A 48987-nucleotide genomic window follows, 5' to 3' on the forward strand; every position below is an offset into this window, starting at 1 on the left:
GCTTGACCTTCACGCTTTGGCATCGATCAAGTAGCGCTTGCAGCCGTCGTGGAGCAAGATTGCTTAATCCTTCCATCAGCATGTCTGTCTGATGAAAACTTTCGTGGCCAGGCAGTTCATCGAGAAGTTCGAGAACGGCGCGTTCAGGCGTCGAGGCTGTCAGTGGCCAGTTCCATTGACCCCATGGAAGCGAGCGCAATCCGGCATCTTGGAATAAGGCGGGATCTCGCGCGGGAAGCTCGTCATTCCGGACAAGAGGGGGAAATTCGACAACGCTCAGGTCGTTCCCGAAAAGTGGCGCGCTGTTGTGATAGACAAATCGTTCCTTAAGCGGGAGCGAATAAAGCCATCCCGGCGGTCTGGCGGGACCGTGAAGATGGATCTCGGGAGAACTTTGCGAAAGATAGTGCGCATAGCCTTGCAGCTCGAGGGCCGTGCGGCCGCCAACAATCAGGCGGCGCTCAAGCAGCGTTTGCAAAGAGATAATGACCTGTTGCCAGCCGAGTTGACCACGGGGACGCCGATAAACCCTGCGCGCGGGTTGTTCAAGCCAACCAGCGGCGACGTACTTGGAGCGAAGAGACGTGGAATAGTGGTTCGTGGACAGCCATTCGGCGTCCACAAGCAAACCTTCCGGAAGCAAGATCCCAAGTTGGTTTAGTTTTCGCTGGTTTGGCTCACTCATGGTTGGCGTACGTAGATTTTTTCGAACTCAGCATGGTTTGAAAATATACCAATTTACGTAGCCATGGTAATCGAAACGGACAAACTGTAACCGATGGGTGCAAATACCAACTGCACAAACTGATCGCTGATTTTCAAAACAGGCTTCTCCCGAATCGATTCAGGAGACCAAGGCCGGCCATAGCAGACTAATCGGCGCTATCGTACTTTATAAAATGAGGTGTCCCCGATCCGCTCGTGGGAGCAGAGACCGGGCGGGGCGCCACAGCAACGCTGGGATCAGGGGACGAACCCATCTCCCATCCCCCGCCCAGCGCAAGAAACAAATTCACCTGATCGATCGCCACTTGCCCCTCGGCCGCCGACAACTGCGCGTTCGTCGATGTCAGCACGCGAGTCGCATCCAGATCGGCGATAAACGATTCGCGCCCGGCGAGGAAAAACCGGTGCGTCTGATCAGCGGATTCAGCCGCCGATTTCTGCGCGGCCCGCAGCGCGTCGGCGCGGGTGGAATCGGCGGAATACGTCGCGAGACTCGACTGGGTTTCGCGCAACGCCTTGAGCACGACACCATCGAACTGGGCGAGCGCAGCGTCGGCGCCATATTGCGCTTCGTGAATCCGGCCGCGTGCGCCATTCACCGGGAACGTCCAGCTGATCAGCGGACCAACCGCTCACACCATCGATATACGTTTTCAACCGATGATTCGCCTCGCTGAGTTCAATGAGCGCGAGTCCCGCGACCACCACGAGAAGCATCATCAACATGCCATACGAAGCTGCTAGCCGACCGCGCACGGTCCAGGATTTCGATCTCATTGAACACCTCTATTTTTGTGGTTGAGCGGATCAGTGTTTTCCGGGTCCCGAAGAAATCAGCGAACGCGTACATGGAAGGTTAACGAGTGGAAGGCTGGATACTTTAGCGATTTTTCCAAATTTGCCAATTTTGGCATTTCTACTGAATAGGGATTGCGCGAACGGGTAAGATGTAGGAATGACCGCGCAATCGTTGTCCTAGCGTGTGTCCATGCCCAATCCACTTTTTCCCGCACCATGGACGATCCAATCATCACCTCCCGAGAAGCCGCATCCTTGCTGGGAGTGTCGACGCGCACCGCGCAAGTCTGGATCGAGCAATACGCACTGGAGTCGTGGAAGACACCCGGCGGGCACCGGCGCGTGCGTCGCAGCGAGGTGATCGCGCTGCGCGAACGGCTGGCGCCTTCCGAGCCGAAGCGCAGACCGGTGATGCTGGTTCAGGCGGGCAAGCTCAACAATGCGCGAATTTGCGAAGCACTATCGGCGCTGGGCGAGGTGATCGCGATCGACGACAGCGATCCGCTCTCATCCCTGACCATCATCGGCCGAACCATGCCGGCGGTCGTAGTGATTGAAGTGGGACATACGAACCTCGAACAGCTCGCAATGCTCACGCATCTTTTTATCGATCCGTTGCTCGGGCATACGCATGTGCTCGTTCTTGGCGACATGACCGCTGGGCAGGTCGTGGCGCAAATGCGTCCCGGTGAGCAGGTATCGGTGGCGTCGCCGCAGTCTGGCGGCGAAGAACTTCGCGCGATCGTCGAGACGATCCTGGCGCAAGGTGAGCCCGGTGCATCGAATCGAGTACCTGCGCTGTCGGAACGCATGCGCGGATATCCGGTTCCTCCCGACGAAAACGAGCGGCTCAAAGCGCTGAACCGAACGGGCCTGGTCGATACACCTTTCGAGCCGGCCTTCGACAAGATCGTCCAGGTGGCGGCAAATGTTTTGCAAACGCCGGTTTGCCTGATGAGTCTGCTGACGCACGACCGGCAGTGGTTCAAAGCGCAGGTCGGGTTGACCGAACGCCAGACGCCGCGCCTATGGGCCTTCTGCAACCATACGATCGTGCAGAATGGCGTTTTTGTCGTGGAAGATGCGGCTGCCGACGATCGTTTTCGCGGCAATCCGCTCGTGACCGGAACGCCGGAGATTCGTTTTTATGCCGGCGCTCCGATCAAGGACTACGAAGGTTACGCGCTGGGATCGCTTTGCGTCATCGACAACAAGCCACGACAGATCAATGACGAGCAGCGGGCAACGCTCAAGACGCTCGCCGAGCTCACCTCCGATCGCATCAATCTGAGAACCCACACGCGCCAGCTTGCCGGCGGGCCGACGAGGTAACGGGCGGCGGAGCGCACCAAGTCTGCGGCGTGACACAACGAAATTCGCGTCGGCGATAAGATAGGCACGATCAACCGTTCATTCATCGTGGGTCCGGGAGCTGACATGGAACATTTGCATCAAATGCCGCACACGGCGCAACGGCAGCTCATCGTCGATTTTTACAAGGCGGTCGCCGCGCACGATATGGAACAATTGCGCGCGGTCGTGGCGGGCGATTGGCAGTACATCCCCGCCATATCAGACGACCAGTCCGGCCCGGACCAGATGATCCCCGCATTCAGGAATCTGGCGATCGGCTTGCCCGATATGAAAATCGATCTGCTCGATGTTCTCGTCAGCGACGACCGCGTCGCCGTTCGTGCGAGTGTCTCGGGAACGCAAACCGGTCCGATCATGGGCGTGGCGGCGACGTCGAAGCCCGTCAGTTTCGCTATTCACGCGTTCCACGAAGTGAAGAATGGCAAGATCACCCGGACGTGGCATCTCGAGGACTGGCTCAGCATGTTTCGGCAGATCGGCGAACTGCCCACCGACCTGTCTCACTGAACCCAACAAGAAGAACCGGGAGGTTCAGTTGATGCGTCCGCAGTTTCATCGATAATGGAAGTGGACGCCGCAACCGACACCACAGGAGAAATCTTGAGCCCGACATCATCGCCACTCTCCGCTGCCCGGCGCGCGCTCGATACAGAGCCGCAATCCATCGATGCACCGTTGTCGGCGGCAGCCGCATTCCTTATCCTCGTCGTGAAAGACGACGATGCGTCGATTGCCACAGCGCGCTCAGTTGTAGGGAGCACCGATGACCTCGTCAAGGATGTCAGGATCCGGACCGAGGGCGGCGTCTTCACCTGCAACGTGGGGATTTCACATTGCGTATGGGGGCCGCTCACCGGCAAACCGGCGCCCAGCGAACTCGCGCCGTTCAAGGAAGTGCGCGGCGCGAAGCATACCGCGGTGGCCACAGAAGGCGATCTGCTGTATCACATTCGTGCCGAGTCGATGGGCGTGATCATCGAGTTCGAGAAGCTTCTGCTCGAGGCCTTCGGGGACTCTGTTACCGCAATCGACGACGTCGCAGGATTTCGCTACTTCGATGGCCGCGACCTGCTGGAGTTCGTCGACGGCACCGCTAATCCCGACGGTCTCGACCTGCCTGCCGCGACGATCGTCGGCGACGAAGATCCGGCCTATACCGGCGGCAGCTATGTTGTGATCCAGAAGTATCTGCACGACATGGGCGCCTGGCGCGCGCAGAGTGTGGAAACCCAGGAGGCGATCATCGGTCGTACCAAGTTCAGCAACAGCGAGTTGCCGGATGCGACGGAAGGCCAGAAATCCCACAAGACGCTCTGTACGATCGAGGACGCAGAGGGTGAGCACGACATCCTCAGGGACAACATGCCATTCGCCGTTCCCGGTCGCGGCGAGTATGGTACCTACTTCATTGGCTATTCGCGCCATCTGTGGGTGATCGACAAGATGCTGGAACGGATGTTCATAGGCAACCCTCCGCCGCTTCATGACCGGATCCTCGACTTCTCCCGGGCTGTCAGCGGGGTTACCTTCTTTGCGCCGGCCCGCAAGTTCCTGAGCGATTTGGGTGACTGAGTGATTTGATTGTTCAGTTGCTGACGCCAGTCATGAAACTTAAGTGGCATGAGGTGGTCGAGATGCAGGGATTCAGCTTTTACATTACCCTGAATAAGCAGAGTCCCGGGCTCTCCGTGCGTAAGGGCTCGAGCCTGCCCGACCTCGCCGATACAAGCGACGTACCGGGACTTCACGAGGCACTCGAGGCCAACGGCCATGCATTCCAGGAGCTGGGTGCATGGCTGCCGACGTTATACAAACCGGAGCGCTTAGCGTTTCAAGGTAAAGGAGGCAACCATGCCGGATCGACAGGGCGACTTGAGTGAGGCGTTTATCGCACAGCAGCGCACACGCCTCGAGGCAATGCGCCGTGAACTGCTGGGCGGCGAGGAAAATACGATCGCGGATGAGCGCACTTCCCAGGAGAAGCATGACGACGAGGCGGTCGAGTTCGAGGACGACGCGCAGAACATGGCACAGGACGAGATCAACCAGTCGCTGCGCAACGTGAATGAACATCGCATTGGCGATATCCTGCGCGCGCTGCAGAAAATCAGCGAAGGCACCTATGGCCTCTCGGACGAAAGTGGCGATCCCATCCCCAAGGCCCGGCTCGAGGCAATGCCGGAAGCCATCTACACCGTTGCGGAGCAGGGGCGCCGTGAGGCCGGGTAAGCGCCATCGCGTGATGGACGGCGCTTCGCCCGTTTACTGATCGACGACGAAACCGTCGAAATGCGGTCTCATTGAAATGGGCTTGGACAAGGGCGGACGAATGCGCTGCGCATCCGGCAGCAACGCCATGCCGAGCCCCGGACCATTGGGTATGTCCACGAAACCCTGGTTCGGCAACGGCACCTTGTCGACGATATTGCTGCCCAGATGTTCCGGCCGCGATTCGAAGATTCCGGCCTCGAAGCCCGTCGCGTATTCCTGGATCGCGAAGTTGGGAATCGCGGCATCGAGTTGCAGGCATGCAGCGAGACCGATAGGCGAGAGCGGGTTGTGCGGCACGACCTGGATATGGTGCGCCTCCGCCATTGCCGCGACTTTGCGTGCGCCGGTAATGCCGCCGCACAGGCACAGGTCGACGCGCGCATACTCCACGCCGCCCCGGGCCATCAAGGTCTGGAATTCATAGATGGTCGAAAAGCGTTCGCCCGTCGCGATCGGAATATGGATTTTTTCCGCCACACGGGCCATCCCGTCGGGGCCCTCCGGACGGATCGGGTCTTCAATGAACATGGGATGCGTGTCTTCAATGCCGCGCGCAAATACGATCGCCTCGGCCGGCGTCAGGCGTCGATGCAATTCGATCAGCAAGTCCACGCGGTCGCCCACCACTTCACGCATCTGATGCACGTTGCCGATGGCATCGCGCATTTTCTTGATGTGCGTCTTGAAGTAGACCTGGTCGTTGCCTTCATCGAGGAATGGATTCAGGTGACCGAATGCGTTAAAACCCGCTTCCATCTTGGCCTGACATTCCACCAGGATCTTCTCGATATTGCTTTCGTAGATATGCCCGTAAATACGCGCTTTCGTGCGCACCGGACCGCCGAGCAGCTCATAAATGGGCGCGTTGAATGCGCGTCCCTTGATATCCCAGAGCGCGATATCGATGGCGGAAATCGCGGCGTTGATGGCCAGTCCCTGGAAGTAGCTGAAGCGATGCATCACGTTCCAGTGATGTTCGATTGCAAACGCATCCTTGCCGACGAGATATTCGGCAAAACGGCGGATGGCAGCGCCTGACGCTTCGATATGCCCCCATGCGCCGGCTTCTCCGTATCCTGTGATTCCTTCGTCGGTATCGACGCGAACAAACATGAACTGACCGACATGCAGTGGTTCGACTTTCGTGATCTTCATGGCTACTCCTGTTTTGTCCTGTGCTTTGATTGTTACCGTGAGGCTTGCGCCGGTGCTGCGTCGCTCTTGAGTGCAGCAGCGTCCGTATCGGCCGTTGGTTCGTCGAGATTTCGGCCTCGCGTCTCCGGTCCGAGGGACACCGAGACGGCCGTGATGACGCCGAGCGCCACGACATACCATGCGACCAGATGAGGCGAGCCAGCGCCGGCTGAGAGCAGGCCGACCGCGATCATCGGCGCGATGCCGCCCGAGATGGGCGAGGTGACCTCGCGGGCGAGGGAAAAGCCGGTGTACCTTACGCGCGATGGAAACATTTCTGCGAGCCATGGACTTTGCGCGGAAGTCATCATCGTCTTGGCTATCGACGAGACCAGGATGAGTCCCGCGTAGATCCATATGATCTCGCCGCTTTGAAGCATGCGAAAGAACGGGAAGATCGCCAGTCCGGAGATCAACGCCCCGCCTATATAGACGGGTTTGCGTCCCACCAGGTCGGAGACCCAGCCGAAGAACGGGACGGTTACGAATTGCAGCGCAGTACTGAACATCAGTGCTGTCACGATCACGTCGCGCGACATATGCAACTGCTGGGTGACATAGACGATCACAAACGATTCGTATATATAGGCGAGCGAATTGTCGCCAAGACGCGCACCCCATGCGCACAGCATAGGGCGCAGCGAGGTGCTGAAGACTTCGCGAATCGGCGCCTTGACGACAGCATTGCGTTTTTTCAGGTCGAGGAACGCGGGCGTTTCCTTGAGCGAGCTGCGCAGTACCAGGCCGAGGATCACCACCACCGCACTCAGCAGGAAGGGTATGCGCCAGCCCCATTGCTCGAACGCACCTTTCGACAGGCTCGATGAAATATGAAAGGTGGCAAGCGACATCAGCAGGCCAAGTGCGACGCCTACATACGGCAACGAACCATAGAGGCCGCGCCGTTTCGGGGGCGCATATTCGATCACCATCAGGACGGCGCCTGCGTACTCCGCGCCGGACCCCAGTCCTTGCAGCGCCCGCAGGACGCACAGAAGGAGCGGCGCCCAGACGCCGATCATGGCGTAGGTTGGCAGGAATCCCATCAGCGTGGTCGAGCCGCCCATCAGCAGAAGGGTGATGATCAGCACCTTCTTGCGGCCAATCCGGTCCCCGAGCCGTCCAAAGATCACGCTGCCCACGGGCCGCACGAAGAATCCGATAGCAAAGCTTGCGTAAGCCAGCAGAGTGCCCGTCAGATGATCGTATGACGGGAAAAACAGCTTGTTGAACAGCGTGGCGGCGGCCGTCGCGTACAGGTAGTAGTCGTACCATTCAACCGCCGTCCCGACGATGGCGCTCAGAATGGCGTTGCGGACTGCACGCCGTACTTCAGGCGATTGACGGTGTGTGCTTTGCACAGGCAACCTCTTTTTTACGAACGCCGCGCGAGGCGCAGCGTGTCTCCATCGGCTCCGAGCGACGCCGCTCGCAGTATCTGGCACTACCAATGCCGCGCTGGCGCGGGCATTTCATTGACCGAGCTCCGCCGGACTTCACATTGCTGCTTTTTGATACGCTTGCCGGCGATATTGCTCGACGCGTCCGGTACAAGCACCCCATAGCGTCAATTATCGTCTGGAAACGTTTCCGGAAACGTTTCCAGACGATAATTGCTTCAAACATGTGTTGTCAAGAATTGATTGGGAAATTTCGAGATGAGCAACAAGACAACAGAACCTGCCATCGTGAAGTCCGGCATCAAGGCGGTCGCCGAACTGGCGGGCGTGGGAATCGCATCCGTGTCGCGGGTGCTCTCAGGTCAACCCGGCTCCAGTCCGCAGATGACGCAGCGTGTGATGGACGCGGCTCGCCAGCTTGGCTACGCGCCCAACGTGCTCGCACAAAGCTTGCGCCGGCGTGCGACGCATTCGATCGGATTCGTCGGCTCCGACATCAATAATCCGCTGATCGCGTCGATAGTGAGCGGTGCGGAAAGCGTGCTGAGCGTTGCCAAGTATTCGGTCTTGCTGACCAACTCAGGCGGCGACCCGGGAGTGGATGCGCAGCGCATCGACGTCCTGCTTCAGCGCCAGGTCGATGGTCTGATCGTGTTGCCCGCGCTCGAGGACGATCCTGCGACGCTGGCCGCGTTGCGCGGGGCTCAGGCGCCGGTCGTCCTGATCGACCGCACTTTGCCTCCTGACATCGGCGCGCACTATGTGCTGTCCGATCACTTCCAGGGCCTCGGCGATGCCGGCCGCCATTTGCTGCAAGCCGGTCACAGCCGGATTGGACTGGTTGTGGGGCTCGACGTTAGGCCGACCCGCGAACGGATTCGTGGAGTGGAGGCGGCCTTCGACAGTCTGGGCCTCGCGCGAAACCTGATCGTTCACCGGGGACGCTTGTCGCCGGAACATGGCGAGCAGGCCATCGAAGAACTGCTTTCTGGCGAGCACCCGCCAAGTGCGGTCATCCTGGGTGGCAATCAGTTGCTCGAAGGTGCGCTGCGTGCGGTGCATCGAAGAAAACTTACGCTGGGCGTGGATTTGTCTCTGGTGAGTTGCGACGATCTGCCGTTATGCCGCCTTCACCATCCGCCCATTGCAACGGTCATGCGCGATACGGCTCTGCTCGGCCGACGCGCCGCGGAACTGCTTCTTGCCCAGCTTCGTGAACCTGGTGCCACCGATCCTGAATTGATGCCGACATGGTTCGAGGCCCGGGCGAGTTGTGGTCCGTTCGTGGGCTCGGCCAGCACGTCTGCTGCTTCTCCAGGAGCGAAGAAACGCGCGAAGCAGGGACCCTCAATTTCCAGCAAATAAATCCGTCAGCTCAGACTGCCAGGACAACGGCCCGAACACGATTAAAGTTGGAAAATCGATCCACTAAATACGGATAATCAGGGACAACCCTGTGCTCGAGATTTGCCCGTTTATTTGCCTGACACTCAGACGTGTTAGTTTGGGGGGCATTAACTCGTTCTTACCCAGCTCGCCGAGAGTTGAAAACACCGGTGCCTCGACCATTTTGAAAATGCGGTGTTGGACATATACGGCGCGCGGTAGGCGGCCCTCAAGCAGGAGATCGTTCTTTGAAAATAATTGGGTTCGCCATCATTGTCGGGCTGTTACGGGTTTTATCGATTCTTCCATATTCGTGGGTCGCTCGCTTTGGCAGCGGAATCGGAGGTGCGCTTTATCTGATTCCGAGCAGGCGAAAACGCATCGTGCTGATAAACCTGGGCCTTTGTTTCCCGTTAAAAAGCGCGAACGAGCGGGATATTCTTGGTCGTGACCACTTTCGACAAGTCATTCGAAGCTATTTCGAGCGGGGCATCCAATGGTACGGAAGTGCGCAGTCCCTCACGAAGCGCATCACGATCGAAAGCAGCATTGACCTGTCGGATGCCAATGCACCGCCTACCATTTTCATGGATTTTCACTTCGTCGGAATCGAGGTAGGCTGCCTGCTTTACTCCACGCGCCAGCCGGTTGCAGCACTGTATTCACCGATGTCGAATGTCCGTTTGTGCGAACTCGCCCGGAAACAACGGGGCCGATTTGGCGCAGAGATGGTCGAGCGCGGTTCAAGCGCAAGAAAGGTCATTGCGTTGCTGCGGGCCGGAACCCCCGTGATGCTCGCGGCGGACCTCGATCATGGTGCGGCCAACTCCGTGTTCGTGCCGTTTTTCGGCGTACCTGCCTGTACGCTCACGTCGGTTTCACGACTGGCCAAGGTAGCCGGTGCACGAGTGGTGCCATTCGTTACGGAAGTATTGCCGGGCTTCAAGGGGTACAAGCTGACGATCTTTGAGCCGTTAATCGACTTTCCCTCAGGCAACGACACAACGGATGCGCGCAGGATGAACGCATTTCTCGAGGCGCAGATCCTTCGGTTTCCGGAACAATACTACTGGGTGCATCGTCGTTTCAAACATCGTCCGGCCGGGTTGCCGGGCGTTTATTGACGACGTCATCAACCGGACGCGAAGAGCGCCTTGCGGATGATCGCGTGCACGCCCCAGTTTCCATCGACGACCTGAGTGACGCCGAAGTCGACCGCGACCGACATGAGTGAGATCGCCTCGTCTTCGGACAGGCCTTTCGTCGACATGAGGAATCGCCGCGTCTTGATGAATGCGTCGCGCATGGCCTGATCGAGTGTCGACTTCTGATAGACCTCGCTTTGCGCGCTCGTGCCGAACTCCGCCAGGTAGTTAGGATGACTGAAGCCATGCAGAACCCATTCTTCAGCAGTTTCCACGAGCGGGTAAGTGAGGTCGGCGAAGGGCTGGTCGGTCAGCGTCTTTTTCTTGTGCAGGACGAGTTCGAAGTCGCCCGTCAGCGAGCATTCGATTGCCGTGCCGCAAAGCTCCGAATCACCCTGCGACGCATGTGGATCCCCAATCGAAAGCAACGCGCCTGCCACGCCCACAGGCAGATAGACGCTTGCGCCACGCCCGACGCGCCAGTTATCCAGGTTGCCGCCGAAGGCTGACGGCGGGATCGAATCGATCAACCCGTCCTGCTGCGGGGCGACCGCGATCACGCCAAAATGCGGCCGCACTGGAATGGTCACGTTCTTCAGGATGTTGTGATTTTCGACAACCGTTGAATGATCGACCGGCACGCCCGGGTAGTCGATTGTCGGATGGACCACGCCGAACGGATCGCGTTGCGGTGTCCATCGGTAGTTGTAGACGGCGCGTGCATAAGCGGTGACGCCGTCGTCGGCGGGTTCTGCGTCAATCTCGTAGATGGTGACGACTTCCCGCGGCTTGGGCTCCGTCAGCAGTTCACGATAATGAAAACCCCACCACGCGGCCGCGTTGCTGCCGAACGCACGGCCGTGGAATTTCGGGTTGGCGCAAGGGCGCGCGTGAATATCGACAATTCGTACTTCGAGGACGTCGCCTGGCTCGGCGTCGCGAACGGCGATCGGACCCGTGCAGATATGCACGCCGAAACCTTCGCCAGCGCCGCGGCCATAAATGGACGCATCCATCGGGCCGGCGCCGCGCCGGTTCACATTCTTGCGCTCTGAAGTCCAGTGGAACACGCTTTCGGCACCCGGGTCACCCGCGACCATGCGTTCCCAGTCATCGGCGGCATGCTGGGTGAGCGCCTCGATCGTGACCGTGTCGCCGCTTTGCACCTCCAGCACCGGCTTCAGGTCATGGCTGAAATAGCCCCAGTGCACGGTGTTGGCCGTCGCGCGCAGCAGATGATGACGCGGCTTGCCGCGTTGCACGGGGGCTTCAGTATGCACTGCATCGAGGCCATTCTCGAGCGCTACCAGCGTATCCGCATCCGCCTCGGCGCCGGCCTGTTTTGCTTGCAGGAGCAGGGCAGGCGCGTTCACGGGCAATCCACGCGAGATGCGCCGCACGAGATGCCGCGCGATCTCAAGACTCGCCTCATGACGAAATGTGCGTGGCGATGCACCGTACCGCTCGCGAAAGACACGGCTGAAATGCGCGGGATCGTTAAAACCCCACCTGAAACAGATATCGGAGACAGAAACCTTTTCGTACAACGGGTCGACCAGTTCCGCACGACAGCGCTCGAGTCTGCGCGAGCGCAGGTAGGTGGAGAAGCTTTGCCCTGCGGTCTCGAAGAGCTTCTGCACGTAGCGTGGCGAGACACGCTCTTCCTTGGCAAGCATCGCGACGCTGAGCGCGGGGTCGCCAAGGCTCGCTTCGATCAACCGGCACACACGAGAAAAAATCGCCGCCTGGGAAGGCGTCAGCCCACCGAACGAACCTTTGCGTTCGTGTCCCGCAAGACTCGCGACAAGGAACTCGGCCAGCGCCAGTTCCAGCGGGCGAAGTTCTCCCGCCGACAAGCTCTCCACGCTTTCCGCGACCGATCGAAGAAAACCCGAGAAAACGTGGCCGATGCCGGCTTCGCCCGAGAGTCGCGCCGCCCGCAGCGAAAACGGCGACAGCACGCGCGCATTGACGGCATCTCGCGGCACCCGTACGACGAACACGCGAAAGCTCGAAGCAAACGCGATCGATGCGGCCTGTTGAGAGGACGCATAGACGATGTCATGCACGCCGACCGGCTCGCGCAAATCGTCTGCGATCAACGTGGCGTCTCCGTCTAGCAGCAGCACGATCATGAGGCTGTCTGCATGATCGGCTTTGAGTTCCAGCGTCTGCGCGACTGACGCGAGCGACGTGAGCTCGAACCCGCCCGTGGATGTCTGCGACGTCAGCGTGCCGTGCAGCGTGCGGTTGGAGGCGTTGAGCCTGCTGTACCAGCCGAGCCTGTCGAGCACCGTACTCCATTCGCGCACGCGTTCGACTTCAGGGTATGACTCGGTGGTGAAGCGCAACAGGTCCAAGCAGAACTCCAGAAGAAAGCGGCAAGACGCACTGCTTAATTAGCAACCTTCGCGCCATCGGCAATCGCGGCCGTGCTGGACCATTCAGCGCAAATTCGTGCGTGGTGTGTCGTATGCAGTGCATGCATGCGCCATTGCAGCGCACTCATGCACGAAGAAGCACGCTTCGCAGCAAGCACCCGTGAGCGGCTCACACCGGCGTTCACGTCTGTACCAGCAGTTGTGCGCGTGCAGACAAGTCTTGTTGATTTCGTTCACATACGCTCGTGTCGTGCAATGCAACAGGGCGTGCGTCGTGCAAGCCATTGTCATCAGCCGCATAGGAGCGTTTCAATGAACAAGAATATTTTTGGCCGGGGTTGGCAGCGCATGAGCGCGTGGTTGGGCAAAAGCCGCGCACGCCTGGCGTTGCTCGGCAGCGTGTGCTCCGTGTTGTTTCTCGTGTCGGGACAAGCCAGCGCGGCGGGTCCGGCTACGCCGGCGGCATGCACGGCGTTGCAAGCCAAGTATCCGCAACTCAAGGGCAAGACGCTCGTCAACGCAATCAATCCGCATACGCCCGGTTATGAGGCGCTGGACCCGAACGACCCGAGCAAATACATCGGCTTCGATATCGATCTTGGCGAACTGATCGGCAGTTGCCTCGGCTTCACGATGACCTACAAGCCCGTCACCTTCGCCGCGCTGCTGACGACCTTGCAGAGCGGTCAGGCAGATATTGTCATCTCCGATATCTACGCGACCGAAGAACGCGCGAAAGCTGCCGACTTCATCACTTACTCCAAGGTGTTCGACGGCGTGCTGGTCGTGAAGGGCAATCCGAAGAAAATCACCGGCATCAACACGACGATGTGCGGCACGACAGCCGCTGAAAACACGGGCTACGTGGAGGTTCCGCTGATCCAGAACCTCGGACCGGCATGCAAGGCCGCCGGCAAACCGGAGGCAACGGTACAGCTTTACGATAACAACGCGAACTGCATCCAGGCGATCCTGGCCGGCCGCGCCGATACCTACATCAACGATGTCAACACCGTCGATCAGGCGGTCAAGGCGTTCCCGGACAAGCTCGAAAAGGCGACCGCCGTGACGTTGCCGTATTCGGTCGGCATTGGCGTACCGAAGGGCAAGACCGAGTTCCGCGACGCCATCATGGCCGCGCTGGTCGCGATCCAGAAGAGCGGTGCGCAGACTGAGTTGCTCAACAAGTGGCAACTCGGCGCGGGCAATCTCGAACCGGCCAAGCTGATCGTATCGAACTGATGGATCTTTTTCTCCATTACCTTCGGCTGCCGTATCTGCTCGAGGGCATCAGCTTTACGGTCGCGGTCACGGCACTGGGTCTTGCAGGAGGCCTTGTCGTCGGGCTTGTGCTGGCTGCCATGCAGCTCAGCCGGATCGGGCCGCTGGCGGCCATCGCACGCGGCTACACGGTCATCTTCCGCGGGACGCCGCTGATCCTTCAGCTCGTGTTTGCATACGATGCGCTACCGCACATCGGACTGAAACTGAGCGCGATCGGCGCAGCGGGGCTGGCGCTGGCATTGAATGAAGGTCCGTTCATAGCGGAGATATTGCGCTCGGGCGTGCTGGGCGTCGATCGCGGCCAGACCATCGCGGGCCAGGCGCTGGGCATGACGCCCGGCGTGCTGATGCGGCGGATCATTGCGCCCCAGGCCATTCGTACGATGGTCCCGGCGCTCGGAAACGAATCCGTCAGCGCGCTGAAAAACTCATCGCTCGCTTCGGTGATCTCGGTGGGCGAGTTGACGTTGCGCAGCACGCAACTCGCCTCGTCGACCTTCGATTTCTTCTCGATCTTCTTTGCGTCCGGCTTGCTCTACTTATGTCTGACCGGTGCTATCGCCGCGATCCAGCTCTCCATAGAACGGGCGCTCGATCTCGACAAGCCGGCCTCGCCAAACGGTTTCAGGCGCTTTCTGCCCTGGTACAGGTCAACGCCTGCATCAAAGCCTGACCCGGGCGGCGCAGCCGCTGAACCCGCAGCCGATATGCCGCCCGCGTTCCTTCCCGTAAGCGCTTCGGAGCGCGCGACCCGGTACGACGCGTTGTCGCGCAACGGCGCGGCGGTGCAGATAAGCGGGCTGCAAAAGCGCTACGGCGAGCAGACCGTGCTCGATGGCTTCGACCTCACTATCCGCTCCGGCGAAGTCGTTGCGCTGCTGGGTCCGAGCGGGTCGGGCAAGAGCACGCTGCTGCGCTGTATCAATCATCTTGAACAATGGGATGCAGGCGAGATCCGCGTCGGCGGCAGGCGCCTGGGCTTTCGCGACGATGGCCGGCGCCTGAATCCGCACGATCTCGCAAACGAGCGCGCAAGTGTGGGCGTCGGCATGGTGTTCCAGCAGTTCAACCTCTTCAGCCATCTCAGCGCACGCGAGAACATTGCCGGCCCGTTGCGCTGGGTGCATGGCTTGACGCCGGCGGCCGCCGATCAGCGCGCGCGTGAACTTCTGGAGCGCGTGGGCCTGAGTCATCGCGCCGATGCGCTGCCGCGCCATCTCTCAGGCGGCCAGCAGCAACGCGTGGCGATTGCACGCGCGCTCGCACCGAATCCGCGCGTGCTGCTGCTCGATGAACCGACGTCGGCGCTCGACCCCGAACTGGTGGGCGAAGTGCTTGAGGTGATCCGGCGCCTCGCATTCGAGGACGGCCTGACGATGATCATCTCGACCCATCAATTGCGTTTCGCCGATGAAGTCGCCGACCGCGTGGTGTTCCTGAGCGGCGGCGCAGTAGTGGAGGAGGGACCCGCGCACGAAGTATTGACGCGCCCGCGCCATCCGCTGACTGCGCGGTTCCTGAGCGTCATGGGGGCGGACAGCCGCGTGGAAGTCATGTCCTAGAGATGTTCCCGGGCACCGCCGGTCACCAGCTACCGACGGGTGCCTTCCAAGAAAGTCTGCAAACACACTACCGCCTGCGGTTGCTCCCCGAGGTCCGAACATGAAGCATCACATCCTTCCCGTGTCACCTGAAACCGTGCATTGGGGATACTTCAGCAAACAGGTCTCACCGAGCCTGACGCTGAAATCCGGTGACCGCGCCACCATCGAAACGCTCACGCATCATGCCAACGACGACCATGAACGCATGATTGCCGGAGACCCGGGCGCCGAGAGCGTCTTTCACTGGACGCGGGAGCACAAGGCCGTATCGCGCCGGGGCGCAGGTCCGGTCGACGGCCCCTTCAAACTCGGCTCGGGAGAGGGCGTTGGCGTCCATCTGCTGACCGGCCCGGTGTTCATTGAAGGCGCCGAGCCTGGTGATGTGCTGGAAGTTCGTATCCTCGATGTCCGCCCACGGCCGAGCTGCAGCGCCTGTCACCGTGGCCGTTGCTTCGGTTCGAACGTTGCCGCCTCATGGGGCTTCCAGTATCACGATCTGATAGAAGAGCCGAAGCCCCGCGAAGTCGTGACCATCTTCGAGCTCGATACCACCGGCGAACCCTTCGCGCGTGCCGTCTACAACTATGTCTGGACGCCGCAAACCGATCCGGATGGCATCGTGCATACGAACATCGACTATCCAGGGGTAAGGGTCGACCACACGCTCGTCAAGCGGCGCGAGAACATTCTTCCCGACATCAAGGTCCCCGCGCGGCTGCATTTCGGCACGATGGGGCTGGCGCCGTCCGAGGCGGACTTTGTCAGCTCGATTCCGCCCAGCTACACCGGCGGCAATATCGACGACTGGCGCGTGGGCAAGGGCGCAACCATGTATTACCCGGTCGCCGTCGAAGGCGCGTTTTTTTCCGTCGGCGATCCACATGCGGCGCAGGGCGACAGTGAACTCGGCGGCACTGCAATCGAGACGTCGCTTACGGGCGACTTCGAATTCATTCTTCACAAAAATGCAGACCTCGGTGGCACCATGCTTGAGGGCCTGACTCATCCGATGCTGGAAACCGATCAGCAATGGTCGGTGTACGGCTTCACGTTCCCCAACTACCTGGCCGAGCTCGGACCCAACGCTCAGCTTGAAGTCGCACAGCATGCAAGTCTCGACAAAGCCATGCGCGATGCATTCCGCAAATTGCGGCGGTTCCTGATGACCGTGCACAAGCTGAGTGAGGACGAATCGATCGCGCTGATGTCGGTCGCGGCGGACTTCGGCGTGACGCAGGTTGTCGATGCGAACTGGGGCGTGCATGGTTCGATTCGCAAGGACGTGTTTGCAGCGCATAGATAAGTGGCATCAGCCGATCGTTCAAACACGAGGAAAATCCGCATGTCCGTGCAGCTCGCGTTACGCAACATCCGCAAATCGTTTTCCAACAAACTCGGCACGGTCGATGTACTGGGTGGTCTCACGTTCGATATCAACGAACGCGATTTCGTGAGCATCATCGGTCCATCGGGATGTGGAAAAACGACTGTGTTCAATGTGATTGCGGGTCTGCTCGAAGCCGACAGCGGCGACATCGTGTACAGGGGGCAGACGGTCGAAGGCTTGCGCGGCAAGGTCGGCTACATGATGCAGCGCGACCTGTTGCTGCCGTGGCGCACCGTGCTGCAGAACGTGTTGATAGGCCCCGAGCTGTCGCACATGCCAGTCGCGCAAGCGCGCGACATGGCGATGGAATATCTAAATACGTATGGCCTCGCCGGTTTCGAGAACGCGTATCCGCGCATGCTTTCGGGCGGCATGCGCCAGCGCGTTGCGTTGATCCGGACGCTGATCAACGACCCAGACATCATCCTGCTCGATGAACCGTTCTCCGCGCTCGACTATCAGACCCGGCTCTATCTGGAAGGCGTATTGATGGAAGCCGTGGAGACGTTTCATAAGACCGTGGTGCTCGTCACCCATGATATCGATGAAGCTGTCGCGCTCTCCAAACGCGTGGTCGTGCTTGGCGGACGCCCGTCGCAAGTGAAGAAGATCTATGACATCGATATCAGCGCGCGCTCGCCGATCGGCGCGCGCAGCGATCCAAACTTCTCCGGCTACTTTCACGCGCTGTGCGGCGAACTCGATATCCAGACGGAGGTTGGTTCAGCATGACGCAATCCGTTTCCATCGTGCAACCGGAGCAGAAAGTGCGTGCCCGCAAATTTGCATTCGACAGCGGCTGGGGCCGTTCGCTCCTGCAACTCGCCGCGGTGGTCGCATTCTTCGCGATCTGGGAAGGCGCCGCGCGGCTCGGGTGGGTATCGAATTTCCTGGTCGGGTCGCCGGCGAAGATCTTCGATGCACTCGTGCGCGATATTCATTCAGGCCAGCTTTTCATCGATACCGGCTACACGTTGTTCGAAGCGATTCTCGGTTTCGTGTTCGGCACGGCGGTCGGTTCCGTATGCGGTCTTGCGCTCTGGTATTCGCCGTTCATCGCGCGGCTGATCGAGCCTTTCATTGTCGCGATCAACAGCGTGCCGAAGATCGCGTTCGCGCCCATCGTGATTCTCTGGTTCGGGACCGGGCTCGTGTCGAAGGTCGCGCTGGCGATATCGCTCACGGCCATTGTCGCGCTGATTGCCGCGTATGAAGCCGCGAAGGACGCGGACCCCGATCTCCAGGCCTTGCTTGTCACGCTCGGCGCCAACAAGAACGAAGTGTTCACGAAGGTCGTCGTGCCTTCCACGCTGCCGTATGTAATCTCCACATTTCGCATCAACGTCGGGTTTGGTCTGGTCGGCGCGGTCGTCGGCGAGTTCATTTCTTCGGAGCATGGACTCGGGCACATGATCTTCACGGCGTCGAGCCTTTATGACCTGAACACCGTCTGGGAAGGGCTTTTCGTGCTGATGGCGATCGGCTTCGTGCTCTATTTCCTGATCGACATGATCGAGCGCCGGCTGCTGCCGTGGCGCCAGGCATCGAATGCAAACACGCTCAAGGTTTGATTGATCAACTACTCGAACAGGGAAATACTGATGGCTCTCAAAGCAAAAAACCTTCTTACCGTACTGGGCTCGGTGCTCGCGTTTTGCGCGACGTCGGTCACGACCACGGCGCTCGCCGCCGACAAGAAAGCGACCATCTCGCAGGCATTTCAGTCAATGCTGTACCTGCCGCTCTATGTTGCTATCGACGGGGGTTTCTTCACGAAGGAAGGACTGGACGTGACCAAGCAGACGGCGGGTAGTCCGAGTGCGGCATTATCGGCCGTACTGTCGGGCAGCGCCGACTTTTCGCTTCATGGCCCCGAGTGGACCGCGGTTGCGGCGGAGAAGGGCGCGGACGTCGATGTCATTGCGAACGTCGTGAACGGGGCCGCCGTGTGGATTGCGACGGCGCCTGACGTCAAGTTCACGAGCATCAAGGACGTGAAAGGCGAAGTCGTGGTCTCGGGACAGATGCCAACGACCAGCACGTCGCTGTTCTTTCGGGCGCTCAAGGAAAACGGCATGTCGCCAGGCGACGTCAAGCTCATACAGGTCCCGCTTGGCTCGGAGATCGGGCCGCTGGTGGCGGGGCAATCGAAGATCGCGGTGATGTACGAGCCGGGTCTCGACCAGGCGGTCGCCAAGGGCATGAAAGTCGTGCTGAGTTTTCCCAAGCTTTATGGCGAGTACGCGTTTTCGTCGATCACGGCCAAGCGCAGCATCGACCCCGATACAGCCGCGCGCTTCGTGAAGGGCTTGCAAAGCGCGTTGCTATACATGCAGACCAATCCGGCGGAGACTGCCGCGATCGCCCGCAAGGAATTCCCGACGCTCGATGCACCCGTGGTCGACGCCGCCGTCAAGCGTATGCTTGCCGATGGCGTCTATCCGAAGAACGTGGACATCACGCCGAAAGCACTGACGGTCGCCATGGACACGCAGATCGCGCTTGGCAATCTGAAGCAACAGCCCAAGTACGATACGTTCGTCGCGCGTAGCTATATCCAACCCGCACTCGCTGCCGAGTAAAGCTCAAGCACATGACCAAGACTTACGTTTGCCCGACCATCGCTGAGATCCGCGCTGATGTGGCCTCAGGCAAGACCCGCGCCGCAGAGTTCGTTGCACAGGGTTTCGCCGCCGCTCAGGCTTCGCAATCCACGCTGCATGCATTCCAGTACTTGCCTGATGCATTGCCGGTCACGCACGTTGATGAAAACTTGCCGCTGGCTGGCGTGAGCGTAGCGGTGAAAGACATCATCGATACCGCCGACATGCCGACCGAGTTCAACTCGCCGGCCTATGTTGGACGGCGGCCGGCGCAGGACGCGACAGTGGTCGCGCGCTTGCGCGCTGCGGGTGCCACCATACTCGGCAAGTCGGTCACGACCGAATTTGCATTTCGTCATCCCGGGCAGACCGTCAACCCGTGGAACAGCGCATATACGCCGGGTGGATCGTCGAGCGGCTCGGCGGCAGCCGTGGGCGCAGGCATTGTTTCGCTTGCGCTTGGGACGCAGACTCAAGGTTCCGTGATCAGGCCGGCGGCGTATTGCGGCGTGGTCGGTTTCAAGCCGACATACGGCACCATTGCGAGAACGGGCGTGCTTCCGCTTGCATGGTCATTGGACCACGTCGGGTTGTTCACGAGGAGCGTTGCGGATGCGGCTTATGTGCTCAAGCTGGTCGCAGGCGCAGGCCCGGATGATCCACACGCGTCACATGTTCCTTTGGCATCGACGGTTGCAGCGGGGCGTCGTATCGGAGTGCTGGTGAGGCAGGTCGGCGGCGCTGTCGAACCCGCACAACAAGCCGCCCTCGATGCCCTTGCCGAGCGCCTTTCACGCGACGGGGCCGAGATCGTGATGGTCGATCTTCCGGCTGAAATCTTCGATACACCGGCTCACGCGCTGACATTGATGGGCGTGGAAGCGGCCATTACACACGGCGATTTGTATCGGCGTTCGCCGGAGCTCATCAGCGCTCCCATGCGGGGATTGATCGAAGAAGGACTGCGGTGTGCGGCGACCGATTACGCGAAAGCCAAGGTCTTGCAAGGCCGGATGGCGCATCGGTTCGACGCATGGCTGAGGAAAACGATGACGCTCGATGCGTTGCTGGTCGCACCGGCGAATGGCGAACCACCGCATGGACTGGATTCCACCGGCGATGCTTCGTTCTGCGCCCCGTGGACGTTTCTCGGCGTGCCGGCTGTGACCGTGCCGATGAGTTTTGGACCTGCTGGCTTGCCGTTGGGTGCGCAAATCGTGGGCGCGGCCGGCAGTGATGCTGCGTTGCTCGATCTGGCTGAGTGGATCGAGGCCAGGACGAATTGGGCAAGTCGTGTTTCAACCACCAACGATACTGGGGCCTGAAGTCGTCGAAATCGTGCGGCGTCCATGTCGCGTCGACCATGGGCTGCACGGATCGATCCCTGGCGGCCACGCCTAGCAGAAAAGCCCAACGAATTCAAAGTTCGCGCACCTCTTCATGGTACGATCCGCCCACCATCAAAACGGAGATCGCCATGGCGTTCAAAGAAACCAAAGGCGATAAGACCGTCGAAGCTTGCGTAATGCCCGCCCCTGGCGCAATGTTCAAGGGTTACATTCGCGTTACCACCACGTGGCGCAACCACACGATCAACAAGACGATCGGTCGCGGTTGTGGTCGGCCGGTCAAAACCGAAGCGGCAGCTCTGGAATTCGCCGAAGCGGAAGCACGCCGAGTGCTCGCAATCAAGTAGTCACCGCGAATCACCGGTTTCGACAGCAGTCGAGATTCGGGTAGGCAGCCAAGATCCCCGCGCCGCAAGAACGGCGCATCGGAACGAGGCTGCCTTTTTTTGTTCCGCTCACCAGGTCTCTTCCCCCTGTTCCTTATTGAGCAGCCTGGCGAGCCGTTCAAGATCCGCTGGTTTAGTGAAATGATGATCGAAGCCTGCGGCCTGGGCGTCCTGCCGGTCCTTTTCCTGCCCCCATCCCGTCAGCGCGATCAGATCGACATGCACTCCCCACGGTTCTTTGCGAATGCGTCGGGCGATTTCGTATCCGTTGATATCAGGCAGGCCGATATCGAGAATGATGACCTCGGGCCTGCTGTCCCGGGCCGCCTCGAAGCCGGAGGTGCCGTCGAATGCGACATGAACTCGATGCCCTTCCATTTCAAGAACCATGGAAAGACTTATCGCGGCGTCTTTGTTGTCGTCGACTATCAGCACGCTGCGTCCTCTTCCGCTTGCAGGAGGCAGGCGTCGAGGCTTCGACGCGACGATCCTCTCTTCCTCGGAGACGGGCAAACGGATCACGAACTCGCTGCCTTTTCCAATCCCGTCGCTGCGCGCAGCCACGCTGCCGCCATGCAGCCGTGCGAGAGCTCGCACCAACGCCAGCCCGATGCCGAGGCCGCCCTGGGTCCGGTCAATTGCATTCTCGAGTTGCGAGAACATCTCGAATACCGTTTCCAGGCTGCCCTGCGGAATGCCGATGCCTGAGTCGCGAATCCTGATGGCGACGTCAGCCCCCTCGCGATTCGCGCTGAGCCAGATTTTTCCTCCGGGGGGAGTGAACTTGGCGGCATTGTCCAAAAGGTTCTGGATTATCTGCGAAAGCCGCGTCGGGTCGGCATCCAGCATGACAGGCTCACCGGGGATTGCGATAGTGAGTTCGTGCGAGGCTGCAAGCACGAGAGGCCTCGAATTCTCGACTGCTCCCGTCAGCACTGAAACCAGATCGATATTCTCCCTGCGCAACTCAAGCTTGCCCTGCGTGATACGCGACATTTCCAGCAGATCGTCTACCAAGCGGGTCATGTGACGGACCTGCCGCTCGAATACTTCGCGCCCCCAGATGATCTGTGGGTCGACAAGTTCCTTCAGGCTCAGCATCTCCAGGACGTTGCGCATGGGAGCAAGCGGATTTCGGAGCTCGTGCGCCAGCGTGGCAAGAAATTCATCCTTGCGCCGATTGACCTCGCGAAGGGCATTTTCCGCTTCACTGCGTGCCTCGAGCGCTTGCTCGGCGTTGCGCCGTGCGCTTAGCAATTCGAGCTCGTATTGGTGACGTTCGGCAACGACGAGCACCGCGAACTCATCGAGCTCTTCGCCATCGAATTGCGTTCGCGACACATTGAAGAGAATCGGCACGACAGGACCAGCCCGGCTGACGATGTCCACCTTGACCTCGGCAACCGAATTGCGGAATTGCAGCAGAGGCGCCACGTGCGCCTCGAAGAGAAGCCGGCCGCCGACCGTCAGCAGATCCTGAATGCGGCGCAGTCCAACGAGGTCTGCTTCCCGATAGCCAATCCAACGGCAAAACGTTTCGTTCGCGCGGACGATGGTCCCGTCGTTGGTCGTCGTGAACAGACCGCACGGCGCGCGATCAAGCGTCTCGCTGATTGTCGGCAACAGTCTCTTTTGATGGGCCATCTGCGAGCGTTGGAAGGGTTTTTATGAAAGCCTCGATTGCATCGATGCATGCACGCGGCGCGCTGATATGAGGACAGTGTCCGGTGCTCTGGACGGTGGCAAGGACGCTTTCCCGGATCATCCGCCGCATATGGTTGCCTACTTCCAGGGGCACGAACGGATCGTTGCTTGATTGCACGATCAGGGTCGGCGTGGTGACGCGGATCAGTTCGGCGCGATGATCCGATAGAAAGGAAACGCGCGCAAAGTGTTTTCCAATCTCAGGGTCGTTGCGGCAAAAGGTGTTGGCGAATTTGGACCCAAGTTTCGATTGCGCTTGCGTGCCCAGGACTGCTGGTGCGATTGAATTGGACCATCCGAGATAGTTACTCTCCAGCGAGCCAAGCAGCGCCTCGATATCGCCACGCTTGAATCCGCCTCTGTAGTCAACGTCGTCAATAAGAGAAGGTGTTGGTCCGATCATCACCAGTCCGCTGAAACGCTCGGGCGCCTCGATCGCCGCGAGCATTCCGATCATGGCGCCCACGGAGTGGCCAATTAAAACCACCGGCGCGCTGGTGAATTCGGCCAGTACTTCGAGCAGGTCTTTCGCATGACCGTAAAGCGTGCCGTATTTGACGAAATCGTACTTGGACAGGTCGGAGCGGCCGCTGCCCATCAGATCGAGTAAAACTATGCGGTAGGTCGGCGCAAACGCGTCGGTCAGACACTGCCAGATGCTCTGGTCGAATCCAAAACCGTGCGCAAAAACCAGCGTGACAGGGCCGTCTCCGACGACGTGGACATTATTGCGTTTGTGGGCTTCCATTCCGCGCCTGTCATCGATAAATAATCAATCAGGATAAATTCCGCGACCGCCTCTTGAACCCCGCGAGACATTGCGGGCGCATTGGAATATTAATACGTTTGGTTTAATTTCTCCTAGCGGTGTGATGTGGCGAATCACAGCCTTAAGTCATGCCCATCAAATGCATTTTTTCAGCGATGGGCCAGCGGAAATAAATGCTTCTGTGACGTATCGGTCGAGTAATCTCTACAGGATTATGCAGCAGGCTTATTAGTTGCCTTCGGTCAGTCTCATCGCCGTCGAACTGTGTCCAATTCCTGGACGATGGGTGTCTACCCACCAAGCACCCACAGGTGCCGATCAAGGTGCTGCCAGTTGCAATATGGCTTCTCATCATGGCATACGACTTGCAAAAGCGTGGGCATTGCCGGGTTGCCGGTTTTCATTGAGTCGCGCCATGTTGAGTTGGGTACATTTCGGGGACCTCCACGTTTCGCACGACGACAGCTTCAAGAGTGTCGGCCTTCTAGAGCGTTTAGTCAGTGCGGTCAACACTAACGTCGCTCATGCGGTGGAGTTCGCCTATCTTCCGGGAGATAACGCCAACAATGGCAAGCCCGAACAGTACGCCAAGATTCGCTCGATCCTAAGTTCGCTTCGATTACCTACCAATGCGATTCCAGGGGATCATGATTTCGAACCAGGCTCGCTTGAAACATTCCATCGCGAACTGGGCGTCGACTCACTACCCAAGCAAGTCACCGTGAAAGGACATCGCTGCCTGTTTTTGGACATCGTGTCCGCCGGTGAAGGCGGTCCTGATTTCCGCCTTGGCGCGGCGCAGACAGAATGGATCGCAGCACAGCTGGCAGCTTGCGTGAACGACAAGGAACGGCCAGTTGTCTTCATGCATGCTTACCCCGGCGATCTTGCTGAAGGTGGGGAAGCGCTCGCACACCTGTTTGCATCCGCTGGAGTACTTGTCGTCGACACCGGCCACACTCACTACAACGAACTGCTCAATGACGGATCGGTTATTTACGCCGCGACGCGCTCGACCGGCCAGATTGAAGAAGACGACGGGCGAGCGGGCGTTGCGATCGTCACCGTGGACGCCAGCGTGGTGAGTTGGCGGTTTCAGCCTGTCTCTGCAGCTTGGCCGCTGGTGATGATCACGACGCCGGCAGACAGGCGGCTCGTGACTGACCCCGCTGATCAAAGACAAGTGCCGGTTGGCAAATGCGAGGTGCGCGCCAAGGTGTTTGGCCAGCAGATAGCCGAAGTCGTGGTTTCCATTGGCGAGCAGCGTGCAACCATGCAGCCAGTGTCTGGTGAACATGCGGTTTGGCAAGCGGAGCTGCCGCGCCCTCCGGATGTGGATCGCTACCAGGTAACGGTCGTGGCGTCTGACGCGAACGGCAACACAGCGTCAGACACGATAGAGGTGCTCTCGCGACAGGGCGCGGGGAGCCGCGCGTTCGCCGCCGCCCCTCCTGGCACTGATGCGCACGCGGTTGGAGAATGGGCCGACCACGGCTTGCTCGGCTCGCAACTCGGCCCCAACAAAAATGGTCGTGCCTGGTGACGCCGTCTGCTGAGGTGGCCGTCCGGCCCGCCGGCAAGGCGACACGCCCGCTTGAGGCGCTGAATTTCTTCATGGCCGACGTGCAGGCAGGGATTGGCCCATTTCTCGGCGTATTCCTGCAGGCGCGGGGTTGGGGAACTGATTTGATCGGCACCGTGATGACCATCGGCGGCATCGCGGGAATGCTGGCCACTTCACCGGCCGGCGCCCTTGTGGATGCCACCCGGTACAAGCGCGCGGTGATCATCGTGGCTGGCGTGATGACTGTGCTTGCGTCTTTGCTGCTTTGGTTTGCACACGGCTTCTGGATGGTGGCCGCATCGCAGATTGCTACCGCAGTGACGGGCGCCGCGCTCGGACCCGCAATCGCCGGCATCACGCTGGGAATGGTGAGGCAGCGCGGCTTTGACAAGCAATTCGGCCGCAATCAAGTCGCCAATCACGCAGGCAACGTGGCCGCTGCGGCGCTCTCCGGCTGGCTGGGTTGGCGCTTCGGGTTCGGCGCCGTATTTGGCCTGAGCGCGATATTCGGCGTGGTTTCAGTTTTCACGGTGCTCCTGATTCCCGCAGATGCCATCGATCATGATCATGCGCGCGGTCTGGAGGGGGGAAACAAGGAGGCAAGCGAACGCGGCAACGACGAAATGAGCGGCTTTCGCACCCTGCTGCAGTCCAAGCCGCTTTTGGTGCTGGCCGCGGCGTTGGCAATGTTTCATCTTGGCAATGCCGCAATGCTTCCGCTTTACGGACTTGCGATCGTGGCTGCCAAGCAGGGCGACCCCAGTGCCTTCACTGCACAGACGATTATCGTTGCACAGCTCGTGATGGTTATCGTATCGATGATGGCGAGTCGGCTGATCAAATGGCGCGGGTATTGGTGGGTGATCTTGATCACATTTCTGGCGTTGCCGCTGCGCGGCGCGATTGCCGCCAGTGTGCTTCATGCGTGGGGGGTGTGGCCTGTGCAGGCACTCGATGGCATCGGCGCTGGCTTGCAAAGCGTGGCGGTGCCGGCGCTTGTTGTTCGCCTCCTTGACGGCACAGGGCGCGTCAATGTGGGGCAGGGCGTTGTCATGACGTGCCAGGCTGCGGGTGCTGCGCTTAGTCCATTATTGGGCGGACTGCTTGCCCATACGTTTGGATACTCAGCCGCATTCCTGGTTTTAGGCGCTGTGTCTACCGCATCGATCGCCTTGTGGCTGGGATCTGGCACCAGTCTTCGTAACGCATGCCGCAGTTCTGAAAGCATATCGATCGAAGGCAAAACCGCAGCTTCGAGTGCCTGACGTACGTGCGGCGCTCAATGGGCCCGTCTGTACTCCTTTACTTTTTGGGAATCGCCGACGTGAATCCAACCTTCCTTTCCTGGGGCATCGCAGCCATGGCTACGGCCGGCGTCATTACGCGCCCGTTCAAATGGCCTGAGGCTATTTGGGCCGTCGCTGGCGCGTTGCTCATTGTCGCTCTGGGTTTGTTGCCTATTACGCAAGCTCTGCAGGCGGTCGCCAAAGGAGCAGATGTATATTTCTTTCTGTTTGGAATGATGTTGCTGTCCGAAGTAGGGCGCCGCGAGGGCTTGTTCGATTGGGTCGCGGTACTTGCGGTCAATCATGCGAAGGGGTCGCCCGCACGCCTGTTTTTGCTGGTGTACCTGGTAGGCGTGGTTGTTACGACATTCCTGTCCAATGATGCTGCCGCGGTTGTGCTGACACCGGCGGTCTTCGCCGCTGCGAAGAAAGCCGATACAAAGCCCTTGCCTTTGTTGTTCGTATGCGCATTCATTGCGAATGCGGCAAGCTTTGTTTTGCCGATCTCGAATCCCGCCAATCTGGTTTTGTACGGTAACCATACGCCCGCGCTGTCTCTCTGGATGGGCCGTTTCATCGTGCCTTCGGTACTGTCCATCGCGGCGACCTATTTCATGCTTCGCTGGGCGCAGCGCCGCGATTTGAGAGGCGAATGCAAGTCTGGCCTGGACAATGTGCCGTTGTCATCCAGCGGCCGCATTGCGCTGGGTGGAATCGCCGTAACTGCGATCGTGCTGCTCCTTGTCTCGGCGTTCGACATGCAGCTTGGCTTGCCGACCGCAATTCTTGGTGCGACGACCGCTGCAATCGTGCTGATCCAGGAGCGGAAATCGCCTTGGGCTCTGGTGAGGGACATCTCCTGGAGTGTCTTGCCTTTGGTTGCCGGGTTGTTCGTGCTGGTGGAGGTGTTGCAGCACACAGGCGTTATCGCGCACCTCGCACAGATGCTCCAGTCCGCTACTCAGCGCGACGAATCATTGAGCGCCGGATTGTCGGGTAGCGTGATCGCAATCGCGTCTAATCTAATGAACAATCTCCCGGCGGGGCTGATTTCGAGTGCGACTGTGATGCAGGCGCACAGCCCTGAGCGGGTCATCGATGCGTTGCTGATCGGAGTGGATCTCGGGCCCAATCTCTCGATTACGGGGTCGCTGGCAACCATCCTCTGGTTGAATGCCATCCGACGTGAAGGCGAAGACGTAGGATTCTGGAAGTTCTTGCAAGTGGGAACGGTAGTGATGATCCCGGCGCTGATCCTGGCGCTAGGAGCACGCGTACTGATCTGACAATCTGGAGAGGACCGATGAGCAATGCATGGATTTATCCTTTTATTATTTTAGGTGGTGTGTTGCAGGCGGCCGGTGCACCAATCAACGGCGTATTGAAGGCATCGTTGGTCAACCCGTGGCTGGCATCGGCGGTCTCTTTCATGCTGGTCACTTTCCTTGCCATAGCGCTGTTCTGGATACAGCCAACCCCGCTGCCGACGCTGACTGAGCTCAAGGACATGAAATGGTGGGCACCGTTGGGCGGCATTGTGGGAGCCGTGGCTGTATTTGCGGGCTTGACATTGGTCCAAAAGGTTGGTGTCGGAGCAATCAACGGGCTGACCATCTGTGCGAACCTGATAGCCTCAATTTTCATTGACCATTTCGGTCTGATCGGCGTGCCGGACCATCCGCTGAGTTGGCTAAGGGCGCTTGGAGCCGTTCTCATGGTAGGTGGCGTGGCGCTGGTGATGAAGTTTTAAGTGTCATTCCAAGTGCCATTGCCATTGCCATTGCCACGGTTGATCGCGGGTGTTCGTCCTGCAAGTTGCGTGTACTTGCCGCCCATGATCGCGCGTGTCGATGCCTGGACTGCGACCGTGCCACCGCTTGCATAGACGTCGCCCGACCCAGGCGCGTTGCTCTATGCGAGCAATCAGCTTTCCACTCTCAACCAGCGTGCCCACCTGTATAGGCATTCGACCGGGTTGGCTTCAGCGCACGTGTTTTGCACAAGTTGTTTCGCCATGTGTCGAATGCGTGAGGCGGCCCTGGCCTGCGCATCGTCAAGGACTGGAGAGCCCGCGTTCAATGCTGTTGTCCTGACTACGGCACGTCGCTGGTCGGCGCTCCGGGACGGCTGGCGAGTTTCCAGCGAGCACTGGAGCGCAAACGCACTATTTTTTCTAGCGCGTTTGTATCTGGTGCCGCATCACTCGCTGCACCTACACTTCCAGTCAAACGGTGCCACATTGCTCCGTGTTGTTAACCCACCCTAAGGAGCATTCATATGAACAAGAATAAGGTCGACGGGACGCTTAAGCAGATCAAGGGCTCGGTGAAGGAAGCGCTGGGTAAAGTGACCGGAAATACGCCACTGGAAGTTGAAGGGGTTGCTGAAAAAACTGCAGGAAAAGTGCAGGAAGGCGTCGGGAAGACGCAGGAGAAAGCCAAGGACATCGCCGATAAAGCAACCGGCAAGGACTGATTCCCGGCATTCGATGACCGGGGCAGATAGACCATCGAAAGTCATCGATGATTCGTCATCCGAAACACTAAAGTAACGAGGTAATCATGTTTGAAAAAGCGGAAGGATCGATCAAAGAAGCTGCTGGGAAGGCGCAGGCCGCGCTCGGCAACGTCACGGGCGATAACGGGTCGCAACTGGAGGGCCGTGCGCGTCAAGCTGCTGGCATAGCTCAGCAATCGTATGGCGAGGCGCTCGACACCGTGCGTGGTGCGACCAAGAGTAACCCGGTGGCGTCGTTGGCGCTTGTCGCAGCGGTGAGTTTTATCGCTGGTGCCATATGGGCGAAGCGCTAGACCGGCTGACAGACATGTCGGGCGGGACCGGCTCGTGCGCTCCCTGAACTAGAATAAAAAGGTAATCCATGAATCGAATCCATACATCTCTTGACCCCCAACCAGTGAACGTATTGCGTGTCTCCTGGGGTGCCGTGTTCGTCGGCCTGTTGCTGGCCATGATGACGTATCTGTTCCTTGGCGTACTGGGCACGGCGATAGGTGCAAGCGCACTCGACCCAATGGGTGAGCGTAATCCGCTTGCTGGCTTCGGCACCGGCGCGGGGATCTGGGTCGGCGTGTCCACACTCGTGTCGCTTGCGGTCGGAGGGTTTTTCGCGGGGCGGTCATCGCCACGGCGCGGCGCGCTGCACGGCGTCCTCTGCTGGTCACTGACCACCCTGGTAACGCTCTACATGCTGTCGAGCCTGGCCGGCGGCGCGATCGGTACCGCATCCGGGGTGGCTCGGGCGGGACTGTCGGTGGCGGGTCAGGGCGTCGCTGCAGCGGCTCCGGGCATCGCTTCCGGCGTGAAGGGCGCGCTCAAGAGCAATGGCATCGATATCGATATGACCGATGTCTAGGGACAACTGGAGACGCTATTGCGTCAGACCGGCAAGCCCGCGCTCGACCCGTCAAATCTCAAAGCGTCCGCTCAGGGCGCAGCGAGTGACGGCACTGCGACCGCTGCAGGCGCTGCCACAAAACCGCAGAACTCCGCCGATGATCTCAGCAGCTTTTTCGATCGATTGAAGCAGAAGGCGTATCCTGCCCTCGACGCGACGGACAAGGAAGCGCTTGTCAACGTCATCATGGCGCGCACCGGCAAAAGTCGTCCTGAAGCACAGACCATCGCGAATAACTACGAGCAGACCTACAACCAGGCACTCGAGAAGTACCGCAGCCTGAAGATCCAGGCCGAACAGAAAGCGCGTCAAGCCGGCGAGGCGGCCGCAACCGGCGTGAGTCATGCAGCGTGGGCGGGCGTCGTGATATTGCTTTTGGGCGCGCTTGTCTCCGGATTTGCCGGGTTTCTGGGACGCCGCAGCAATCCGTTGCGTGAGGAAGTCGTGGTGTAATGGCGACTGACGTATTCTGCCAGTGCCCTTGGTTGCCGCGATCTCTTTTGCTCGCAGCACCAAGGTGCGATTTTTCATATTTCACGACAGTGCAGGCGGCATGGCCGCATCGGCATCCAGGAAGAACCCAATTATGAACGACCGCGTGCTGCGTACCGAGACGGACCGGCGTCAGCTCCAGCAGATCATTACCGGACTGACCGAGGGCGTCATCCTGATCGAGCCGGATCAACGCATTTTGTGGGCGAATGAGGCTGCTCTCGGCATGCATGGCGTGGAAAATGTGAGCGACCTCGGCAAAGACGTGGGGGAGTATCGGGAACGGTTCCGGCTTCGCTATCGTAACAACCATATTCTTTCGAATGGGCAGTATCCGATCGAGCGCGTGATCGCGGGAGAATGTTTTAGCGACGTAGTGGTCGAGGTATTCCCCGCAGATGACGACTCGGTCAACTGGGTGCATCGAGTGCGCAGTCTCGTGCTGACGAACAGCCAGGGCGAACCGGACTGTCTCGCCCTGATCGTTCACGATGCGACTGAATGGGCAAGCGCCGAACAGCGCTTCGAGAAGACCTTCAATGCAAACCCGGCACCTGCGGTGATCTGCCGGTTGAGCGATCAGCGCTACATGAAGGTCAATCAGGGGTTCCTGGAGATGACGGGTTACGTTCGCGAAGACGTCATTGGCCGATCAGTGTATGAACTCGATGTATTCGAAAACGCCGAGAAGCGGGGCATCGCAATCGAACGCCTGAGCCAGGGCGCGACCATCCCCCAAATGGAAGCGGAGCTGAGGCTTCCGGACGGCGGTTTGAAACCCGTCGTGGTGGCGGGACAACCGATCGATATCGGTGAAGAAGACTGCATGCTCTTCACCTTCATGGATCTGGAACCGCGCAGGAAAGCAGAGAGCACACTGCGTCAAAGCGAGGAGCGGTTTCAGAAGGCTTTTCGCATGCTGCCGGTCCCCAGTGCCGTTGTGACCGCAGACGAGTTCGTGATTCTCGATCTCAACGAGGCCTTCACTGTAACGACGGGCTATGCGGCCGAAGACATCATCGGTCGGGCAGGCGCAGATGCGAACGTCTGGATGGGTGATGTCCGCAGCCGACTCGCAAGTCTGCTCGAGACCGGCACCGGGGTGCGCAACGTCGAGTTCGACGTACGGAAGAAGAATGGCGAGACGATTCGCTGCCTTGTTTCGGCGGAATCAGTCAGCATCAATCGGCAGGATTGCGTGTTGATGGCGTGGCTCGATATCAGTGAACGAAAGCGCTCGGAAATGGAACTCGTCGATGCCATCGAAGCGGTCATGCAGGATGCATCCTGGTTCAGCAAGACCTTGATCGAAAAGCTGGCCAATGTACGGCGTGCCAATGCGCCGGGAACGTCTGCTGGCCGACTCGACGACCTGACCGCACGGGAGCGCGACGTATTCGATGCCCTGTGTGAAGGGCAGGCCGACAAGGAGATCGCCAAGCACCTCGGTCTCGCATTGAACACGGTTCGTAATCACGTGGCGACCATCTACGCAAAACTCGATCTTCACAGTCGCAGCGAGGTGCTGGTCTGGGCGCGCGAGAATTCTTACTTCGGGCTTGCTGATCGCAAGAACAACCGGTAGCTCATGGTCGCTTTGAGTTCTGGACTTGCCGGAAGATGAACCTCTAGCCGTGGTGTACGGTGCTACCCGGCTTGCGTGGTACGGCACTCGCTGCCTTCAAAAGCTGGACTACTGCTGCGATAGCCGGGCACCTTCCGGCTCGAGCGGGCCACCCTGTTCCTCGATTGCCTCGAGCGATTGCGAGCGTGTCTCGATGCCGAACGCGAGCACCACGAGTGCCTGGACCACCAGCAATGCCGCGACGCTGAAGGCGACGTATCGAATGCCACCGGTGCGGTACAGGAGCAGCGTAATGCCGGGCGCGCAAAACGACGCAATCCGTCCGAGTACGGCGCAAAAACCGTTGCCCCGAAGCCGGTAGCGCGTTCCGAACAACTCGGGAATGTAACAGGCAACAGCCAAAGCAACGATTGCATATAGGCAGCAAAAAAGGAGAAAGCCCATTATTGCGGCCATCATCGGCGAGCTCGAGAGCGCGTAGCTCACGCCCATTGCCGCGCCGATTATCGATGCGATCGCGATGCATCGGCGGCGCCCGAAGCGGTCAGTGCAGATGAGACCGATACCCGCGCCTATTGGACCACCCAGCGACATCACCATGCTGTACCCAAGCGATGACGACAGGCTGAGGCCCTGCCTAAGCAAAAAGGTAGGCACCCAGGTGACGAAGCTGTAAATGGCGATGCCAATGACAATCGATATGGTTGAACCGACCAGCGTACGTGTCCAGACTTCGCTTGAAAATAGCACCGACAGTGGCGGCGTCGGCTCGAGGTCCGGGGGCGTGCCGGACTGCATGGGCGCCCGATAACCCTTGCCATGCACTTCTTCCTCGATGCGGGTCACGATCAGATCGGCTTCTTCCAGCCGGCCCTCGCTTGCAAGCCACCGGGGCGACTCGGGCATCGATTTACGCGCAACCCAGACAAGCAGCGCGCCCGCGCCGGAGACGAAAAACATGGAGCGCCAGGTCCACAACGGAATCAGGAAATAACCCGCGAGCGACGACACGAACAGCGCGCTGTTGGTCACCAGTGCGAGCAATGCGGAATAACGGCCGCGCTGCTTCGGCGGCGTCATCTCGATCAGGGTCGAATATCCCACCACAATTTCGGCACCGAGTCCGATACCCATCACGAGCCGGAAAGCGATGAGCCACGGCATGGAAGGCGCAAAGCCCGCCGCCAGTGACGCAAGACCGAACACGAGCAGATTCGCCTGATAGGTGAAGCGGCGCCCGAAACGGTCACCAAGCATGCCTGCCAGCGTTCCGCCAATCGCCATGCCGACAAACGTGGCTGATATGAAATAGCCGTTGAGCTGCAGGTTCGACATGCCGCTATGGACCAGCGCACCGAGCACGGAGCCGGCAAGCGTGATGTCGAAGCTGTCGAAGAACATCCCTGCCGCAATGAGCCACAGCATGCGCCGGTGAAAACCGCTGAGCGGCAGCGCGTCGAGGCGCAAGCCAATGGATGCCGGGGATGCCATGTTGTCTCCTGTTTGTTTTTCTGTTTTGTTGCGTCGTTGTGCGTGGCGTCAGCGCGGTTTATCGATGAAACGCGTACGCAGCGCGTCCCAGTCGTCCGAACCCATGCGCTGGAAACGTTCCTTCGCGCTCAGTGCGCTGGCTGCAAGCGGGGGCATGCCGGTTGCGGCCAGCGCCGCCAGTTCCTGCTCGCATACCCGCATCACGCTTGCCAGCAGCAAGCTTGGCAGGATCGCTAGCCGATAGCCCATCTCGCGTACATCGTGCAGCGAGATGTCGGGCGTCTTGCCGCCCCGGACGATGTTGAAGAGACAAGGACCATTCACGCGCCGCGGAATCGCGGCGATTTCGTCGAGGTCGCGCGGCGCTTCGACAAACGCGAGGTCCGCTCCCGCAGCGAGCGCGGCGTTTGCACGCGCGATTGCATCGTCGAGACCGGAGACGCTGTTCGCATCGGTCCGCGCAATGATCACGAAATCCGGATTGCGACGGGCAGCGAGGGCGGCACGGATCTTGGCCACGAACTCTGCGGCGGGTACGAGTTCCTTGCCGTCAAGATGACCGCAGCGCTTGGGCGACACCTGGTCCTCGATATGAATGCCCGCGACGCCCGCCTGCTCGTAGGCGCGTACGGCCCGCGTCACGTTCAGCTCGTTGCCAAAACCAGTGTCGGCATCGGCGATAACCGGCAGGGTGGTGCACGCGACGATGCGCGCCGCGTTCGCAACCATCTCAGTCATTGTGAGCAGTCCATAGTCCGGCAGACCGTAGCTCGCGGCCGTGCCTGCGCCGGTCATGTATAACGCGGTGAACTTCGCCTGCTCGGCGAGCCGCGCCGTGATGCCGTCGTAGACGCCAGGCGCTACCAGCATGTCGCCCGAGCTCAGGTACTGGCGTAGACGTGCCGCAGCGGGGACCTGATTGTTGTCGTTCAAGAGCTTAGTCTCCGAAATGCCCGATAGCGGACCGCGCGTTGAAAATCAGGCCGCGCTGACCGGCGATGATGTCGGCGTCCATTCGCGCAGGCTCATGCCCATGAGCGCCGCCTGACGTTTTTCATACGCTTCGAATGCCTGCGAGCGAGCGCTTCCGCGCAAGCCGCCGCGCACTGCGCCAGCGCGTATGTCGCCAAAATATTCGAGCCAGTTTTCCGGCAGCGGCTGCGCGTTCGGGATGGACAGCCACAGACGCAGCAGATGACGCTTCATGTCCGGCTCCTCGTAGTCCTCAAAGCCGGTTCGGGAATGGATCGTGACGTAATTGTTCAGCAGTTGCAGGTCGCCACGCTCGAGCGACATCGAAAAGCAGAAGCGCGGGTCCGTCATCGTTTCATCGAGCAGATCCAGTGCGGCGGTCTGAAGGGTTGAAAGACGCGGAACGTCGTCGAAATCGCGCTGTGCTGCGACGATATTCTTACGGTTCGTGCGCATGGCGAAATGCTCCGGCTGGTCGCCAACGATCGGGCAGCAATAGTAAGGCGGCTGGGCCGGGTCCTGAGCGCCTTGATAGCTGAAATAATAAGGTCCGCGCAACGCATTTGCGAGTTCTGGATGCTGGCGCTGCATTTCATCGAACACGGCGATCGAGCTGACGACCTTGCTCTCGCCGCCCGTTCTCGCGGCTCGACGGCATAGCAGGCCGACTACATCGCATGAGTCCATGTGGAAATCAAGTGATGCGTTCGTGTTGTAACCCCGGCCGTTCGTGGTCTTGTACGAGGAACCTACATCGCGTACATCGTTGAGGATGTCGCTCCCGCGGTTTTGCGTGCGCGCCACACCGATGTGCAGGCCCATGCCCCAGTAAGCAAGACGGGTGTCGTCCTCACTCCAGCGGTCCACTGGAAAGCCTTTCAGCAAACACATGCCCCAGCGGCCCTGGGTCGTATCCACCGCGCGTTGCAACGCGTTCCGAGACACAGCGGTCAGCGGGAAATCGTCGGGGGTCATTTCAAGAAGGTCGCGGCCGAGCGTTTTTGCATGCGCGAGTGCGACGTCGAATCCGGCCACTTCGTCGGCGCTCAGACGCTGCATCCAGGATGTGTCGTCTTTCGCGGCGGTCGCGAGCCACGGAACGGGTCTGAAGCTGTTCATTGCTGTCATGTCTCCGGCTGTCTGAATTGTCAGCGGCGGGATGGAGTGAACTCCCGCTGCATGTCTTGCAAAAAGTATAGGCTCGGCGGATAGTCAATAAAAGTGACTTTATTTCACTCCTTAGATAAGAGATTCTGATGAAACTGGAAGCGTTCGAAACGCTTGGAGCGGTTCTCTCCGAGGGTTCGTTTGCCGCTGCCGCGGCCGCGATGAACCTTACGCCGAGCGCGGTGAGCATGCAGATGAAACATCTCGAACAGTATCTCGGCCAACCACTGTTCAGGCGTGCCGGCTTGCGCGTACAACCGACCGCAATGGCGCATCAGGTGATTGCCGCGATGCGCGAGGGCCTGCAACAGATCGACGTGCTGAGGCGTCGCAATACCGTCGTCGTGGAAGGAACCATTCGGCTCGGCCTGATTGAATCGATCCAGCCCATGCTGCTGCCCGGGACCATGCGCGTGCTCCGGGATACCCATCCGCGACTCCTGCTGAGGCCGCAGCGGGGACGAAGCGCGGGTTTGACGGCCGACGTCAAGGCAGGTGTGCTAGACGCAGCAGTGGCCGCGCAGCCCGAGAAGGGGAGAGTGGCCGGACTGATCTGGTATCCGCTGTTAAAGCGGGAACTGGTCCTGATCGCGCCGCCTGATGCCAAAGCCGCAACCGTGTACGAATACCTCCGGCATTACGACTGGATTCGCTACGATCGCCAGACGACGACGGGAGCAATGGGCGCGCGTTACGTTCGTGAGGTGATGGCTGAGAAGCGCAGCGCGCTCGAGCTGGACAGCGTGACTGCGATTGTCGCGATGGTGAGCGCCGGGCTTGGCGTGTCCGTGCTGCAGGTGGTGGATCCGCGTGTCTGCGAGCAGTACCCGGTCAAAACGATCCGTCTCGGCGCGTCGCCGCCAACCTTGCAGTTGTCCGTGGTGACGCGCAAGGATGACGCAGATAGCCGGCTGTTGCTGGCCGTTCGTGAGGCGCTGAGCCTTGCATTGAAGACCACAAGGCCATAGGCAGGCGATAAGCAACCGGCGTTGCAGGTAAGTAAACAGTAAGTCACACCGTTTTAAAGTCGGTCCCGTTTTTGCCATTTAACCAGGGATCGACAGTGAGAAAGAATGTATGCGGCGAATATGCGTTGCTGCTGGCCTTTGCTTCAATGCTCGTATCAGCGCCGGTCTGGGCCGACGGGGCAGGCGCGCAGCCACCTGACGCGGACGACTCGGGTTTCACCGTGTTGAGCAACGCGACCAACGTCACGCATTGGGGATTGGGAGCCGGTTTCGGATACCAGCAGGCGCCGTACAAGAACTACGGCTCGAAGTTCGACCCGATCCCTTTATTCTTTTTTGACGACAAATGGATTCATGCTATCGGAACGACTATCGATTTCAAGGTCGGGACGTGGCACAACGTGAGCTTTACCCTTCGCGGTCAATATGCGCTCGGGGACGGGTACGAGGGCTCGGATGCATCCAGCCTCAACGGCATGCAGACACGCAATAGCGCGTTCTGGTATGGGCCGGCACTGGCGTGGAAGACCCGTTTTGGAACGCTGACTGGCGACGTGCTCGAAGGCGGGAACAAGGGACAGAAGGCGAGCGTCAATTTCGGCAAGCGCATTGACTACGGCAATTTCTCCGTTGAACCGCATGTAGGGGCCGAATGGCTGAGCAGCAAGTATGTCGACTACTATTACGGCGTCCGCTCGTCGGAAGTCCGCGCCGGACGTCCTGCTTACTCGGGCACATCGACATATGACATGTCGGCTGGCGCGCGCTTCGATTATCGGTTCACGCGCCAGCAGTCTGTCACGCTCGACGTCGGTGCGAAGCATCTTGGAAGCGGCATCACGGATAGCCCTATCGTGGGCAAGCGCTTCATTCCCGAAGCCAGATTCGGCTATCTGTACCAGTTCAATTGATCGGGTGATATGTCACGAGTCGCACTCATAGAAGATCATGTCCGGTTGTCGGCAATGATCCGGCAGGCGTTGCTGGGCGCCGGCGTGGAGACCGATACCTTCTGCACGCTATCAGAGGCCGCGTATGGCATGAGCCGGGGCGATTATGCGGTGCTGGTTGTCGATCGCGGATTGCCGGATGGCGATGGCCTCGCTTTCCTGAGAAACCTCCGCGCCGCTGGACAGATGACACCTTGCCTGATGCTCACGGCCCGCGACGCGTTGCACGATCGTATCGACGGGCTGGAAAGCGGCGCGGACGATTACGTGACCAAGCCGTTTGCGATGAGCGAACTGGTCGCGCGGGTTCGCACGCTGATGCGCAGGCCGCAGGAGCTCACTGCGCTCATCCAGGCCTTTGCCGATATTTCCGTCGATCCGCAGCAGCGCGCATTGCGATGCGGCGAGCAGTCGATCGTGCTCGCGCCCGCCGAACTCCAGATCATGCTGACCTTGATGAAAGTAGCCGGCCAGACCGTGCGGCATGCGGCCCTGGAGCACGCTGCTTGGGGACTTGCGGAAGCGGTCACGCCAAACGCGCTGGAAGTCACGGTGCATAGACTGCGCAAGAAGCTTTCCTCGATCAACGCAAGGACGCGTCTTGCCAACGTTCGCGGCGCGGGTTTCGTGTTGCAGGCGCCGGCCTGAGGCGGAGGTTTTTCAAGGAGGTTTGATGAAGCGCCTGATTCTTGTAGTCGATGCCGACCCCGGCTGCCGCGACGTGTTGCGCAACCGTTTTCACGCGGCGGGCTTCGACGTATCAGTCCTCTATGATGCAGCGGGGATCGCACATCGGCTGACACTGGAGAGGCCCGCGTTGGCGCTCGTCGCAAGCGGTCTGTGCATGAGCGGCGGACTGGCCGAGATCAAGCGCTTGCGCAATAGCGACGACGACTTGCCCGTCATCATGCTCGGCGAGGAGGACGACGCCACGGAGCGCATCGTCGCGCTTGAATGCGGTGCGGACGATGTCGTGTCGAAACCGTTCAATGTCGATGAAGTACTGGTCAGGGCCCGCAATGTTCTGCGCCGTGTCGGGCATCGGCCGATTCGGGAGCCGGCGTGCGGAATGCCTTATCGGTTCGATGGTTTCAAGCTCGACTTCCTGGCGCGCAGCCTGAGCTTTCAGGAGCGGCCCGTTGCACTCTCGGAAACCGAATATTCGCTTCTGAAACTGCTTGTCTCTTCGCCCGGCCGGGTGATTTCGGTCAGTGCCATAGCACAGAAGATGGATTCGCGCGTACTTGACTCGAGCGTTCGTAATTGGGTTCACAGGCTGCGCTCGCGGATCAGGCTGGCCGCGGGCGCATGCGAGCAGATACTCACGGTTCAGGGTCAGGGTTATGCGTTTCACCCTTGCGGGAATGCAGATTCGAACGGCGCCCAACATGTTTAGGTACTGGGTCCGCAGCCTTTCGGCGCGACTATGGCTCACCAGCGTGACGGCGCTGGTGATCTGCCTCGGCGTGATCGCTGCGATCACCATGTACACGTTCAGTCATTCGCCTCCGCGGATGTTGCAGCGTCACGCCGACATTCGCGCCGCGCAGCGCATCGTTGACGGACTGCGTTTCGACAGCCACGGACAGCCAGTGGCTGTCGCGCTCGATGAGCAGAGCGCGTGGCTGTTCAACGTCGCGACGAACGACCTGATGTACCGCGTGCTCGATGACCGCGGTCATCTGCTTCTGGCGTCGGGCAAGGCAGCCGGCGGCGAACAGTGGGAGAAGGGCAATCCTGCAGAGGAGAGCCGTGAAGATCGCGAGGTGTCCATAAACGGGCGGCCGTTCGACCTGGTGACGCGAGAAACGCAGCGCGGCAACGCGCGGTTCGTGGTCCAGGTTGCAACGAGCGTCGCGTTCAACAAGGCCGTGCTGAGCATGAAGGTCAAGCCGATTCCCGGCATAGTGGGATGGACCATCGCGCTTGCCACGATCATTTTTGGTCTGACGCTGACATTCACCGTGCACCGGCTGCTTCGGCCGCTGAGGGCGGCATCTCGCGCCGCGGCGTCGATCACGCCGTCCAGTCTCACGATGCGTCTTTCCGACAAAGGCATGCCAAGCGAAATCAAACCATTGATCACGGCGTTCAACGACGCGTTGTCGAGGCTTGAGAACGGTTTCATTGTCCAGCAGGCTTTTCTGGCGTCGGCAGCTCACGAGTTGCAGACGCCTTTGACGCTGATCCGCGGACAAATCGAGTTGCAGCCCGGGATCGAAAAGAAGGAACTGATCTATCGCGAGATCGACCTGATGGCGAGGCAAGTGCGTCAGTTGCTGCACCTCGCCGAAGTCAGCGAGTCGCAAAACTTCGTGTTCAGCGATGTCAACTGGGCCGACGTAGCCGACGATGTCGCGGGCTACTTCGCCCTCAAGGCCAGCACGGAGAATGTATCGCTTGAGCTAGACTCGCCCGTCATTGCCTCGGTCATCAAGGCTGATCGAAGCGCGTTGTTTATCTTGCTCAAAAATCTCGTGGAAAACGCGATCAACGTCACGCCTGCGGGCGGCAGGGTGACGGTATCGGTGGACGGCAGTTCTATCCAGGTGAGCGATGAGGGTCATGGCATTGACCCGGAACATCTGCCATTCTTGTTTCAGCGTTTCTGGCGCGCCCCTGATGTCCAACACGATGGCGCGGGTCTCGGCCTTGCAATCTGCAAGGAGATTGCCGGTGCTCACGGCTGGCAGATCAACGTGAGACGGTTGCAAGTAGGAACAGCTTTCAGCGTGGTGTTCAACGCTTGAAGAGAAGCGGTCGTTACCCGGCTGCGCACGGTGGATTTTCCCTCGTGTGATCATCGAATCGACGTTGCGAAGGTAACAGGGCGTCCCGGTCGACCATCCCCGCAAAAAGCGCCTCTGCCTTGGTTGCCCCCTCAGTTGCCCATTTGAAACGCCAACCAAGGCGCCCGTTACCACGAATCCGCTCGGTCCTGCCTTGGCGGTCTTCGATCAACACAAACACCCCACCTTTTGGAGCGCATCGGTCATTTGACCGATACCGACAAGACAAACCGAATGCCATGATCTCCACCCATGCAGGCCTACTTGTCGCGATAACGCTGTGCGGTCCTGCCGACAGCCCGTCACAGCGAGCGCCTGGCGTGTCGCCACGGCGACGCGGCCGATCAAATTTCAAAGGGAATTTCAATGGCTACTCGTCTTTCAGATACCACCGGCCTTCAGGATGAGCGGTGGCTCAAACACTACTACCTCACACGTGCAGCGTTTTCCGCGGTGTGGGTCGCGCTCGCGTTCGCCATCGGTCAGCATGCCGCAGCGATCGGTGCGGCATTGCTCATTGTCTATCCCCTGTGGGACGCGCTGGCTAATTACATCGACATGTCGCGTAGCGGTGGGGCGCGCGAAAACCTTACTCAGGCTTTCAACGTCTTTGCAAGCCTGGTAATAGCGATTGCGGTGATGGTGGTGTTGAGCGTCGACACAGGCCTGATCCTTGACGTGTTCGGAGCCTGGGCCGTTCTATCCGGATTGCTTCAGCTCGCTACTGCCGTGCGCCGCTGGAAGCGGTTTGGTGCGCAATGGGCAATGATCTTGAGCGGAGGCCAGTCGGCGCTGGCGGGCGTGTTTTTTATCGCGCAGGCCCATTCAACAGCACCTCCCGCGATTATCAAAATCGCCGGCTATGCGGGTGTCGGTGCGATCTATTTTCTCGTTTCGGCGTTGTGGCTAGCCGTCGGGCAGATGCGGCGCAAGGTTGCATCGACGCACTAAAGAACTGGTTCAACCCCGGGCGTCTTTCTCGAGGAGCCTGGTATAAAGCGGCTTACTCATGGATCAACCGCTGAGTAATCAAGGTTATTGCATCAGCTATCGAGCATTGAGTGGTGTCGATGCGAACGTCGGGAGCGATCGGTTCCTCGTAGAGGGAATCGATACCCGTGAGATTCTTGAGCACTCCCTGTCTTGCGAGCTTATACAGTCCTTTAGGATCGCGGCTTTCAGCGATTGCAACGGGAACATGTACGTGCACTTCCACGAACCGATGAGGCCCGGCAGTGAGCCGTGCGATTTGCCGATCTGCCGAGAAGGGTGAAATGGCGCAGACCAACACCAGCAGCCCGGCGTCAGCCATCAGCCGAGCGACTTCGCTCAACCGCCTGATGTTTTCATGTCGATGCTCATCGGAGAATCCAAGATCCCGGCATAGCCCGGTACGCACGGTGTCGGCATCCAGTAGGAAACTGTGTTTGCCGGCGTCATGGAGCGTAACTTCGAGGGCGTCGGCGAGGGTGGACTTTCCAGCCGCTGGCAAGCCGGTGAACCAGACTATGCCAGGTTTCTGCCCAAGCAAGTCGGAGCGGTCGTCGACGCCGACTGAAAACGCATGACGGTGAACGTGAGATGAATTGTCGGTAGGCAAGTCCATCTGATCTCCTCATTGCTTATGCCACTATGAATGACCCTGCGTCAGTAGTAGCGCCACTGTTCTGACAGTTCTCGAGCGAGCACCAGCTTTTCCTTAATGAGCTCAGCACCGTCCGTCCCAGGTCCCGATGCACCTCTTTTCGATACCATGAAACCCAATGCTGAGGCGTGAATGGATTTGATCGAGCGTCCGTCGATTCCCTTCATGAGCGAAGCATTACCCTTCATCTGTGCAACGAGATCTCTTGCAGCGCTGAAGTCCGGCGTTATTGCGACCTGGCCTCGAACTTGTGCCCGTAATGCCAAGGCGTATTCGGGAGACTGTCCCAGCCGGTCAACATCGACCAGCAAATCGGCTTCGTCGGCCGAGCGCATTGCAGACAGCATCCACACCGCTAAAAACGCCCGATATGCGTTGTCGCCGTCGACCGTACGCACGAACTGCTCGCAGGCCGCAGCATATTCATCGATCGAGGTGACGGGAGCGGGCGGCAAGCGAACGCCGCACACTTCAATGACCTCTTTGACGATAGGCTCGTTTTGATTAAGGCCCAATATCCGAAACGGAGCAGCAACAAAGAAGGGATTGCTCCATTGCTGATGAAGCAACCATCCAGAGGCAAACTGCGATGCGGGATTTCGCAGGACGACTGCGTGCATCACCTCAGGAAACGCGTCCTTTAACCATGGCAACCGGCCAAGGGATCGACAAAATTTGAAGACAGGTATCTTCCCCTGCTTCCTTGTCTGGTCGTGGAGGCTCTTCAGGTACGCCTGCAATGTTGAGAAGGCAGCATCCGCCACGGGTCCGAATCGATCCGCACTAAAACTTTTTCGATAGCCCGCCACACCATGTAAGTCGTCTCGAATGAACGGCCTATATTCGGTGAAGTAAGGCGCTGTAAGTTTCGGATGACCCGAAGTCCAGGTCGGCTCCAAGGCGGGTATGTCAGCGGCTCGCAGGTCGGCCAGTATGGGATGAAGCGGTTCATAGAACGCCGTCACGGTCTGCAAGGCCCGAAAGCGAGACCATACCCACGTTCCCGCGCTTCTCCAGCCGGCATGCAGAAAAATTCCACCCGCCTGTCCTTTCTCTCGCATGACAGTTTCCTGACTGCGGGGGGCTGCGGATGTCTGCTCCTTGTCATCGGTGATATGCGAAGCACTGTTTGATGGATGCATCATCAGCTTTCTCTACAGTCCGAAGGGAAGGGTGTGTTTTGCGCGATCAAAGGACTAAAGGCTTGCAATGAGAGCCACAGTGAAAGGCGATTGTGCGTCTGCGGATATCAGAGAGCGGATGGTGAATGACAGGTAGTGTAGTTCCACGCGTCGTGTTCCGCGTTACCACAAGGGTCGTGACGGTTACGATCCATTACCAGTGCAATTCGCTGAGGTATTGCGAAGCAACAGTTGATGCAGGTCGATCAGATTTTCACCGACTTGCTCGAATCCGAAGATAACTGAATGCAAGGAACGATACCGGTCGTAGCTTTCGCGTGCGGCCGAGCAGTCAAGTTCTTCCCGCAATGTTTCGTGCGCTTCATTGAGCGCTCGGCTGCATGCGTCAGGATCCGGTGCCGCATGACCTCCTCTTACATAGGCAGCCAGCCTCGAAAGATAAAGCGCCCCACACGTTTTGACGTTGTTGCCGACATCCATCATCACTTCTCGATCTCCCATCGTGAAATGGCTGCCATGGGCGGAACCGATTCGATCCAGAAGAACAAGGCCGTGCCAAAGGCGTTCAGTTGCCGAGAGAGCAGACGACAGCGTCAGGCCTGATTGAAAGTGGGCGCGTATGCGCGTGTCGATTGAAACGGATCGAGCCAGTTCAAGATGTCCAAGGAATCGCTCGTGTAGAGCGTCGAGCGCGGCACGGTCGTGTGGTTGATCGAATATGGAAATATGGTTGAGCAATTCACTGCAATCGTCGAGTGCCGCTGCAATGAAATTGAACACGCGTTGGCGGGCGAGCTGCGGCCATACCGACATCGACACCGCGATCCCGATGCCGGAACCGAGGATGATCGCCCCAGCACGACTGATCGCATCAGAAATGCCAGCAGACGGGGCAAGCGCGATCACAGCTGCCGCCACGACGCCGTAGCTTGTCGCGGGCCAGATAGCGGTCACACTGCAGGTCACAAGCGTGGTCAGCCCGAGTCGCAACATCGACTGCTCGCTGCCAGGAAAAACGTGTATTGCTGCCAGACCGACAGCGGTGCCGAATACCGCACCCGCCATTTGCCCAAGGCCATATCGCATGCTTCGGTCGAAATTCTTCTGCAGGGTAAAAAGGCTGGAGAAGATAGCCCATGTGGCATTCGAAGGATCAATGGCCGCGAGGACCGCGTAGCTCAGAAGGCTCGCGACAAGTGACTGCAAGGCTATGCGCAATGAATCGGAACGGCGCGCGTGCCAACCATCGGCAGCTCTTTTGATCAGATTCGCCGGTTGCAATCGGCCGAGATGTGGCATTGAATTTCCGTCAAACAATTTCCGCGGTGGACGCAAGGTTGGCCATTCCGAACCTTCGCGCAATCCCGCCGCGAAGTCCGACCGCCGCCGGATCCGCGCGGAAAAAATGGCGAACGGCCGAATATGGTTCAGCCGACCCGATCCGAGTACGGCATGCCACCCCTGCAATAGTCTGGTGCTCGCGGGTTACCGGGCAAAGAACAAACGCGGCGCGGCATATTGCAAGGGAACGCTGAAGAGCGGAAAAGGCATGCTCACAACGTGACGACGGCGTTGCCCGTCAGTCGACCGCTTTCGACAGCCTCGTGCGCCTCGACAATGTGCTCGAGGGAGAAACGCTCCGCCACGTTGTGATTGAGCGCGCCGGTTTTCAGATAACCATTCAGCGCACTCACAGTCTCGGCACGCGCTGCGGGCGAGAGCTCGTAGACGATAAAAAAACGTATTGCGGCGCCACTTTGAATCATTGGCAGGAAGTCGAACTGCACCTGCGGCTTGCCCGCCCCATAGATCGCGCCCATGCCGTCACGCGCCAGGGCCGCGGGGTACAGTGCGGCGTTCGCGGCGGCATCGACCTCCACGATTCTGTCCACGCCGCGTCCGTTCGTCAGCGCCTTCACACGCGCAACCACGTCCTCGTTGCGGTAGTTGATGACATCGTCGGCGCCGAGACCCTTCGCGATCTGTGCCTTTGCATCCGAACTCACGGTGGTGACGACCCGAGCCGCGCCCAGGAGCCGCGCAAACTGAATCGCATATGCGCCCACGGCGCCTGCGCCCCCTGTGACGAGCACAGTCTTGCCAAGCACGGTGCCGTCGATCGTGAGTGCGCGAAGCGCGGTGAGTGCAGGAATGCCAAGGCACGCGCCCTCATCGAACGAGGTATTGTCGGGCAGGTCCACCGCTTGTTCCGCTGGCAGCGCAATGTACTCTGCAGCCGTGCCCCCGGCACGCTTCCATTGACCATTCCAGAGCCAGACCCGCTCGCCGATACGGCTCTCCGGGACGCCCCTTCCCACGCTTGTGATGACGCCCGCGCCGTCGCTGTGCGGTGTGATGCGCGCCGCCATGGGCGGACGGCTGGAACGCCCTTTGACATCGGACGGATTGACGCCGGACGCCTTGACCTGCACGCAGACTTCGCCTTCTTGGGGAACGGGATTGTCGAGCTCGCCGACCGTAAGCACCTCACGCGCCGCGCCATTGCGCTCATACCATGCAGCTTTCATCTGAATTTCTCCTTGAATTTGCAGGCGGGATGGACTGCGTTACCCGTGTATAGCCGCATCACGCGCGCAAGACGATCCCGTAAGACGACCTTCCGGCAAAACCGCCTGCATGTTGATTCGCGACCGTGGTTCGATCGAATTCCGAGCATTTGCGCCATCGCCCGTAGAGCGTTCGACGTTGAATTCAGCAGGCCGGCTGCTTTCGTCAGGTCTTGTTGAATAGGCGCGTCACCGTCGAAAAAATGCATATATGAATTGCTTGGTCGGTGAGCTGGGAAAAGCGCCATAAACCTGAAAAACAGAAAGTTCATTAGGAAATATTGTACAGCCTGATGTTTTTTCTGGCAGCGTACAACGCGCAATTGCTGGATGAATCAGTGCATGCGCGTCCTTGTCAGTGACAACGCCATGCAGACTGACCGATGGACAAGTGGTGTTTATTTGGCATACCTAACCGGATCAATGCGGTTTACCGATCAAGACCAAGAATTGATCAATCAGGATTGGCGTCTTATGGCGTGTACGTAACGCTATCGCGGTTCGACAGAAATATGCGCAATACGTCCCGCATGCGGGCAACGGCGAGTGCACTTGTTGATAGCGAGGTGACGTTGCGCGCGCCGAGGTGAGGTTCAGCTCGAACGGCACAAAAACGATGCCGGTCGTCCCCGTGCTATGAAAAACGAGGTCATGCTGGAATGCAGGTGGACTATTTCGCCGGCTGGTTCCAGGTAAAAAAATCGACAAGGCTCTGAGGCGCGTCGGGACCAAGACACACCCTGAGTACGTCTTCCGCCTCCGCCGCCTCGGACGCGCTGCGGGGGAAGAGGTCCTGCTCATACAAGATGAGCGCGGCCTCAAGGTCATCGGGGTGGGCGGCGATAACCTTGCCGAGCTCAGCGCCGTCGAACATTGCAAGGTTGGCCCCCTCACCGGACGGGATCATCAGGTGCGCGGCGTCGCCGAGCAGTGTCACCCCCGGTATGCGGTCCCATCTGTGCTCGACTGGAAGCGCGTGAATGGGGCGGGGCAGAAGGTTTGTCTCACCGTCGGTGATGAGCGCTACGAGTTCCGGAGCCCACCCGTCGAACTCCCTGGCAACGCAAGCTCTGGCCGCTGCCGGGTTGGAGAAGTCGATGCTGTCAATCCAGTCCGCGGGCTTGTTCAACTGCGCGTACGTATGAAGCACGCCATTGGGCTCGCGATGCGCCAGTATGCCTTTGCCCGGCGCGAGCGCAAATAGCGCTCCGTTGCCAACCGCTTGGGCGCTTGCCGCGTGTCGAGTGTCGCCGTCGTAAAGATGTGTCTCGAAGAATGACGTGCCGACATACGCCGGTTCCGCCAAGGAGAGAAGGGGACGAACTCTCGACCAGGCTCCGTCGGCCCCCACGAGGAGGTCGGCCGTCACGGCGGAGGCGTCAGCGAAGGTCAACATGTGCCGGCCGCCACCAAGCGCAGACGCCGCTACGAGCTTGTGTCCCCACCGGATCGTGTCGGAAGGGATCGAGTCAAGCAGGATACGGCGTAGTTCCCCTCTAGGTACCTCGGGTCGACCGCCCGTACCGTCGTCGGGTTCGTCAAGCAGCAGGTTGCCGTCCTTGTCGAGTACGCGCGTTGCCTGGCCGCCAGCGTGAATGACCTTCAGGAACTGATCAAAGAGGCCCGCTGTTTTGAGCGCGACTTGCCCGTTGTGTTCGTGAATATCGAGCATGCCCCCCTGCGAGCGCGCGTTCGCCGAGGTTTCCGCTTCATAGATCGTCGCAGCAATGCCGTGAACATGGAGGACTCGGGCGAGTGTCAGCCCGCCCAGCCCCGCACCGATGATAGCGATTGAAGTATTCCTGATCGACGTGTTCATTGAGCCTTGATTGTCAGTTTCGCAGCCGCAAGACCGTGTCCCGGCTATTGCGACCGCTATGGAACGGTATTCCATTCATTTTGGAACGCCATTCCATCGGTGTCAACTTGGAACGTTATTCCATATCTGCCAAAATGGGGTATGCCCAAAAAAGTACCGAGCGTTAAACGACGTAAAGAGTCGCTCTCACGGGAGCGTGTCATCGAGGTGTCGATCGAACTACTGGACAGCAGTGGAGAAAGTGGGCTCACATTTCGCGCCCTGTCAGAGCGGCTCGTCACGGGTCCCGGCGCGATTTATTGGCACATCGACAGCAAGAGCGAGTTGCTGACCGCAGCCTGCGACGCCATTGTCGCTCGCACGATGAACGCGCCCACGGCCAGCGGAACACCGGAGGCGATCATTCGATCCCTTGCGCTCGGCCTGTATGACGCGATTGATACGCACCCTTGGGTAGGCTCGACGCTTACGCGTGCTCCGGGGCAGTTGCCCATAGTGCGCATTCTCGAGCGCATCGGCCAGCAGGTTTGCGCTCTTGGCGTGCCGGACGAGGAACAGTGGGCAACGGTGTCCGCGTTACTGAACTACATAATCGGTGTCGCTGGGCAGAACGCGGACAATACGCAATTCGCTCGAACGCATAACCTCGACAGAGCCAGTTTCCTGGAGACGGTTTCGACCGTCTGGTCTCAACTCGATCCGGTCGAATACCCGTTCGCACGTAGCGTTGCCAGCCAGTTGCCTTCTCACGACGACCGTGCCGACTTTATTGCCGGCATTGATCTGATCCTTCGCGGGGTCGCGGGCGCGGGCTAACGTTGATATGGAGCGCCGAGCGCCCGCAGCGGAAAGTCCACTGGGAACGGTTCTTGGATTGAAATGTTAAGCGTCCTGCGATGTCGAGGCCAAGTTCAGATGTCGGGGTTCAAACTTTTTAGAAATGTCGGGTTTTGACTTTATCAATCTCTCTTTAAAAAGCTCATTTCCCCACCGCGGCTGCCCGCAGTTCGGCGCTTCTTAGCATCATCGCGTTCATGTCGATTTGCTTGAGCTCGCGTTGCTTACGAGTGTTGTTGGCCCGCATCTTCGGTTTCACCGGTTCACCCTGATTGGTCCGCGACGGTGAACCCGAGATACGCCGGTTGTCGCGCTCCATCTGCACCTGGCGCGATAGCGCCAACACATGCTCAAGGCGCTTGTTGTCGACCTCGGCACCCTGGTCCATCGCCGATAGCCTGTCGTATTGACGATAGGCCAGCGCGCTGCCATGTGCCCGGATTTCGATACGCCCATCCGGGTATTCATAGACATCGATGTAGTGATGGGCGAGGGCACGCGTTTGCGGCGTGTCGTCAAGCATGTAGATGACCCGGT

The 48987-nt window shown here is 59.4% G+C and carries 45 protein-coding genes and 3 pseudogenes; 31 read left to right on the top strand and 17 right to left on the bottom strand.

Annotated features, from left to right (window positions below; all coding sequences use genetic code 11):
* The coding region (locus tag ACRXB1_RS01420) for an AbiEi antitoxin N-terminal domain-containing protein (protein ID WP_449490839.1) at window positions 1-685 on the bottom strand (685 nt) is incomplete at its 3' end.
* A gap of 187 nt (window positions 686-872) precedes the next feature.
* Window positions 873-1352, bottom strand: a pseudogene (locus ACRXB1_RS01425) (TolC family protein); the annotation flags it as partial.
* Window positions 1353-1740: 388 nt separating this feature from the next.
* Here ACRXB1_RS01425 and ACRXB1_RS01430 point away from each other — a divergent pair.
* The 5 genes from ACRXB1_RS01430 to ACRXB1_RS01450 all read left to right on the top strand — a co-directional run bounded on the left by ACRXB1_RS01430 (window position 1741) and on the right by ACRXB1_RS01450 (window position 5127).
* The gene (locus tag ACRXB1_RS01430) at window positions 1741-2856 is read left to right on the top strand and encodes a GAF domain-containing protein (protein WP_449490840.1); all 1116 of its coding nucleotides are present in this window, start codon (window positions 1741-1743) and stop codon (window positions 2854-2856) included.
* A 105-nt stretch (window positions 2857-2961) separates the two neighbouring features.
* Window positions 2962-3405, top strand: a complete 444-nt coding sequence (locus ACRXB1_RS01435; RefSeq protein WP_449490841.1) for an ester cyclase — start codon at window positions 2962-2964, stop codon at window positions 3403-3405.
* A 93-nt stretch (window positions 3406-3498) separates the two neighbouring features.
* Window positions 3499-4470, top strand: a complete 972-nt coding sequence (locus ACRXB1_RS01440) for a Dyp-type peroxidase (protein ID WP_449490842.1) — start codon at window positions 3499-3501, stop codon at window positions 4468-4470.
* A gap of 32 nt (window positions 4471-4502) precedes the next feature.
* Window positions 4503-4778, top strand: a complete 276-nt coding sequence (locus ACRXB1_RS01445) for a hypothetical protein (RefSeq protein WP_174363989.1) — start codon at window positions 4503-4505, stop codon at window positions 4776-4778.
* Window positions 4750-5127 (top strand): TraR/DksA family transcriptional regulator, encoded by a 378-nt coding sequence (locus tag ACRXB1_RS01450; RefSeq protein ID WP_174363990.1) that lies wholly within the window; start codon window positions 4750-4752, stop codon window positions 5125-5127. Before ACRXB1_RS01445 ends, ACRXB1_RS01450 begins: the two co-directional genes overlap by 29 nt.
* Window positions 5128-5160: 33 nt before the next feature.
* Here ACRXB1_RS01450 and ACRXB1_RS01455 read toward each other — a convergent pair whose 3' ends face one another.
* Both ACRXB1_RS01455 and ACRXB1_RS01460 read right to left on the bottom strand, forming a co-directional pair.
* Window positions 5161-6324, bottom strand: coding sequence for a mandelate racemase/muconate lactonizing enzyme family protein (locus ACRXB1_RS01455; protein WP_062002939.1), 1164 nt, complete (start codon window positions 6322-6324; stop codon window positions 5161-5163).
* A 32-nt stretch (window positions 6325-6356) separates the two neighbouring features.
* The gene (locus ACRXB1_RS01460) at window positions 6357-7724 is read right to left on the bottom strand and encodes an MFS transporter (RefSeq protein ID WP_449490843.1); all 1368 of its coding nucleotides are present in this window, start codon (window positions 7722-7724) and stop codon (window positions 6357-6359) included.
* 297 nt (window positions 7725-8021) lie between these two features.
* Here ACRXB1_RS01460 and ACRXB1_RS01465 point away from each other — a divergent pair, with 297 nt between their 5' ends.
* Window positions 8022-9128, top strand: a complete 1107-nt coding sequence (locus tag ACRXB1_RS01465; RefSeq protein WP_449490844.1) for a LacI family DNA-binding transcriptional regulator — start codon at window positions 8022-8024, stop codon at window positions 9126-9128.
* A 269-nt stretch (window positions 9129-9397) separates the two neighbouring features.
* Window positions 9398-10273: a lipid A biosynthesis lauroyl acyltransferase gene (locus ACRXB1_RS01470; protein ID WP_062002942.1), complete on the top strand. Its 876-nt coding sequence runs from the start codon at window positions 9398-9400 to the stop codon at window positions 10271-10273.
* Between the two features lie 8 nt (window positions 10274-10281).
* On the opposite strand, the gene ACRXB1_RS01475 is transcribed toward ACRXB1_RS01470, so the two are convergent.
* The gene (locus ACRXB1_RS01475) at window positions 10282-12654 is read right to left on the bottom strand and encodes an acetamidase/formamidase family protein (RefSeq protein ID WP_449490845.1); all 2373 of its coding nucleotides are present in this window, start codon (window positions 12652-12654) and stop codon (window positions 10282-10284) included.
* Between the two features lie 333 nt (window positions 12655-12987).
* Here ACRXB1_RS01475 and ACRXB1_RS01480 point away from each other — a divergent pair, with 333 nt between their 5' ends.
* The 8 genes from ACRXB1_RS01480 (at window position 12988) to ACRXB1_RS01515 (ending at window position 21249) form a co-directional block, all read left to right on the top strand.
* Window positions 12988-13917, top strand: coding sequence for an ABC transporter substrate-binding protein (locus ACRXB1_RS01480; protein WP_218778425.1), 930 nt, complete (start codon window positions 12988-12990; stop codon window positions 13915-13917).
* Window positions 13917-15521, top strand: coding sequence for an amino acid ABC transporter permease/ATP-binding protein (locus ACRXB1_RS01485; RefSeq protein WP_449490846.1), 1605 nt, complete (start codon window positions 13917-13919; stop codon window positions 15519-15521). The genes ACRXB1_RS01480 and ACRXB1_RS01485 overlap by 1 nt, the downstream gene beginning before the upstream one ends.
* A gap of 100 nt (window positions 15522-15621) precedes the next feature.
* Window positions 15622-16866, top strand: a complete 1245-nt coding sequence (locus ACRXB1_RS01490; protein WP_449490847.1) for an acetamidase/formamidase family protein — start codon at window positions 15622-15624, stop codon at window positions 16864-16866.
* A 39-nt stretch (window positions 16867-16905) separates the two neighbouring features.
* The gene (locus ACRXB1_RS01495; protein ID WP_062170847.1) at window positions 16906-17682 is read left to right on the top strand and encodes an ABC transporter ATP-binding protein; all 777 of its coding nucleotides are present in this window, start codon (window positions 16906-16908) and stop codon (window positions 17680-17682) included.
* Complete coding sequence (locus ACRXB1_RS01500; RefSeq protein ID WP_449490848.1) at window positions 17679-18521, top strand: ABC transporter permease; 843 nt, start codon at window positions 17679-17681, stop codon at window positions 18519-18521. Before ACRXB1_RS01495 ends, ACRXB1_RS01500 begins: the two co-directional genes overlap by 4 nt.
* A 30-nt stretch (window positions 18522-18551) precedes the next feature.
* Window positions 18552-19532 carry an ABC transporter substrate-binding protein gene (locus ACRXB1_RS01505; RefSeq protein ID WP_449490849.1) on the top strand — a complete coding sequence of 327 codons (981 nt, stop codon included), beginning with the start codon at window positions 18552-18554 and terminating at the stop codon, window positions 19530-19532.
* An 11-nt stretch (window positions 19533-19543) separates the two neighbouring features.
* Window positions 19544-20878, top strand: a complete 1335-nt coding sequence (locus tag ACRXB1_RS01510) for an amidase (RefSeq protein ID WP_449490850.1) — start codon at window positions 19544-19546, stop codon at window positions 20876-20878.
* Between the two features lie 38 nt (window positions 20879-20916).
* Complete coding sequence (locus ACRXB1_RS01515) at window positions 20917-21249, top strand: hypothetical protein (protein ID WP_143325598.1); 333 nt, start codon at window positions 20917-20919, stop codon at window positions 21247-21249.
* 108 nt (window positions 21250-21357) lie between these two features.
* Here ACRXB1_RS01515 and ACRXB1_RS01520 read toward each other — a convergent pair whose 3' ends face one another.
* The 3 genes and pseudogenes from ACRXB1_RS01520 to ACRXB1_RS01530 all read right to left on the bottom strand — a co-directional run bounded on the left by ACRXB1_RS01520 (window position 21358) and on the right by ACRXB1_RS01530 (window position 23740).
* Window positions 21358-22584, bottom strand: coding sequence for a hybrid sensor histidine kinase/response regulator (locus ACRXB1_RS01520; RefSeq protein WP_449490871.1), 1227 nt, complete (start codon window positions 22582-22584; stop codon window positions 21358-21360).
* A gap of 60 nt (window positions 22585-22644) precedes the next feature.
* A pseudogene (locus ACRXB1_RS01525) lies at window positions 22645-22932 on the bottom strand (PAS domain-containing protein); the annotation flags it as partial.
* On the bottom strand, window positions 22886-23740 hold the full coding sequence (locus tag ACRXB1_RS01530; protein WP_449490851.1) for an alpha/beta fold hydrolase: 855 nt from the start codon (window positions 23738-23740) through the stop codon (window positions 22886-22888). The pseudogene ACRXB1_RS01525 and the gene ACRXB1_RS01530, both read right to left, overlap by 47 nt.
* A gap of 436 nt (window positions 23741-24176) precedes the next feature.
* Here ACRXB1_RS01530 and ACRXB1_RS01535 point away from each other — a divergent pair, with 436 nt between their 5' ends.
* From ACRXB1_RS01535 to ACRXB1_RS01575, 9 genes are all read left to right on the top strand, one after another.
* Window positions 24177-25304: a metallophosphoesterase family protein gene (locus ACRXB1_RS01535; protein WP_449490852.1), complete on the top strand. Its 1128-nt coding sequence runs from the start codon at window positions 24177-24179 to the stop codon at window positions 25302-25304.
* Complete coding sequence (locus tag ACRXB1_RS01540) at window positions 25301-26590, top strand: MFS transporter (RefSeq protein WP_449490853.1); 1290 nt, start codon at window positions 25301-25303, stop codon at window positions 26588-26590. Before ACRXB1_RS01535 ends, ACRXB1_RS01540 begins: the two co-directional genes overlap by 4 nt.
* 59 nt (window positions 26591-26649) lie before the next feature.
* Complete coding sequence (locus tag ACRXB1_RS01545) at window positions 26650-27897, top strand: arsenic transporter (protein WP_449490854.1); 1248 nt, start codon at window positions 26650-26652, stop codon at window positions 27895-27897.
* Window positions 27898-27914: 17 nt separating this feature from the next.
* Window positions 27915-28361 (top strand): DMT family transporter, encoded by a 447-nt coding sequence (locus ACRXB1_RS01550; protein WP_449490855.1) that lies wholly within the window; start codon window positions 27915-27917, stop codon window positions 28359-28361.
* A gap of 527 nt (window positions 28362-28888) precedes the next feature.
* The gene (locus ACRXB1_RS01555) at window positions 28889-29086 is read left to right on the top strand and encodes a CsbD family protein (RefSeq protein WP_449490856.1); all 198 of its coding nucleotides are present in this window, start codon (window positions 28889-28891) and stop codon (window positions 29084-29086) included.
* An 86-nt stretch (window positions 29087-29172) separates the two neighbouring features.
* On the top strand, window positions 29173-29421 hold the full coding sequence (locus ACRXB1_RS01560) for a CsbD family protein (RefSeq protein ID WP_062170864.1): 249 nt from the start codon (window positions 29173-29175) through the stop codon (window positions 29419-29421).
* Between the two features lie 104 nt (window positions 29422-29525).
* Window positions 29526-29984, top strand: a complete 459-nt coding sequence (locus tag ACRXB1_RS01565; protein ID WP_449490857.1) for a hypothetical protein — start codon at window positions 29526-29528, stop codon at window positions 29982-29984.
* Window positions 29985-30002: 18 nt separating this feature from the next.
* The gene (locus ACRXB1_RS01570) at window positions 30003-30479 is read left to right on the top strand and encodes a hypothetical protein (RefSeq protein WP_449490858.1); all 477 of its coding nucleotides are present in this window, start codon (window positions 30003-30005) and stop codon (window positions 30477-30479) included.
* Between the two features lie 133 nt (window positions 30480-30612).
* On the top strand, window positions 30613-32103 hold the full coding sequence (locus ACRXB1_RS01575) for a helix-turn-helix transcriptional regulator (RefSeq protein ID WP_375507571.1): 1491 nt from the start codon (window positions 30613-30615) through the stop codon (window positions 32101-32103).
* 108 nt (window positions 32104-32211) lie between these two features.
* Here ACRXB1_RS01575 and ACRXB1_RS01580 read toward each other — a convergent pair whose 3' ends face one another.
* From ACRXB1_RS01580 to ACRXB1_RS01590, 3 genes are read right to left on the bottom strand one after another with little or no spacing between them, the layout of a single operon-like run.
* Window positions 32212-33594 (bottom strand): MFS transporter, encoded by a 1383-nt coding sequence (locus ACRXB1_RS01580; protein WP_449490859.1) that lies wholly within the window; start codon window positions 33592-33594, stop codon window positions 32212-32214.
* 48 nt (window positions 33595-33642) lie between these two features.
* Window positions 33643-34527 (bottom strand): isocitrate lyase/PEP mutase family protein, encoded by an 885-nt coding sequence (locus ACRXB1_RS01585; RefSeq protein WP_082771483.1) that lies wholly within the window; start codon window positions 34525-34527, stop codon window positions 33643-33645.
* A gap of 45 nt (window positions 34528-34572) precedes the next feature.
* On the bottom strand, window positions 34573-35685 hold the full coding sequence (locus ACRXB1_RS01590) for a TauD/TfdA family dioxygenase (RefSeq protein WP_449490860.1): 1113 nt from the start codon (window positions 35683-35685) through the stop codon (window positions 34573-34575).
* 137 nt (window positions 35686-35822) lie between these two features.
* On the opposite strand from ACRXB1_RS01590, the gene ACRXB1_RS01595 reads away from it, so the two are divergent.
* From ACRXB1_RS01595 to ACRXB1_RS01620, 6 genes are all read left to right on the top strand, one after another.
* Window positions 35823-36701, top strand: coding sequence for a LysR family transcriptional regulator (locus ACRXB1_RS01595; RefSeq protein WP_086382818.1), 879 nt, complete (start codon window positions 35823-35825; stop codon window positions 36699-36701).
* A gap of 95 nt (window positions 36702-36796) precedes the next feature.
* Window positions 36797-37612, top strand: a complete 816-nt coding sequence (locus ACRXB1_RS01600; RefSeq protein WP_449490861.1) for a MipA/OmpV family protein — start codon at window positions 36797-36799, stop codon at window positions 37610-37612.
* Between the two features lie 9 nt (window positions 37613-37621).
* Complete coding sequence (locus ACRXB1_RS01605; protein ID WP_062170875.1) at window positions 37622-38299, top strand: response regulator transcription factor; 678 nt, start codon at window positions 37622-37624, stop codon at window positions 38297-38299.
* Between the two features lie 25 nt (window positions 38300-38324).
* A complete protein-coding gene (locus tag ACRXB1_RS01610; RefSeq protein WP_449490862.1) occupies window positions 38325-39047 on the top strand; it encodes a response regulator transcription factor in 723 nt (240 codons plus the stop codon).
* Entirely contained in the window at window positions 39040-40401 is a 1362-nt protein-coding gene (locus ACRXB1_RS01615; protein ID WP_449490863.1) for a sensor histidine kinase, read from the top strand. Before ACRXB1_RS01610 ends, ACRXB1_RS01615 begins: the two co-directional genes overlap by 8 nt.
* A 405-nt stretch (window positions 40402-40806) precedes the next feature.
* A complete protein-coding gene (locus ACRXB1_RS01620; RefSeq protein ID WP_449490864.1) occupies window positions 40807-41391 on the top strand; it encodes a DUF308 domain-containing protein in 585 nt (194 codons plus the stop codon).
* Window positions 41392-41443: 52 nt separating this feature from the next.
* Here ACRXB1_RS01620 and cysC read toward each other — a convergent pair whose 3' ends face one another.
* From cysC to ACRXB1_RS01645, 5 genes are all read right to left on the bottom strand, one after another.
* On the bottom strand, window positions 41444-42046 hold the full coding sequence (gene cysC, locus ACRXB1_RS01625) for an adenylyl-sulfate kinase (RefSeq protein ID WP_449490865.1): 603 nt from the start codon (window positions 42044-42046) through the stop codon (window positions 41444-41446).
* A gap of 41 nt (window positions 42047-42087) precedes the next feature.
* Entirely contained in the window at window positions 42088-43230 is a 1143-nt protein-coding gene (locus tag ACRXB1_RS01630) for a hypothetical protein (protein ID WP_449490866.1), read from the bottom strand.
* A 180-nt stretch (window positions 43231-43410) separates the two neighbouring features.
* Window positions 43411-44526 (bottom strand): FUSC family protein, encoded by a 1116-nt coding sequence (locus ACRXB1_RS01635; protein ID WP_449490867.1) that lies wholly within the window; start codon window positions 44524-44526, stop codon window positions 43411-43413.
* A 254-nt stretch (window positions 44527-44780) separates the two neighbouring features.
* Window positions 44781-45755, bottom strand: coding sequence for an NADPH:quinone reductase (locus ACRXB1_RS01640; protein ID WP_449490868.1), 975 nt, complete (start codon window positions 45753-45755; stop codon window positions 44781-44783).
* A 709-nt stretch (window positions 45756-46464) separates the two neighbouring features.
* Window positions 46465-47613 carry an FAD-dependent oxidoreductase gene (locus ACRXB1_RS01645; RefSeq protein WP_449490869.1) on the bottom strand — a complete coding sequence of 383 codons (1149 nt, stop codon included), beginning with the start codon at window positions 47611-47613 and terminating at the stop codon, window positions 46465-46467.
* Between the two features lie 99 nt (window positions 47614-47712).
* Between ACRXB1_RS01645 and ACRXB1_RS01650 the strand changes: the two genes are divergently transcribed.
* Entirely contained in the window at window positions 47713-48429 is a 717-nt protein-coding gene (locus ACRXB1_RS01650) for a TetR/AcrR family transcriptional regulator (protein WP_449490870.1), read from the top strand.
* Between the two features lie 163 nt (window positions 48430-48592).
* Here the strand turns inward: ACRXB1_RS01650 and ACRXB1_RS01655 are convergent.
* Window positions 48593-48987: pseudogene (locus ACRXB1_RS01655) on the bottom strand (ISNCY family transposase); the annotation flags it as partial.

It is taken from the genome of Caballeronia sp. M23-90, assembly GCF_053574605.1.

Bases quoted from the DNA above. Each gene is read 5' to 3' on its own strand.
- ACRXB1_RS01450 (WP_174363990.1), top strand. From the start codon at position 4,750: ATGCCGGATCGACAGGGCGACTTGAGTGAGGCGTTTATCGCACAGCAG.
- ACRXB1_RS01430 (WP_449490840.1), top strand. From the start codon at position 1,741: ATGGACGATCCAATCATCACCTCCCGAGAAGCCGCATCCTTGCTGGGA.
- ACRXB1_RS01635 (WP_449490867.1), bottom strand. From the start codon at position 44,526: ATGCCACATCTCGGCCGATTGCAACCGGCGAATCTGATCAAAAGAGCT.
- ACRXB1_RS01480 (WP_218778425.1), top strand. From the start codon at position 12,988: ATGAACAAGAATATTTTTGGCCGGGGTTGGCAGCGCATGAGCGCGTGG.
- cysC (WP_449490865.1), bottom strand. From the start codon at position 42,046: ATGGACTTGCCTACCGACAATTCATCTCACGTTCACCGTCATGCGTTT.
- ACRXB1_RS01640 (WP_449490868.1), bottom strand. From the start codon at position 45,755: ATGAAAGCTGCATGGTATGAGCGCAATGGCGCGGCGCGTGAGGTGCTT.
- ACRXB1_RS01555 (WP_449490856.1), top strand. From the start codon at position 28,889: ATGAACAAGAATAAGGTCGACGGGACGCTTAAGCAGATCAAGGGCTCG.
- ACRXB1_RS01605 (WP_062170875.1), top strand. From the start codon at position 37,622: ATGTCACGAGTCGCACTCATAGAAGATCATGTCCGGTTGTCGGCAATG.
- ACRXB1_RS01515 (WP_143325598.1), top strand. From the start codon at position 20,917: ATGGGCTGCACGGATCGATCCCTGGCGGCCACGCCTAGCAGAAAAGCC.
- ACRXB1_RS01505 (WP_449490849.1), top strand. From the start codon at position 18,552: ATGGCTCTCAAAGCAAAAAACCTTCTTACCGTACTGGGCTCGGTGCTC.
- ACRXB1_RS01645 (WP_449490869.1), bottom strand. From the start codon at position 47,613: ATGAACACGTCGATCAGGAATACTTCAATCGCTATCATCGGTGCGGGG.
- ACRXB1_RS01465 (WP_449490844.1), top strand. From the start codon at position 8,022: ATGAGCAACAAGACAACAGAACCTGCCATCGTGAAGTCCGGCATCAAG.
- ACRXB1_RS01510 (WP_449490850.1), top strand. From the start codon at position 19,544: ATGACCAAGACTTACGTTTGCCCGACCATCGCTGAGATCCGCGCTGAT.
- ACRXB1_RS01580 (WP_449490859.1), bottom strand. From the start codon at position 33,594: ATGGCATCCCCGGCATCCATTGGCTTGCGCCTCGACGCGCTGCCGCTC.
- ACRXB1_RS01495 (WP_062170847.1), top strand. From the start codon at position 16,906: ATGTCCGTGCAGCTCGCGTTACGCAACATCCGCAAATCGTTTTCCAAC.
- ACRXB1_RS01620 (WP_449490864.1), top strand. From the start codon at position 40,807: ATGGCTACTCGTCTTTCAGATACCACCGGCCTTCAGGATGAGCGGTGG.
- ACRXB1_RS01590 (WP_449490860.1), bottom strand. From the start codon at position 35,685: ATGAACAGCTTCAGACCCGTTCCGTGGCTCGCGACCGCCGCGAAAGAC.
- ACRXB1_RS01490 (WP_449490847.1), top strand. From the start codon at position 15,622: ATGAAGCATCACATCCTTCCCGTGTCACCTGAAACCGTGCATTGGGGA.
- ACRXB1_RS01610 (WP_449490862.1), top strand. From the start codon at position 38,325: ATGAAGCGCCTGATTCTTGTAGTCGATGCCGACCCCGGCTGCCGCGAC.
- ACRXB1_RS01445 (WP_174363989.1), top strand. From the start codon at position 4,503: ATGAAACTTAAGTGGCATGAGGTGGTCGAGATGCAGGGATTCAGCTTT.
- ACRXB1_RS01550 (WP_449490855.1), top strand. From the start codon at position 27,915: ATGAGCAATGCATGGATTTATCCTTTTATTATTTTAGGTGGTGTGTTG.
- ACRXB1_RS01575 (WP_375507571.1), top strand. From the start codon at position 30,613: ATGAACGACCGCGTGCTGCGTACCGAGACGGACCGGCGTCAGCTCCAG.
- ACRXB1_RS01560 (WP_062170864.1), top strand. From the start codon at position 29,173: ATGTTTGAAAAAGCGGAAGGATCGATCAAAGAAGCTGCTGGGAAGGCG.
- ACRXB1_RS01435 (WP_449490841.1), top strand. From the start codon at position 2,962: ATGGAACATTTGCATCAAATGCCGCACACGGCGCAACGGCAGCTCATC.
- ACRXB1_RS01535 (WP_449490852.1), top strand. From the start codon at position 24,177: ATGTTGAGTTGGGTACATTTCGGGGACCTCCACGTTTCGCACGACGAC.
- ACRXB1_RS01595 (WP_086382818.1), top strand. From the start codon at position 35,823: ATGAAACTGGAAGCGTTCGAAACGCTTGGAGCGGTTCTCTCCGAGGGT.
- ACRXB1_RS01485 (WP_449490846.1), top strand. From the start codon at position 13,917: ATGGATCTTTTTCTCCATTACCTTCGGCTGCCGTATCTGCTCGAGGGC.
- ACRXB1_RS01455 (WP_062002939.1), bottom strand. From the start codon at position 6,324: ATGAAGATCACGAAAGTCGAACCACTGCATGTCGGTCAGTTCATGTTT.
- ACRXB1_RS01615 (WP_449490863.1), top strand. From the start codon at position 39,040: ATGTTTAGGTACTGGGTCCGCAGCCTTTCGGCGCGACTATGGCTCACC.
- ACRXB1_RS01630 (WP_449490866.1), bottom strand. From the start codon at position 43,230: ATGATGCATCCATCAAACAGTGCTTCGCATATCACCGATGACAAGGAG.
- ACRXB1_RS01530 (WP_449490851.1), bottom strand. From the start codon at position 23,740: ATGGAAGCCCACAAACGCAATAATGTCCACGTCGTCGGAGACGGCCCT.
- ACRXB1_RS01500 (WP_449490848.1), top strand. From the start codon at position 17,679: ATGACGCAATCCGTTTCCATCGTGCAACCGGAGCAGAAAGTGCGTGCC.